Here is a 56,818-nt window from a genome sequence, read left to right as displayed (position 1 = left end):
TTGTTGATCCACAGTCTTCTGCAGTTCCTGCCCGACCAGCCGGCGGGCCGCCGCCGCGAATTGGCGCTGTCTTACCTGTCACGCCCTGCGCATGGGCTGACGGAGGCGGGACGCGACCGAATGGTCGAGGAAGTCATGGCGGTGATGGACCATCCTGATTTCGCCGCGATATTCGGCCCAGGCAGCCGGGCGGAAGCGCCTATCGTCGGTGTTTTGGAACGGGCGTCCGGCATCGATGTCGTTTCCGGCCAAATCGACCGCCTTTTGGTGACGGAAAACGAGGTTCTGGTCGTCGATTACAAGACCCTTAGGCCCGCGCCTGCCGATTCGAGGCAGATTCCCTTGGCGTATCGCCGTCAGTTGGCAGGGTATAAGGGATTGTTACAAAAGGTTTTTCCAGGAAAAACCGTGAAATGCGCCTTACTCTGGACGGATATTCCCAGTTTGATGCCCGTTGATGACGATTTGATAACGCTTTGATTACCGGGACTTTTCCGAGCCTTCTTGACCCCGATATGGCGCGTTCCTAAGTTCTTTCTAACAGAAACAGCAACCCAGTTGGTGTTGAACGGCGTACCGTTTACACTACGACCCCGGTCTTACCAGAAGGACGCGTCCTAAACAGGCGCATGTCGGGGGACAAGCCCGTTCGAGATTCCTTCCCAGAAACGGCGGGCACTATCAGGAGAGAGCTATGTCGACAGTAAAAGTCAGCGATTCTGAATTTCAGTCTGCGGTCTTGGACGCGGACGGCCCCGTCCTCGTCGATTATTGGGCCGAATGGTGCGGCCCCTGCAAAGTGATCGGCCCGGCGCTGGAGGAAATTGCCAGCGAAATGTCCGGTTCAATCAAGATCGCGAAAATGAACATCGACGAAAATCCCCAAACGCCGTCGAAATACGGCGTGCGCGGCATCCCGACGCTGATGCTGTTCAAGGATGGTGAAGTCGTCGCGACCAAGGTTGGCGCCATGCCCAAGACTCAACTGGCGGACTGGGTGAATTCCGTCGTCTAACGCGCTTTGCGGTGCGCAGGCTGCCGGTGAGCGAAAGGGTGCGGATCAGGAATTATCCGCCAGGACCTCACCAGCTAGGTAAAGCGACCCGCAAATCAATAGAATTCCCGGCGGCCGCCCTTTCAGGGCGGCCGTTGCCTTTTCCAGGCTCTCCGCCGGTTCCGCGATCAGGCCAACTGAGAGGGCGGTTTCGCACAGCTCTTCCGCGCTGAGGCTGTTTGCCTCGCCGGGAATCGAAATCGTCGCGACGTTTTTTGCCAAATTCGCAAACGGCGCCAGAAACCCTTCCGGTGTCTTCGTGTTCAGCATGCCCGCGATCATGTATAGCGACTTGCCGAGCCACGCCTTGGCGGCATGGGCGGCCAGTGTCTGGCCCGCCGCGGCATTGTGCCCGCCGTCCAGCCAGACCTCCCATTCCGGGCCCAGAAGTGCGGGGATCGGCCCTGCGGTCAGCCTTTGAAGGCGCGCCGGCCAAACAGCGCCGGCCAGTCCCGCGGCGATATCCGCATCCGTCACCGTGAACCCGGCTTGGCGCAGCACGTCGATGGTGGCGCAGGCGGTGCCGGCATTTACTGCCTGATGCGGGCCTGTAAGGCCCAGTGGCGTGTCCTTGGGAAGCGGAGCGGCCTCTATGATCCTTGTGCCTGCGCGTTCGGCGGCGGCGCCGATGACCGCTGCGGCGATCGGGTCCTGGGGGGCGACCACGCTTGGAACGCCGTTTTTCTGAATCGCCGCCTTCTCACCGGCGATGGCGTGCAGATCGCCGCCCAGATATTGGGTATGGTCCATGGAAACGGGCGTAATGACGGTGCAGGCCGGTTTGTCGACCACGTTGGTGGCGTCCAAACGCCCGCCTAGGCCGACCTCCAGTAACAGAATATCCGCCGGTGTCTCGGCGAAAGCCTTCAGCGCGGCGCAGGTCGTGATCTCGAAGAAGGTGATTGGCTCACCCCCATTGTCCTGCTCGGCGCTCTCCAGGATGGCCGATAGATGGTCTTCCGCGATGATCTCGCCGGCCAGGCGAATACGCTCCGCGAACCGCACCAGGTGGGGCGAGGTATAGACATGGACGCGGTAGCCGGCCTGTTCCAGAATCGATCTTAGGAAGGCGATGGTCGAACCCTTGCCGTTGGTGCCGGCCACATGCACGACCGGCGGCAAGCTGTCCTGCGGGCGTCCCATCCGGTCCAGCAGGCGGTCGACCCGGTCCAGCGTCAGGTCGATGATCTTCGGGTGCAGGCCCATCAGCCGGTCCAGAATGGCGTCGCTGCGCCTGGATACGGTGGACGAATTGGGCGCGGGAGTCCCGGGCGGCCCAGAATCCGGTTTATCGGATGTGGTCGATGGTTTCACGGTGCGGCTTCACCAGCATGGGGCCGTATCGGGTCGGCCGATTGGACTGTCAGGTTTTGTCGGGACCGGACTCGGCGCTATCGGGAATATCAAGGTCTCCCTCCGCCGCATCTTTGTCCGAAGACGCTTCCGCCATGTCCACGGGTTTACCGTCCATCAACAGGGAGATCAGGCGGATGATCGTCGGGCGGATCTGCGTCCGCGGCGCGACGATGTCGACCATTCCGTGTTCAAGAAGGTATTCGGCGGTCTGGAAGCCGTCGGGCAAGGTTTCCTTCACCGTCTGTTCGATGACGCGCCGGCCGGCGAATCCGATGACCGCGCCCGGCTCGGCGATATGAATGTCGCCCAGCATCGCGAAACTGGCGGAAACGCCGCCGGTCGTCGGGTCGGTGAGCAGCACGAAGAAAGGCAGTCCCGCTTCCTTGACCTCCTGAACGGCGATCACGGTGCGCGGCATCTGCATCAGGGACAGTATGCCTTCCTGCATGCGCGCCCCACCGGTGGCGGGAATGATGATCAGCGGCGCCTGCTGGAAAACCGCCAGATGCGCGGCGGTCACAATGCCCTCGCCGACGGCGACGCCCATGGAACCGCCCATGAACGAGAAGTCGAAGGCTGCGACCACGACCGCGCGGCCCTCCATCTTGCCATGGGCGACGATGATGGCGTCTTTGTTGGCGGTCTTGGTATCCTGCTTCGACTGGGCTTCTTTCAGGCGGTCGCTATAGCGCTTGCGATCCCGGAATTTCAACGGGTCCAGAGGTGTTTTCGGTAATTCGGCCCGGTCGTATTCACCGTCATCGAACAGCATTTCCAATCGCTGTTCGGCCGGCAGGCGCATATGGTGGTTGCAGTGCTGGCAAACGTGATGATTGGCCACCAGGTCACGGTGGAAGATCATCTGCCCGCAATTGTCGCACTTGTGCCAAAGATTATCCGGAACTTCGGGTTTGGCGCCGACCAGGGCCTTGATTTTCGGTCGGACATAGCGCTCAAGCCAAGACATTCCGTTAGTCCCCTCCTTCGGGGTTGCCTCTATGGGCCCCTGTCATCCAGCGGCCCGACGCCCGCGCGTTTCGGCTGCGCGGGAAGTTGGTTTAGCTTCGTACACCCTGGGCGAGTGACGCCACAAATTCAAGGACCCGGGCGGGAATGGCTGATTTTTCCACTCCTTCGTCCAGCGCGGATTTGACCCGCTCGACGATGGCCGACCCGACGACTGCGGCATCCGCGACCTTGGAGATCGCTTTGGCCGATTCCGGCGTTTTTACACCAAACCCCACGGCGACCGGCAGGTCCGTATGGCGTTTGATGCGTTCGACCGCTTCGCGAACGGCGTCTGCCTCGACCGTCTTGGTTCCGGTGATCCCCAGGATGGATACATAATAGACAAAGCCGGACGTGTTGTTCAGCACGGTCGGCAGACGATGGTCGTCCGTCGTCGGCGTCGCCAGACGGATGAAATTGACGCCCGCCCGCAAGGCCGGGATGCACAGCTCTTCATCTTCCTCGGGCGGCAGGTCGACGATGATCAGTCCGTCGATACCGGCTGCCTTGGCGTCCTCCAGGAACGCGTCCACGCCATAACAGTAGATCGGGTTGTAATAGCCCATCAGGATCAGCGGGACATCGGCGTCCTGTTCCCGCACGGCGCGGGCCATGGCCAGGGTCTTCTTCAGCGTCTGGCCGCCTTCCAACGCGCGCAGGCCGGCCGCCTGAATCGCCGGGCCATCGGCCATCGGGTCGGTGAAGGGCATGCCCAGTTCGATCAGGTCGGCACCGGCGCCCGGAAGCCCTTTAAGGATTTCCAGAGAGGTGTCGTAATCGGGATCGCCCGCCGACACATAGGTGACGAGACCGCCGCGGCCTTCTGCCTTGAGCTTGGCGAACCGGGCGGCGATGCGGCCGGAATCGGGATAGGGGGCCGCGCCCACGCTTTCGGCCATGCTCACAGTGACACTCCCATCAATTCGGCGATGGTGTTGACGTCCTTGTCACCCCGGCCGCTCATGTTCATGCAGATGATATGATCCTTCGGCAGGGTCGGCGCCAGTTTCATTACATGCGCGATCGCATGGGCCGATTCCAATGCCGGCAGGATGCCTTCCATCTTGCTGCAATACTGGAAAGCGTCGACCGCTTCCTTATCCGTCGCCGGCACATAATCCACCCGGCCCATATCGTGCAACCAGCTATGCTCCGGCCCGATGCCCGGATAGTCCAGACCGGCGGAAATCGAATAGGGTTCGACCACTTGGCCGTCCTCGTCCTGCAGCAGATGCATGCGGTTGCCGTGCAGCACGCCCGGGCGTCCGCCGGTGATGCTGGCGGCGTGTTCGCCGGTCTCAACCCCATGGCCCGCTGCCTCGACACCGATGATCTTCACCTCCGGATCGTCCAGGAAAGGATGGAACAGGCCCATCGCGTTCGACCCGCCGCCGACGCAGGCGACCAGCGTGTCGGGCAGGCGACCTTCGGCTTCCATCATCTGTTCGCGGACTTCGTTGCCGATGACGCATTGGAAATCGCGGACCATTTCCGGATAGGGGGCCGGGCCGGCGACGGTGCCGATGATGTAGAATGTGTCTTCGACATTCGCGACCCAGTCACGCATCGCTTCATTCAGCGCGTCTTTCAATGTCTTGGACCCGCTTTCGACGGCCTCGACCTCGGCGCCAAGCAGCTTCATGCGGAACACGTTCGGCGATTGCCGCGCCACGTCGACGGAGCCCATATAGACCTTGCAGGGCATGTTGAAGAGGGCGCAGGCCGTGGCCGTCGCGACGCCGTGCTGGCCCGCGCCGGTTTCGGCGATGATCCGCGTCTTGCCCATGCGCCGGGCAAGCAGGATCTGCCCCATCACATTGTTGATCTTGTGGCTGCCCGTGTGGTTCAGCTCTTCACGCTTGAAGTAGATCTTCGCCCCGCCGAGCTCCTCGGTCATGCGCCGGGCAAAATACAGCGGGCTCGGCCGGCCGACATAATGCGTCGCGTAATAGTCGATATCCGCCTGATAGGAAGGATCGGCCTTGGCGTCTTTGTAGGCCTGCTGCACGTCCAGGATCAGCGGCATCAGCGTTTCGGCGACGAAACGCCCGCCGAACATGCCGAAACGTCCCGTTTCGTCGGGACCGGCCCGGAATGTATTGATTTTCGCCTGCGCCTCGCTCATGGCGTTCGACCCTCCGTTTTCTCATTATCCGTCGTATGGCTTGCCGGGATCGGCCGCGCCCCGCCGTTTTGGATGGGGTGAGCCGGACAGCGCCGATGATCTGTCCTGAGGATGATCCAAAGATCCACCCCCAGGAAGATACGGTGACCAAAAACGCTTGGATCTCCGCCGACGGATGGGAGGTAGGGGATACCTTAGCAACGGGTGCAAGTCCATACGCCTTGCGCCGGTTTGCAGCCGTTCCGTTTCAAGGTCCCGGACGGGGCTGTTTGAAGGGGCGTGCTACCGACTGCGCCGGTATTCGCGCGGCGTTCGGTTTTCCAGCCGCCGGAAGGTCCGGCAATAATGGGACTGGGAATTGAAGCCGCACCGCGTGGCGATCACCGAAATCGGCAAATCCGACTGACGTAGCAGGGCTTTCGACCGTTCGACCCGCTTTTCGATGACATAGGCGACAGGTGTCACGCCCAAGGCATCCTTGAAGATACGGGCGAAATGAAACGGGCTTTTCGAGGCGACATGCGCGATTTCGCTGAGCGATACGTCGCGATGCAGGTTCGAGTCGATGAAGTCGAGCGCTTTTTGGATCGGGCTCGTCTCGCCCGACATCGGGCCGGCATTCTGCCCGCTGTGAACCCGCGAAACGGCCAGCAGCATGTCGTGCAGCGCGGAGGTTGCCAAAGTCACGGCCACCATTGACGCCCCTTTCGGGCGGCTGCGGATGAAATCCCGCAACCGGTTTCCGAGCGCTTCGGTCATCGGGGTCTGCAGGTTGGTGATCGACATCGACGGAACGTCCTGCCAACCGAGCTGTCGAAGCATTTCCCGCCGGACGCTGCTGGGCAGGGCGACGGTGACAATTTGCATGTCGCCTTCGTCGAGCCGCACATAGACTTTGGAGCCCGCCGGGTGGAAATGCGCGTGGCCGGGCATCAAGGTCCGCTTGCGGATCTCCTCGCCGTTGACCGAGACGAGTACATCCCCCGGTTGATCCAGGCTAAAGCTGATCAAGTCCATTTCCGGCGACCGGAAATAGAGCTCGAACGGCCCCCTGGCCCGAAGCGTGATTGTTCCACCGTCGAATTCATAGCGCTCGCCCTGCCACGGCGTTCTATCGTCGAGCGGCAAAGTTAGCGTGTCTACAAGCTGTCCGGTTTCTGGTTGCACCGCCGGCGCAGCGGTACCCTTGGATGCGCACCCATCCATCATGACAAAATCCACATATCCCATGAGAGGGTCGGCTAAGCCGACACCCCATCCCCCACGCAAAAAGCTAGTCTATTTCTGAACGGACTGCAAATTACCCACATTCTAAGGCAGCGGAATTTAACTATATTGCGATATTCTTATCCGATTACCTTAAGATGTTAAGAATGCTGGTTGGATATGGCTAAATCGCCCTGCGAATCGGGGTGCGCCCGGCCCGGTCGATCCACACTGAATTACCCAACCTGGGTTACCTGGTCCGGAATCCTCGGTGGGGCATCGCCGGTGGACTTTTCCGGGCGATGTTTGAGATGGATTGTCACGGGCGTTTGTAGCGCAGGGCCGATCCCGCGGGGACTCAAGAGAGTTGTGATAGGAACCGACGGATCTTTTCCGGACTTTTCTTCCCCGGACCATCTTCGACACCTGACGATGTATCGACCAACTGCGCCCCGGTGAGCTTAATGGCGCCCTTCACGTTATCGGCGGTCAAGCCGCCGGCAAGGAACCACGGTTTGGTCCAGCTCTGCCCGCGCAGCAACGCCCAATCGAAGGCGATGGCGTTTCCGCCGGGCCGGTTCGACTCCTTCGGCGGCTTGGCGTCGAACATCAGATAGTCCACCACCTGTTCATACCGCCGGGCGGGTTCGAAATCTTCCGCCTCCGCGATCTTGAACACCTTCATAACCGGCAGGCCCGTCTTGGCCTTGATCTCGGCGACGCGGTCGACCGGCTCGTCACCATGAAGTTGCAGGATATCCAACGGAACCTCTGCCAAGATGCGGTCCAGCATCGTATCGTCCGGATCGACGAAGACGCCCACGCTCTTGACCTGTTCCGGCACCGAGCGCACCAGCGGCGCCGCCTGTTCCGGGCGCACGGCGCGGGGACTTTTCGGAAAGAACATGAAGCCGACATAACCGGCGCCCGCCCGCACAGCCGCATCCAGCGTCGGGGCGTCGGTCAATCCGCAGATTTTCGCTTTCACAGTCATGGGCTTTTCTTTCGGGGCTCTTCTTTGTCTCTGGCGCGGCGTCAGGCCTTGAACTCTGCTTGGAACGGTGCCTGAAATTCCGCTTGGAATTCTTTGGGGCCGTCTTCAAGGTCCCAGAACAGGCCGGTCATCATCCGCAGCCCTTCCTCCACCACCGGGGTCAGCACATGTTCGTTCGGCGCATGCTGGTTGCAGCCGCGATATGAATGCGGAATCCAGATCGTGGTCAACCCCAAGGTATCGGCAAAGCAGTCGTTCGGCAGCGATCCGCCCAGATTCGGCAGAATGGCGGGGTCCTTGCCCGTGGTCAGCGCCAGCGAGTCCCGCGCCCATCCAACCCAGGGATTGTCAGGGTTCACGCGCGTGGCGGCCATGGCAACGTCATCCTTGTCGGCCCGCACCTCGATATCCTTGAAACCCAGGGCGTCGAAATGACGCCGTAGCGCCGGCAGGATGTCGTTCTGATCGGTCCCGACCACGAAACGCAACTGGCAGACGGCGCGCGCCGCACCCGCGATGGCGTTCGCCGGTGTCGCCGGATTGCCCAGGTCGAGCGCCAGCACCGCGAAACTGTTCCAGCCGAAAACGCGTTCCGCCGGGCTGAGATTCGGTTCGCCCCAATCGCGGTCGATTGCCGGTTCGCCGGGGAGGCGGTCGGCTGGGTCATCCAGCGGTTCGCAGGCGGCGAGCAATTCGCGCACCCGGTCGGTCAGGCTGTTCAAGGGCCGCCATTCGGGCACCTCGATACGGCCGCGCGGATCGGTGATCGTGGCAAGGGCATGGGCAAGCCGTGTGCCGGGGTCCTTCAGCAACCCGCCCCAATTCCCCGAATGATGCGCCCCGTCGCGATAATCGGCGACAAGTTCGAAATTGATCGCCCCGCGCGCGCCGGTGAAGATCGTCGGGCGGTCCGGCTTAAGGCGTGGCCCATCGGACGCGATCAGCACATCCGCCGCCAACAGGCCGCCATTCGCTTCACAGAATTCCCGCAGGCCCGGCGACCCGGTCTCTTCGCCGGTTTCCAACAGAAGTTTGACGTTGAATCCCAGATGACCCTTAGCAGCCAGGACAAACCGCAAGGCCTTTATAGCGATCCAATGCTGTACCTTGTTGTCCGCCGCGCCACGGCCGTAGAGCCGGTCGTCACGGCGGTTCAATTCAAACGGTGTCAGGCCTTCGGCCCAATTGGCGTCCATCCCGCCGACCGTATCCGCATGGCCGTATATCAGGACCGTCCTCAGGCCCGGATTCTCGATCCGCTCCGCGAACAGGAACGGGCCGGCCGCCGCGACATCGCCGGCCAGCGGATTGGGATGGACCGACCGCCGGAACCCGGCCGCGTCCAATTGCGGTCCGACGACTTGGTCGAAATACCGCTCGAATTGACGCCGCGCAGGGTCGCTTTCCGGGCTGCAGGTCGGGCAGGCGATCGCCTCGGCAAACTCCTTTTCGAACAGGCCCTGCGCGAAATAGTCCTGCGCCGCGATGATCGCGTCGTCTCTATGCTTAAGTCTGGATTGGGTTTCCGACATTGAACGCTTTCCTCCGGTTCAACGGAGGTAGTCAGCACGACGTTGGGATGCAAGCGCTTTGGCCCGAAACACTTGAACCTTTCGGAAGAGTGGTTAGGTCTTGGGGGCGCCGCCGTTCACGGCGACCTTATTATGGAGAGACCCGATATGACTGACCCCAAGGCCCCGATCCTGCCCCCGCCCGCGTCGCCGATGCCCCCCGTGGCCGACCGGCAAGTGGACGAGCGGGAAGTCCATGGGACGGTCCTGACCGACCTTTACGCCTGGTTGCGCGACCCCGGCTATCCCAATGTGACGGATACGGCGATCCTCGACTATCTGAAGGACGAGAACGCCTATTTCGACGCGGTGATGAAGCCGCAGCAGCCGCTGATCGATACTTTGTTCGAGGAATTGAAGGGTCGGATCAAGGATGACGATTCCTCCGTGCCGGTAAAAGACGGCGACTATGTGTATTGGCGCCGTTTCGAACCGGGTGCGCAGTACCGGACTTGGCTGCGCCGTCCGGTGAACGGATCGGCGGATGAGGAACAGATCATCTTGGATGAGCCGAAATTGGCTGAAGGGCTGGACTATTTCCGCCTGCGCTCGGCGGTGGTATCGCCCGATGCGGGCCTGCTGGCTTGGGCCAGCGACACGGATGGGTCCGAACGGTTCACCATCCGCGTCAATGTGCTGGCAAGGGGCGACCAAATGCCCGACGAAATTCCCAATACCAGCGGCGGCGTCGTCTGGACGGCGGCCGGCGACCGTTTCTTCTATGTGGAGCTGAGCGAACAGCTGCGGCCCTTCCGCGTGAAACTTCACAAGCTGGGCGAGGATCCCGCCGAGGACGCGGTGATCTATGAGGAACAGGACAACGCCTATTTCGTCGGGATCGGCGAATCCCAAAGCCGGAAATTCGTCGAAATCGGCGCCGGCGACCATGTCACCAGCGAAATCCGGCTGATCCCGACCGACGATCCTTTCGCGGAACCCTTGTTGATCGCGCCGCGCGATCCGGGCGTGGAATACGATGTCGCCCATGCCGGCGATTATCTTTTCATCCGCACCAACGACACCCACAAGAATTCCCGCCTTGCCCGTGCGCCGGTTTCCGCGCCGGGGAGGGACAATTGGGTCGAACTGGAACCGGGCGGGGATCACCGCTATCTGCGCGGGGTGGAAGCCTTCAAGGACTTCCTGGTGCTCAGCGAGCGGATCGAAGGCATCGACCGCTTGCGTCTGCTTTTTCACAAGGATGGCGAGATCACGGGCGACCACGTCATCGCCTTCGACGAAGACGTCTACACGGCGGGCCTGGGTGAGAACCCGGAATTCGACGTATCGACCATTCAGGTCGGCTATACCTCCATGGTGACGCCGTCGACGGTCTATGATTTCGACGTTGGGGCGAAGACCCTGACGGAACGGAAGGTCCAGGAAATCCCGTCGGGCTACGACAAGTCCGCCTTCGTGACCGAACGGGTCACGGTCACCGCGCGGGACGGTGCCAAGGTTCCCGTCTCCATCGTGCATGGAAAGGATTTCAAGCGCGACGGATCGCAGCCGCTGCATCTCTATGGCTATGGCGCCTATGGCCTGGGCATGCCGCCCGCCTTCTCCACCAGCCGCCTCAGCCTGCTGCAACGCGGCTTTGCCTTCGCTATTGCCCATATCCGCGGCGGGGACGAGTTGGGCTATGGCTGGTACGAGGCCGGCAAGCTGATGGACCGCAAGAACACCTTCAACGATTTCATCGACTGCGCCCGGGCGCTGGAGGATTTGGGGTACGCCGCGCCGGGCGGCATTTCCATTTCCGGCGGCAGCGCGGGCGGCACCTTGATGGGGGTCGCGGTGAACGAAGCGCCGGAGCTGTGGCGCGCGGCGGTCGCCCATGTGCCTTTCGTTGATGTCATGAACACCATGCTGGACGACACGCTGCCGCTGACGCCCATCGAATGGCCGGAATGGGGCAACCCGATCACCGACAAGGCGGCCTTCGAATACATTCTGGATTACAGCCCGTATGAAAATGTGACGCCGCAGCCTTACCCGCCGATCCTGATCACCGCGGGGCTCAGTGATCCGCGCGTGACCTATTGGGAACCGGCGAAATGGGCCGCCAAGCTGCGCGCCACCAAGACCGACGGCAATGTGTTGATGCTGAAAACCAATATGGGCGCCGGACATGGCGGCAAGTCCGGCCGCTACGAATCCCTGCACGAAACGGCGGAAGAATATGCTTTTCTTCTGATGGCGTTTGGGTTGGTTTGACCGACGGGGGGAGACGACGTGGCTGACGAAAACTCAACAGCATCCGGCGGATGCCTGTGTGGGAAAATACGGTTCGAGGTGCAGGGCGACCCGGTCGGGGCGGGCTATTGCCATTGCCGTTCCTGCCGGAAGCAGACCGGCGCGCCGTTAGCCGCCTTTGCGGTGTTCCGAACAGACCAGGTCACGTGGATATCAGGGGAACGCGCCCGCTATGAATCGTCCCCCGGTGTTTTTCGCAGCTTCTGCCCGGTCTGTGGCAGCACGCTGGCCCTGGAGGCGGTCTATGGCGGGGTGGATCTGACCGAATTTCACATCAGCGCCTTGGACGAACCTGACGCCTTTCCGCCGAACGAACACACCCATTACAAAGAAAAAATTCCGTGGCTTCACGTTGCTGACGATCTAAAAAAGTATCCCGGTTCCATGATGTAACCGGCGGGCCGCCTGAGGTCTCCCGGCCTGTAGTTTTCTTATCTTTGTTGTGGGGTAGCCAACGTGAATAACCTGAAAGAAGCCGTCGAAGCGGCCGCCGAACGGATCGGACCGAATATTCTGGAAACCCCGGTAGTGGAAGCGCCCAGCCTGTCGTCGGAACTGGGCTGCGAGGTGCTGTTGAAGCTGGAGAACATCCAGAAGACCGGGTCGTTCAAAATTCGCGGCGCGCTGAACAAGGTTCTGCAACTGACCGAGGCTGAAAAGGCGGCGGGGATCGTCACGGCCTCTTCCGGCAATCATGGCGCGGCGGTGTCGAAGGCCGCGCAGATCGCCGGCGGCAAGGTCGATATCTATGTGCCCGAAGGGGCGTCGCCCGCCAAGATCGCGAATATGGAACGTCTGGGCGGCACGGTGCATGTCTTCGGCAGCGATTCCGGCAAATCGGAATTGGAGGCGCAGCGCGTCGCCAAGGAAACCGGCGGCACTTATGTCTCCCCCTATAACGACCCGCAGGTGATCGCGGGCCAGGGCACGATCGGGCTGGAACTCAGCCGCCAGGTGCCGGATATGGACGCGGTCATCATCGCGGTCGGCGGCGGCGGCTTGGCCAGCGGCATCGCCGGTTACCTGAAAGCCGTCAATCCGAAGATCGAAACCATCGGCGCGGCGCCCGCCGCCTCGGCGGCGATGATCGCCTCCATCGAGGCAGGCGAGATCGTGGAAATCCCGCATGACCACACGCTCAGCGACGGCACGGCCGGCGGCATCGACGATGATGCCATCACCTTCCCGCTCTGCCGGGACAATTTGGATACGCTGGTGCGGGTCGACGAAACCGCCATCGAGGAAGCCTTCCGCGACCTGTTCCGCAACGAACACATGCTGGTCGAAGGGGCCGCCGCCGTGACGCTGGCCGCCTTGCGCCGGGAAGCGCCGCGCCTGAAGGGCAAGAAAGTGGTGCTGGTTCTGTGCGGCGCGAATATCAGCCCGGATGTGGTAAAGTCCCTGCTGTAACGAAAACGGGGGGACGGGCATGAACATCGAAGCCGCGGCGGCATTGTTGGAGACGGATCCGGACTACCGGGTCCTGCGGCGCTTGGATGTGGGCCTGATTCCCGTGACCCCGCCGGAGAATCAGGGCGGCGGCACGGTGCGCCGCGCGGTCTTCCTGGATACGGAAACCACCGGGACGGACGTGCTGCGGGACGAGGTCATCGAACTGGCGATGGTCGCCTTCGATTACGACCCGACAAGCGGGGCGGTGCACAAGGTCTATGAGGCGGAAGCCTTCAACCGCTTCCGCGACCCGGGCCGCCCCATTCCGCCGGATGCCACGCGCGTCAACAACATCACCGATGAGATGGTCGCCGGAAAGACGATTTCGGACGCGGATGTGGAGAGCTTCCTGGACGGCGTCGGTCTTGTTATCGCCCATAGCGCGTCCTTTGACCGGCCGATGGTGGAAAAGACCTGGGGCATCTTTCAGGGCTTGAACTGGGCCTGTTCGATCGAGGATATGGACTGGAAGAATCGCGGCTTCGGATCCAACAGCCTGGAATATCTGCTGATGAAGCAGGGGTTCTTCTTCGAGGGGCACCGGGCGAAGATCGACTGCCTTGCCGGGATCGCCCTTCTGGCCTCTACCCTTCCCACCGGTGAACCCGCCTTGGCCGCGCTGCTCGCCTCCGCGCGCAAGGAACGCACGCTGGTCCATGCGGTCAATTCGCCTTTCGAGACCAAGGACATCCTGCGGGCGCGCGGCTATCGCTGGGACCCGGGCGATCGGGTTTGGTGGACGCTGACCGAGGACCTGGAAGGGGAACAGGCCTGGCTGTCGGACCACGTCTATGGCGGCAGCCTGCCGTCGATGCCGCTAACGCCGGTCCGCGCCAATAACCGGTTCTCGCAACGGGTTGGCTAGGCGGGGTTGGGCTAGGCCGGGTTTGGCTGGGTCCTATTCCGCAGATAGTGCAGAAACAGCAATGCGGCGACGGCCAACCCGTAAAGCACGGCGAGGAAATGGAACAGGGCGACCTCGCCGGTCCGGTCCAGAACGAATAGCAGGATCGGCGTGCCGGTCAGGTTTCCGATATTCCCCGTTTGTGCGATCAGGCCGAAGCTGAGCGCCCGTTCTTTGACGCCCGAATTCAGTTCGGGGACCGAGGCGTAACCCGAACCCTGTACAAGGCCCAGCGCCGCGAAAAGCGCGATGCAGATAAGGGGCAGCGGAAACGCACCCGCGAAGAGCACGGCACAGAGCGCCAAACCGAAACCGATCCATAAAAGCGTGCCGGCCCCGACGACTTTCATCAGGCCCGGCACGAAGGTGAGCGACACGGCTATCCCCAGAAGCGGCATCAGGCCCAGCACCGTGTCGCGCTGGTCCGGGGGCAGCCGTTCAGGCAAGACGGCCAACAGGGCGACGAAGGTCAGCGTGTAGAACAACCAGCCTACGCCGGGTGCGGCGATGCTCGGCGAGCGAAGCGCGGCGACCAATCCGGAGAGGACAGTGCCGGGTTGTCGGGCGTTGCTCTCCGCCTTTGGTGCGTCGCCGCTTTTCAGCAACAGGGCAAGCAGGGCGGTAACCAGCAGCGTCAGGACGCCGTGGACAACGAATAGCGGCGGCAAGCCGAAGGCCTTGACCTGGGGCAGGCCGATCCAGGCGACCAGGGCGAAGGCAACCCCGAAAAAGGTGCTCCACAATGCCATGGCGATGCCGCGGAACCGGTCGGCACTGACATTGGCGATCAAGGTCGGCGCGGCGATGACGATGGCCAGATGGGCGGCGCCTTCCAGAACCCGGCTGGCGGCGAACAGTCCGAAACCCGGCAGGCTGGCCTGCCAAAAGGAAAGCATGGCCCCCAGGATCAACCCGCCGAACAGCATGCGCCGCAGGCCGAGCGAACCCACCACCGCACCGGCGGTCAGGCCCGCGACCGCGCCGACGAAGCTGATCAGCGACAACAGCCAGCCGATGCTGCTGCCCGCTTCGGGATAGAGGGCGCGGAATTCGGTGAAGGGAACGGCGATCTTGGCGAACTGACCGGCGGCGCAAAGCCCGGCGGCCCAGAGCAGCAATACCAGGATGAGGCTTCGATATTTCCCGTTCATGGGCGCTTGATAGCGCCGCCCCGACGGCAGGGCTACGCATATTTTATGCGGCGCGGCGCGCCCCGCTCGCCAGCCGCACCGGCGTGCCGTCGGCCAGATACAACCGCTCCCACAGGATCGCGCCGGGCAGAATCGTCATCTCGGCATAGGATGCGCCGGATGTGCGGAACAGTTTGGGTTCCGGCACATGGATGTCCCACCAACCGGCGTCGATCAACTCGTGCTCCGCCTGCTGGATTTCTTCCGTCGCGAATTTCCACAGCGACTGGCCGAGCAGGTCGCCGGTCCCGCTGCGCCATTCGACGGCGCGGCTGCGGGAATAGGCCAAGCAGATATGGCTGGTTTCCTCGACCAGATGCACCGGATCGCTTGAGGATTCGACCAGCCGTTTCAGCGCGCCGTCATCCTTGCGGCAGGCCGACAGCTTTTCGAAAGCTGCCTGCTGTGTCTCCCTGTTCGGCAGAATGGCGGCGCTTTCCCACCGGGAGACCGTGGTCTGGTCCACATTCATCAGATCGGCCAACGCCATCTGCTTCATGCCCAGTGACCGGCGCAGCCGCTTCAGGCGGCGTCCGAAGGCGGGCAAGGGACGATGTGCCGGTTGCATGGTTTTGGCCTCCAGGCCTCAGCCGTTCAGTTCTTCCGCGATGGCCTTGGCGGCGGCCGCCGGGTCCGCCGCGCCGGTGATCGGGCGGCCGATGACGATCCAGTCCGCGCCAGCCTCGACGGCCTGTTTCGGTGTCATAACACGTTTCTGATCGCCCGTCTCGCTGCCCGCCGGGCGAATGCCGGGGACGATCAGGCGGAAGTCGGGGCCGCAGGCTTCGCGGATGCGGGTGATTTCATGCGGCGAACAGACGATGCCATCCAAGCCGCATTTCTGCGTCAGCTCGGCCAGGCGGATGACTTGGTCGCCGGCGGGCCCTTTTTGCCCCACCGCGTCCAGGTCGCCGTCGTCCATGCTGGTCAGGACCGTGACCGCGATCAGGATCGGCCGTGCGGTGCCCAGCGGTTCGGCGGCGAAATTGGCGGCATCCAGCGCCGCCTTCATCATCGCCGGCCCACCGCCCGCATGGACGTTCAGGATCATCGGCGTCAGCGGCATGACCGAGCGCACCGCGCCGGCCACCGTATTCGGGATGTCATGGAATTTCAGGTCCAGAAACAACGGCTGCTGCGGCACCGCCTGCCCATGCGGCGTCTCACTCAGCGACCCGCGCGTGACCCGGCGGACCCCGTCGGGCCCGTTCGCGTTGAAGAATTCAAGGCCGAGCTTCACCCCGCCGACCAGACCGGTCAGGTCGCGGGAAAGCGCCACCGCGCGTTCCGTATCAGGCGTATCCAGCGCGACCAACACGCGCTGATGGGGTTGGGTTGGGCGTGGCTGGGCCATGGCAGGATCTCCCGCTAGAGGTCAGTCGACTGTCGAGGCTGAAGCCGTCGATGGTTTCCGTTCATACGCGCTTGATAGCGCCGCGGCGGCAGACACGCCACGCATAAATCATGCGGGCGAAAGCTGTGTCCCTCGGGTCCCGCTCGCTTCGGACGGGAAAGGCACCGGCTTGCCGTCGACGCGGACCTCGCCGGCCCCGTTATCGAGCACGACGTGATTGTCGTAGAGGGCCAGCGTCGGGCGGGCGCCGAAGCGGCTTTCCATCCAATCGGCCCAGCCGTCATGGAACCAGGCTTCCGCGTCCTCTCGGGTCTCGAAGAAATAGATCCCGCCGCCGCCCTGGTCGCCGTTCAGATAGAACTTTTGGCGCAGGCCCTTCACGTTCCGGAAGATTTCATCGGCCGATTTCAGGGAGATGGCGACGACATCGTCACGCGGGCGTTTCGGTCCCTCAAGTGGGATTTGAACCACTGCGATGATCATGATGCCGTCTCCTCTCCGATGTATTTTTCGTACGGTTAGCCCAGCACGGACATGCTGCTTTCCGTATTGATTTCGCGTTTGCGCGAATAGAACCCAAGGCTGACATCCACGTCGACATTGTCCAGATGGAACTGGATCGGGTCCGCGTCATGATCGTGGCCGGCCTCGACCTTTTCAATCAGTTCGGCCATCAGCTTCCCGGCGACAGGCGCGTTCTTGTACTGGTTGCCGCTGGTGCCGATGGCGACATAGAAGCCCGGCAGGTCGGTCTTGTCATAGATCGGAATCCAGTCGTCGGACGCATCGTAAAGCGCGGTGACGCCGCGCACCGGCGAGGTGACCGGCAGTTCCGGATAGCGTTGGGCCTGACGATAGACTTGGACCTTCCACTGGTCGCTGAAACTGTCGTCCCAATCGTCCGGATCGACGAAAATACGCGGATCGCATTCCGGGTCCTCGGACCCGATCAGCACGAAGTTGCCCTTTTCCGGCCGGCTGTAGACGGAAATGTCGCTGTCGGAAATCACATGCGCGTTCTTGCCCATTTCATAGCCCGCCGGCGCCGGCACATGGGAGACTTCCTGTTTCAGCGCGCCGACCTTGATGTTGAACCCGTCGGTGACGCCGGCCATGTCGTTGATCTTGGCGCTATGCGGCCCGGCGACGTTGACGACGACCTTGGCGCGGATCTCGCTGCCGTCGGCCAGTTTCACGCCGACCGCGCGACCGTCTTCCTGAAGGATTTCCGAAACCGTGGCGTTGTACAGGAATTGCCCGCCCTTGCGCGCCGCCGCGGCGGCGATGTTTTGGGCCGACAATTGCGGATCGTTCACATAGCCGGCGGTCGGGAAATAGACGGCGCCATAGATTTCACCGCCGGCTTTCTTGCCGAAATCCGGATCGTCGAGCGCCCGCGCCGGGGTGAACCGGCTGGTATCGACGAAGGGCATGCGTTCCTTGATTTGCTCGGGCGTCCATTCTTCCAGCGGCACGCCCAGATCGCGGGCGCGGGCGATGATCGTCTCCGCCTTGTTGTTGGCGTCGACCTTGTAGACCATGCAGCCGCACTGGACGAATTCCGCCAGGGTCTCACCCGGCTGCGCTTCCAGGTATTCCGGGAAGCTTTCCCAGTATTTGAAGCCTTCATAGGCGATGGCGCAGCCGTCATAGGTGGAGTAGTGGACCCGGATGATGGCGCAGCTGGCGCTGGTCGATCCGTAACCGGCAACCGAGTTCTTGTCGATGTTGAGGGTCTTCCAACCCTTCTTGGCCAATTCGTAGCCTACCGCAGCACCGATTACGCCGGCGCCGATGATGATGGCATCGACGGGCCCAACAACCGTGTCACTCATTTCCGGATTACTCCCAACAAAGCCGTTCGTGAAAGGTCAGGCCGCTGCGCGGCCCTTATCCTTATCGGCTGTATCGTCTTCGATGCGGGCGGGCAAGGTCTGACGGGAATCCGCGCTAGAATGTCCCAGCTTGGCCTGATCGGTCCGTGATGGTTCGGCTGGTGATTGACCCGCCCGGGATTGTTCGGAACGGGCGACCGTCAGTTCCTGTTCCAATTGGCGGACCCTGCGTTCCGCCTCATCCGTCTTGCGCCGTGCGTCGCGGGCGCGCTTCCGCCCCGCGCCGAACCACGCGATGACCCCACCGACCAGAAAACCGACAAGGAAGGGAATGAAGACCAGAAGATAGGTGACGATCGGGATTTCAAAGGGCAGCGGCCAGATCTGAACGATGACCGTTTCCTGGTTCGACAGGGCGAAGACCACCGCCGGGGCGGCCAGGACCAAAAGGAAAAGCCAATAGAGGTAACGCATCTCGACCCTCGGATTAGGAGCAACCAAGCGCCGGTCCGTCCGGTCGCCGTGGCCCAATGGTAAACCGCGCGGGCAGTTGAAGCACCCCGCGGGTCGGACACGGCTACAGCGTTATTCGCCGTTCAGCCGTTCCCGCAATTGCTTGCCGGTCTTGAAGAACGGAACGGCCTTCGCCTCAACCGAAACCGACGCGCCGGTGCGCGGGTTACGGCCGACACGCGCCCCGCGGCGCTTGACCGAAAACGCACCGAAGCCGCGAAGCTCGACCCTGTCACCACTGGCCAACGCCGAGGAGATTTCCTCGAAGATGGTGGTGACGATCCGTTCCACGTCCCGATGGTACAAGTGCGGGTTCCGTTGCGCGATTGTCGCGATCAACTCGGACCGTGTCATCAGTACCCCCTGATCTACGCTGCCGACCTCAAAGTCTTCCCAAGGCAAGGCATGCGGACTGTTTCCGGTGCACTCTAACCGGATCAGCCCGGCCAATATCCTGCCGACCTTGACCGGAAACTTCCGGCTGTCGGCACGCCGAGGCGACCCAAAGAATTCATTAAGTTGGCAAAAGGTTGCCGCGTCCCAGGTTTCGCGTCAAGCGGCAGAAACCGATACAACGCATTTATCTGCAAAGAAAAACCCGCCGGGGCAAGCTTGCCGCCGGCGGGTGATCCCAATCGCCGCGGGACGCGGCGGCTGCGCGGTAACGCCGCCCCGTGTCCCGTGAAGACGTTTACTCTTTGTCGCCGTCCTGCTGGCGCTGCAGAGCCGCACCCAGGATGTCGCCGAGCGACGCCCCGGAGTCGGAGCTGCCGAAGTTCGCCATCGCTTCTTTTTCTTCAGCCTGTTCGAAGGCCTTGATGGAAAGCGTCAGCTTGCGGGAAGCCTTGTCGATCGCCGTGACCTTGGCATCGACCTTTTCGCCCTGGGCGAAGCGGTCGGGGCGCTGTTCGGAACGATCGCGGCTGAGGTCGGCTTTCCGGATGAAGCCCGGAATGGCGTCGTTGACCAGAACTTCGACACCGTTGTCGACGACCTTGCTGACGACACAGGTGACAACCGCACCCTTCTTGATCTCGCCCATCGCATCGGCGAAGGGATCGCTGCCCAGCTGCTTGATGCCCAGGCTGATGCGTTCCTTGTCGGTGTCGATATCGAGGACCTTGGCCTTGACCATGTCGCCCTTGTTGAAGTCACCCAGCGCTTCTTCCGGGGATTTTTCCCAGGAGATGTCGGACATGTGAACCATGCCGTCGATTTCGCCCGCCAGACCGACGAACAGACCGAATTCGGTGATGTTCTTGATCTCGCCTTCGATTTCGGTGTTGACCGGATGCTGTGCCGCGAAGTCTTCCCACGGATTGCTCAGGCACTGCTTGATGCCCAGGCTGATCCGGCGCTTGGCGGGATCGATATCCAGCACCATGACTTCCACTTCCTGGCTGGTCGAAATGATCTTGCCGGGGTGGACGTTCTTCTTGGTCCAGGACATTTCGGAAACGTGGACCAGGCCTTCGATGCCCGGCTCCAGCTCAACGAACGCGCCGTAATCGGTGATGTTCGTGACCGTGCCGACGAATTTCGCACCCAGCGGGTACTTGGCTTCGACGCCTTCCCAGGGATCGGCTTCAAGCTGCTTCATGCCCAGGCTGATGCGCTGGGTTTCGGCGTTGAAGCGGATGACCTGAACCTTGACGGTTTCGCCGAAGGTGAGGACTTCCGAAGGATGGTTGATGCGCTTCCACGAGATGTCGGTGACGTGCAGCAGACCGTCGACACCGCCCAGATCGACGAAGGCGCCGTAATCGGTGATGTTCTTCACAACACCTTCCAGCACCATGCCTTCCTTCAGGTTCTCGATCAGCTCGCTGCGCTGTTCCGCACGGGTTTCTTCCAGAACCGCACGGCGCGAGACCACGATGTTGCCGCGGCTGCGGTCCATCTTCAGGATCTGGAACGGCTGCGGGGTGTTCATCAGCGGGGTGACGTCGCGGACCGGACGGATGTCCACCTGGCTGCCCGGCAGGAACGCCACGGCGCCGCCCAGGTCGACAGTGAAACCGCCCTTGACCCGGCCGAAGATCGACCCGGTGACGCGTTCGGTCGCCGCATAGCTTTCTTCCAGCTTGGTCCAGGCTTCTTCGCGCTTTGCGCGTTCGCGGGACAGAACCGACTCGCCGTTGCGGTCTTCAAGACGTTCGACGAAAACTTCGACCGTGTCGCCGGGCTGCAGATTGGCGGGCTCGCCCGGGGCACCGAATTCCTTCAGCGCGACGCGACCTTCGGCCTTCAGACCGACGTCGATCAGCGCCATGTCGTTATCGACGGAAATAACCGTCCCTTTAACGACCGTGCCAACGATGCTGGACTGGGAGCCGAATGACTCTTCCAGCAGGTCGGCAAAACTTTCTTTAACCGTCTCGGAACTCATATGTGGAAAATCCTTTCACGTGTCGTGTTCCTGCCAACCGGTTGTCTCCGGTGGTCTTGCCCCGTAATTCGGCCGCGCCCACCGCGGGCAGCGTTAAAAAGCCGAATAACCTTGCGGCGCGAGGCTCGAACGCAAGGCGTACCAAAAGGGACCCCCCCAATGACGAACATTTGGGGGTCCTGCCGCTCTAAAATACTCAGCGGGTAAAACCAGCCTCTGCTAAGCGAGGCGCCCTTCCACGATCTTCAACGCCTCCGCAAAGGCCTCCTCGATCGTCATCGCGCTGGTATCCAGCACTTGGGCGTCATCGGCGGGGCGAAGGGGCGCGTCGGCGCGGCTTGTGTCGCGCTCGTCCCGTTCCTTCAACTCCTGCAGAACGCGCGCGTATATACTGTCTTCCCCACGGGAAAGCAATTCCTTGTGGCGTCTTTCTGCCCGGACCTCCACCGTGGCGGTCACGAACAGCTTGGCCGGCGCGTCGGGGCAGATCACCGTGCCGATGTCGCGGCCATCCAATACGGCCCCCGGTTCCCGGCCCGCGAAGGCCAGTTGAAAGTCCTTCAAGGCGGCGCGAACCGGCCCGATGGCGGCGACTTTCGAGGCCGCCGCGGCCGCGTCGTCACCGGACAGCGCCGGGTCGTCCAGCCGCGCCGGATCGATGGATTGCGCGGCCGCCAGGGCGGCGTCGGCGTCCGACGGGTCCTGGCCCGCATTCAAGACCGCAAGGCCGACCGCGCGGTACAGCTTGCCGGTGTCCAGATAGTCGTATCCGAAATGGGCCGCCAATTTCCGCGCCAGAGTTCCCTTGCCGCTGGCCGCCGGGCCATCCACTGCGATTACCGTCATCGTGTCGTCGTGTCCTGTTTCTGCGTGTTGCTCTAATCGGTCGAAATATCGGCGCCCAGCCCGTTCATCAGCTCGATGAAACCCGGGAAACTCGTCCCGATCGCGTTGCCGTCGTCGATCCGCACCGGGTTTTGCGCCGCATGGCCCAGCACCAGCGCGCTCATGGCGATACGGTGGTCCAGATGGGTCTCCACCGTGCCGCCCCCCGGCACACCCTGGCCGTTGGAGCCCCCCGTGCCGTGCACGATCATCCAGTCATCGCCATCCTCGACCGTGACTCCGTTTTCCCGCAGCAGGGCGGCGACGGCGGCCAGGCGGTCGGATTCCTTGACCCGCAATTCGTGGATGCCGCGCATCACGGTCTTGCCCTCCGCATAGGCGGCGGCGACGGCCAGGATCGGGTATTCGTCGATCATGCTGGGCGCGCGTTCCGGCGGCACCTCGATCCCCTTCAGGGCGGAGGTCTTCACCGTAAAATCGCCGACCGGCTCGCCGCCTTCGTCCCGGCGGTTTGCGATGACGATATCGGCGCCCATTTCCTGCAAGCTGGTGTAAAGTCCCGTCCGCGTTTCGTTCAGGCCGATCGACGGCAGGCTTATTTCCGAGCCTTCCGCGATCAGCGCGGCGACGACCGGGAACCCGGCGGAACTGGGATCAGCGGGCACGCGGATCGGCTGTTTCGGGGCGGTCAGCTCCGGCTGGCCGGTGACCGTGATGCGGCGGCCGCCCGTCTCAAGCTCTTCCACCGTCACCGTGGCGCCGAAATGGCGCAGCAGGCGTTCGGTATGGTCGCGCGTCGCTTGCGGTTCGATCACCGTGGTCGCTCCGCGCGCCGCCAGGCCCGCCAGCAATACGGCTGATTTCACCTGGGCGGAGGCCACCGGCAATTCGTATTCGATCGGCACCGGTTCATCCTTGCCGGTGATGGCAAGCGGCAGGCGCCCGCCGCTGCGGGTTGTGAACTGCGCGCCCATCAGGGCCAGCGGCACGGTCACGCGGTTCATCGGCCGCTTGCGCAGCGACCCGTCCCCGGTCAGGAAAGCGGTGATGCCGTGGCCCGCCAGCACGCCCAGCAGCAGCCGCGCCGCGGTGCCGGAATTGCCCATGTCCAGAACGTTGGCCGGTTCGGTCAGCCCGCCGATGCCGACGCCGCGGACTCGCCAGCTGCCGTCGGCTTCCATATCCACCGACGCGCCCAGCGCGCGAAAGGCTTCGGCGGTGCGCACCACATCCTCGCCCGTCAGCACGTCCAGAATGCGGGTTTCGCCCACGGCCAGGCCGCCGAACATCACCGCGCGGTGGGAAATCGACTTGTCCCCGGGCACCTTCACCGTGCCCCGCAAGGGGCCGCCGGGTTTGGCGATGACCGGTCTTGCGGTGACCGGGCTGGCGGGGTCGGTTTCAGCGGTGCCGTTAAGGGCGGATATTTGGGCGGTCATGACGACTCTCATGCGGGTCGGATAAGGGCTTGGCGCGCCCCTCTAGCATGCCGGTTCCCCGGCGTCACCCGTTCAGCGCGCGGCGGGCCGGTCTCCATGGGCTCTTCCGTCGGTCCCGGATATGCCCTATCTATTGCCGGCCCATTGCCTGCACCGGTGCCGACCCCATTGTCGGTTGGGCTGATTTAGCTTTTGACAGGCTGGCCGGAAATTGGCAAAAGCCGCGGCCAGCATTGCGTGATATCTTGAATAGACGCTGTCCCGGATGGGCGGCGAAGCGGGTCGGGCGCGGGGCGCGTGATCGCGACCGATCGAATTTCCCCGATCGAATTTCCCGATCGAAATTCTAGGAGATGAGTTTTGGCCAAACCGAAATTGGGTATCAAGCGGACCTGCCTTAGTTGTTCCGCGAAATTTTACGACCTGGAAAAGAATCCGATCCTCTGCCCGGCCTGCGGTGCGGAATTCGACCCTGAATCGGCGATGAAGCTGAAGCGCGGCCGTTCCGCCCCGGCGAATGACGACAAGCCGGCGAAGGAAGTGAAGAAAGAGGTCGAGAAGACCGACGACGATACGGATCTCGAAGTCGATCTGGATGACGATGACGAGGACGTGCTGGAAGACACCAGCGACCTGGACGACGATGATGACGTGCCGGGCGTTGCCAGCAAGGACGACGACGACGACACATGATGTTTGCCGGGCCCGGCCCATTCCGATGGGCCGGATCGGGCGACGGTGGGGCCTGAACCAAGTCAGGGTCGGGCCAAGGCGCGATTAACGCTTGCACCACCGGCGGGAAGGCTTATAACACCGCCCGCAACCGCTTCAGCGGCGTTGTGAAAACGGCGCGGAAGCGAGGCACCGGTCCCCACCCAAAGGGACCGCGACAATGGCGAAAGCAGGCGTTCAGCCCTGCATGATCGCCCGGATGGGGCCGTAGCTCAGTTGGGAGAGCGCTACAATGGCATTGTAGAGGTCAGGGGTTCGATTCCCCTCGGCTCCACCAAATCTTCATAAGATATTAAGTGCAGGCAGAAAATCACGCCGCGCCTTTTAGGCGAACACACCGCGTTGGCGGTTCGACACTCCAATAAAACAAACTCTTACAGCAACCCGGGAAGAACGACGCGGGATAGTCTGGCCATACCCTTCAATGCCGCGGACCGTTGCAAAAATCTATATAGTGGATTGTCACCTTAACCCGCTCCGTCACAGTAAAGTAGACCGTTTCAATTCGAAAAGGATCAGGTCGGCAACCTCACTGGCCGGGCGCTTTGCATCAATCACGCGGCACCTTTCGGGATACCGCTTCGCCACCACTAGCAGGCCCTCCCGAATCCGGGAAAAGTCCCGTGTGGCTTCTGAAGGATCCCGATCGGCAGCCTCGCCGCGTTGAGAGCGTCTTTCGAGTGCTGTCACTGGGTCGATGTCCAAAATGAACGTCAGATCTGGCATGGTTTGCCCTACAACCACAGATGAAATCTCCTTGTAGAGCCGCTCGGGCACGTCTGTTTTATGCACCTGAAACGCGTATGTTGAATCAAGGAAGCGGTCACAGACGACCCATTCAGAGGCGTCGAGGGCTGGCCGGATCACGCCGTCCAAATGGCTCACTCTTGCCGCTGAAATCAACAGAAGTTCCTCAAGTGGAGAAAGCTTCGCGGTCCGATCCGTCACCAAGATCGAACGGATTTCGGCACCGATAGAACCGCGGTCCGGCTCCTTCGTCTCAATCACCTTAATATCTATCTTGCGAAGAGCGGCGGCTAGAAGTCGGCTCTGCAATGTTTTTCCGCTGCCATCGATGCCTTCGATACTTATAAAGGGCATGTTATCCCCCTATGTATTGCTTTCTAACTCTAAGTGGCGGACCGAATGTATAGATCAAATATTGTCACTTTCGTTTCTGCTGGAATGCTCTCTCCCAAAAAGCGGGACCATGCATTGGCTCGCCGTCAACTGTACTTAAACTATGGCGCACTGTCTCTAGCCACCAAACTCGAACGGTCTGGTTATTGCGTAGCTCTGCTCCACGGGGAGCATCGCACTCCCGCAGAGGTGTTCGGGCAGTTGAGGGAGTCCGGTCAATTTCCATCGACCTACCCGCTTATGATCTCGATTCCGAGCTATTACGCCCTTTCTTGGGCTCAGGCGTTTTGCAGGCTCGCTAGAGCTTCCGACCCCAACTGTCGGATCGTGGTAGGAGGCCGTTGGGTGGTTGGCCCCGACCCTCAATGGCTTCGAGGCATTTTGCCGGAAGCCAATGTGCTCGCCCCTGGCCTCAGCGAAGGCGTTATCGAGCGGCTCCTGACGGAAAGCCCCGTACTCAGCCGCGTCGCCGAGCCAACGCCGGGTTTCACACTCAACCATCGCTTGGTGGATGGATTTCGCAGGTATCAACCGAGCATTGAGGCGTCGCGTGGCTGCGGCATGGGCTGTGTGTTCTGTGAAGAGCGTGACATAAAGGTTGAAAAACTTGGCAACGGTATCGCATTGGCGGCATCGATGGCTCGTGTCCGCGAGCAATACGACGGCGAGGAAATCCGCCCTTACCTCCAATCATCGATGTTTCTTCCGAATGCCCGATGGGCGGCTGGTTTCGCAAAAGAGATGCACAAACTTGGCCTTGATATCTCATGGCGTACGGAAACCCGAGTCGATGTGATGAAACCCCAAACCCTTGAGCGGCTCGCCTGGGCGGGGCTGCGAGTCATCGACCTCGGGCTCGAGGCTGCCTCTCCTCAGCAAATCCTGGCAATGAAGAAGGCGGATGATCCTCAACGCTATCTTTCTGCGGCTTCCGATCTCTTGGTGGCTTGCCGTGACAACGGAGTGAAGGCCAAGGTTAATGTGCTGCTCTATGCCGGTGAGACGCAAGAAACCCTTGAAGAGACCACCGCGTGGCTCGATGATCGGCGAGATGCAGTCGCGGGCGTTTCTGTGGGCCCAGTGCTCGCGTACGGGCCGCCCAAGACGGCCGACGCTCTGATAGAGGAGTGGCGAAGACTCGGGGCGCGTCCGGTCAATAAACGCGCTGCTGCATCGTCCGGCATCACAGCTATGCATCTGAGCCCGGAGTTCCCCGCAGAAGAAGCAGAGGCGGCGAGTCTCGCCATTAGCCGCCATTTTATGGACCAAGATGCATACTTTGCGCTGAAGAGCTTCTCTTACTACCCACGCGATTACAGTCGGAAGGACTTCGATTGTGATGTGGCGGCTTCCGATCCTGCCTTACTGCCATTCACAGTTAAAGATACCGTCAACTTTGAAGCCACGCAGGGCTGAGATTTGAATAATGCATTTTTTGATTGAGGAAGATAAATGAAGACAAAGATGATCAAGGACCCGATCCACGGTTCGATCGAGTTTGAGGGACAGTTTGAGCTTGAGCTCAAAAACATGCTTTCGAATCCGTACTTTCAGCGGTTGCGGCGCGTTAAGCAACTTGGCTTCTCTGACCACGTATTCCCATCTGCCACTCATTCACGGTTTGCTCATTCGTTGGGTGTTTATGCCGTGGCGAAACGTTTGCTGGCGATTGTCGAGCCCGACGTAAAAAGGGGTGAATGGTCGCAACAAGGTAAGGCATGCCTCGCCGCGGCTCTCCTACACGACATCGGCCACGGAATGTTCAGCCATGCCTTCGAAAAGGCGATGGGGCTTTATGCGATACGCAATCCGGGTCTGAAAGACAGCCCGCTCATGGCCGCAGTCGACCACGAGAAAGTCAGCCCTCAGATTATCATAGATTCGTCCATTGGCTGTGCGCTCGAAAAAATGGGCGGCGTTGGGTTCCCCAAAATGGTGGCGAACATGATTTCTAAGAAGGACAAGCAGTGCATATACACATCACTGGTGTCGGGCCAACTCGACGCTGATCGTCTGGACTACGCAAAGCGCGACCCCTACTTCGCTGGGGTTTCATCGGGCGGCATTGACCTGGACTGGCTCATGCGGAATTTCCAAGTCAGCGATGGCGATAACGGCCGCTTCCTCTACGTGGACAGCAAAGCCTACGTCTCTCTTGAGCAATTCACCGTCACGCTGTTCCAGTTGTATCCGACCCTCTATCTCCATAAGCGTACGCGCGGGATTGAGTACATGTTTGCGCTCTTGATGAGCCGAGTTTTCGAACGCATCGCGGGGGATGATGAAAAACAGGCGGGGCTGACGGCAAACCACGCACTAGTTCGCTTCTTCCGAGATCCGGCCAATCTCGAAAACGCGCTCTTGCTTGATGACAGTTTGTTTTGGGGATCCCTGCATCTCTTTCAAGAAGCCGATGACAGCGAGATCAAGACGATTGCCACTCGCATTGCTTCTCGAAATTTTTACTCCATGCATGACATCTGGAAGCATGCAGATGACGCAGCAGCCGACAACCCGAAGATGAAGACGCTCGACGCAAGTGCACGAGTGAAAGTTCTCAACGCAGTATGCAAAAAGGTCTCAGAGGATCTACAGAAGCAAACGAAAATTTGGTCAGAGTCTTGTTACTATGACAACTATCCCCGAAAGCTCTATACGCCTCTCAACAAAGAAGGCGGCGATCCCCAGCAAATCAACGTCGAAGTTGGTGGCAAGGTCGTAGATATCGTTTCAATCTCGCCGATAGTCGCCAGCGCAGCGCGGTTCAGTATCCACCGCGTTTATTACGACGAGGCTGAGGAAGGACTTAGAGGTCACCTGGAGGCGGCCATTTGTGCCGGAGTGAGAGACAGGCTGGACGAGCAGTTGAAGGACGGCGCTTAGAATTGTCTGCGGACCAACGAAGTTTGAATGTGTACGACAGATCAGGCATTACTCTAACGCACTCCCGCAAACCTAATTTCTATCCTACTTGGGCCAAGTCAGTTCAGCTATGGCCAAGAGGGATGCCGATGTCCGCTTTTTGAGTTGAGGTGCTGCGCACCTCGACCGCCTCGCTCACCACAGCGAAATTGTCGAATCCGGAAACGAGAGCTGGCGCTTCAAGACACTTGCCTAGCTGGAAACACCCTGGTCCGATCCGGCTGCGTGACTCGGGGGCTGCGCCGCCACAGGTCAGCTTATCGTGAAACCGATAAGGTCGATATTCAACGCCGATAGGGGAGCAATGCTTAGTGCCGATTGACACCATGGTTGAGGCCAATGCAAGAAATGGCAGTCGGGTTGAAGTGATTTTTCCCATTCAACCAAAATCTCAAACATTTGGTTCGATGTTTGTCCCCTCCGGTCCACCACCACTTTTCATAATAGTGTTGCGATGTTTGCGGGGCCGGAGACTATAGGTGTCGTCCTACGTCCATCCGGCCATGCAGGATACGGACGATGTCGAAGTGGTCGTCCGCAACGTGGTAGAAGACAATGTGCGCGCCGGCAGATTGCTTCATATACCCCTCTCGTATGTCCACTTTGCGACCTTCCTTCCGCCCAACGGCTAGGTCGGCGATAACGGAAATGACGTCCCGGACGTATTTGTCGGCCTGTTCGCGCGACCAATTCTCGCGTGTATAGAGCTAGATTTCTTCCAGATCGTCTTCCGCAAGAGGCCGGAATCTATATTGCCGCGCCATCTTAGCCGTGCTTGCCGTGCATCTTCTCCAGAAACGCCTCGCCGTCGAAGGGATTCGCCTCGCCCGATCGCTCGCCGACGATTAGCGCTTCCTGTAACGCCCTTACCTTTGCCTCGTGCTCTTCAAGCAAGCGCAATCCCGCACGGACGACATCGCTGGCCGACCCATAGCGCCCGGACTGAACCTGCGCATCAATGAACCCGGCAAAGTGATCGCCTAAAGAGATCGATGTGTTTCGTGGCATGGCGAAGACTCCCTTCAATTATCAACATATACCAAATATTGGTACAATGCCAGAAAGGCATGCCGTGTCTGGTGCGTATTTTTTCAAATTAAGTTAACTGTCACTGTAATTGAATTGTCACCGTAATTCGCATAGCGGTGTTGGCCTTCGGTACTGGCAGTTTATGTCTGGGACTTTTGCGAGGCCGCCTATCCTGTCATGAGACGGCAGAATGGACAGGGAGCAATGAAAAATCGATCATGCACCACCTCCCACGCACAACGCGAAGGTGATTCATGGATGAGGATCCTCAAGACCGGACTATAGAACTGCAAATTGCAGTTCTCGTAGTCGTAGTGACCGCATTTTGTGTTGCAGGAGTAGTATTCCTGCTCCTCTACGACCTGCCCGACGGCTTGATTTACCGAATAAGAAAATTTGAAACGATCATCGGCGCACTTTTGGCGACGATGGTGGCGGTATGGACAGCCGCATCTGTTTACATAATCAGTAAGCTCCCAATCCGAGCTGAAGAACGCCGAGAGCGCCGAAAGAGAATCAATCGTCAAGTCATAGGAAATGCTTTGATCTATGCAGAGATCACCACCCTCTTGCTGAAACTGCGGTTTCTCCTCAACGATATCGAGAAAGCGGAAAACGAAGCCTTGACGTTTGATCCAATCAAGATCCCTGAGCGTCTGCGTGATCTCGAACTTCTCGATACACAACCAGAGAACCAAGTCAGCACGGTTGCCCATCTCCTTGGTCGTATTGAATTGATCAACAGTATGTGGTCGCGGGACGCTCCCCACTCCGGGGAATACGATGACGACCTGAAAGAGAGCCTCACGAGAGCTGTCGATAGAGCGGAAAAACTGCGAGACATCCTCGTGACAGCCATTCCGGAAATACCGAGTATTCACGGATAAGATCGTACTCCGCTCAATGGGGGCCTTGCCCCCAAACCCCCGCGTCTCGCCGAAGGGAAACCGCGTAGGGATTACGGTGACAGATTAAGGTGACGGTTTACTAAACATCGTGTCCGTCCTTCGAGTCGGGAAAAACATCACTAGTTCATCAAACTAGGTAAACTGACACCGGAACACCCTTTGGCTTGATGACGGCACCGGCCAACCCCTCACTCCCGCGCAAGGCGGCGCTGCAAGGTGGTCGCGCGGTAGCTGCCCAGGTCGTCTTTCAGATGGGTGGACAGGCCGGGAACGGTTCGGCCTTTCTCGTCCTTCCAGCCATAGATCGCTTTACGGATTTTGTCGGTAAGGGCGGGCGCGACCACCGCGCCCGGCCCGGTTTCGTCGACGGCGCGCAGCAGGCCGGCCCTGACCTCGCCGAAACTGTTATACAGCTCTTCGGTAAAGAACAGACCGCCGTCGATATTGAAGGCGTTCAACTCAGCCAGAAAGGCCAGGGCCCAGTCGCGGTCCTTCGGTTTGCCGTCGATCACCCAGTTGGTCTCATAACGAATGCAGATGGACCAGAGCCTGGGATAGAGTTCGATCCGCTTTTGCAGGATGTCGCGAAACTGCGTCTACCGCAGTTCGTGTTCCACCTTCCAGCGCGTTGCGAAGAACGACACAATACCGGTCGGCAGGGAGAACGCGTGCGGAGCGACTCAGCTTCCGTGTCTGCTCTGTCTCTCACTATCGGCCGCCTGCGACGGCGCCTGCGGTTGTTCGGCAGCAGGATCGAAATGCTGGACCGAACCGTCATCGAGAACGCGTCGCGTGACATAGGCGTGCAGCATCGGCGGAATGGGGCGATTCAGAACGATGAAACCCACGCGCAGCATCTGGCTGCGAAGGACGGCTTCGGCCTCGTCCGGATCTCCAGACTTCAGAAGGTCCACGAATGTATAGTAACCGCGCAGGGTGGCGTGCAGCGGGACATAAGGACGCCCCAGTCGTCGGACGTAGATGTTGATCAGACCATAAAGGGAGTGCCACGAGCGGAAGATGAACTCGTTCGATGCCCGATGGAGAATATCATAGAACACCCAATTCTCGTCGAAGAAACCCTTCTCGTCATTTCGATCGACTGCCGCGCGCATCTTTTCCAGCGATTCCTCGAGCCGCTCAAAAACAGATGCGTCAGCCTTGGCCGTCACATAGCGCCCCGCCATGCCCCCGAGGACGGCGCGCATTATGATCATGTCCTGCAATTGCTCGGGCGTTGGGTCGACCACGAACGCGCCTCGCCCAGGATGGAATTCGACGAGCCCTTCGGATGCTAGGCTCTTCAGCGCCTCGCGCAATGGACCGCGACTGATCTGGAACTGTTCGGCCAAGGCCGTCTCGACAAGATGCGCGCCGGGCGCCAGCTGGCCGGACCAAATCGCCTCCTGAATAAGGCGCTTCGCCATGGCGGCGAGCGACGGCGAACGAACGATTTCCGGCAATTCCATCATCCCAACCCCATCATCCAGTGCTCCCGCGTGCGAGTGGGGAGGAATGGCGACAACGCACAAAATTGTCAACGAGTGACAGATATCGATAAATTGTTGACAGTCGACATTTTGAAGTTAGTCTGCCCCCAATGGCAACAAGAGAGTGTTCGCTCCAAGGCGCTGCACTCCGTGCGGGAGGAATGCATGAAGGGCGTAGTTTTCGCCGGTGACAGGCGCGTGGCGTTCCAGGACTTTGCGGATCCCACCCCCGGACCGGGTGAAGTCGTGCTTGAAATCAAGGCCTCTGGTATGTGCGGGAGCGATTTGAAGTTCTACCGCGCGGCCCCTGGTGAAGCGGCGAAGTCGCTCGGCTTCTCAAGCACGCGCGCCATCATTGCAGGCCATGAACCGTGCGGTCTCGTGGCAGCGGTGGGAAGTGGCGTCAGTGAGCGGGAAGCCCGTGTGGGCCAGCGGGTGATGGTGCATCATTATCGCGGTTGCGGCGTCTGCCCCCACTGCTCGACAGGCTGGATGCAACTCTGCGATGAGGGCGTTGCCGAGGTCTATGGTTTGACCGGTCACGGTGCTCATGCGCCCTATATGGTCGTGCCGGCCCGTACGTTGGTGACCCTCCCGGATGAACTCTCCTTCGAAACCGGCGCTGCAATCTCATGCGGCACGGGAACGGCGTGGGGGGCGCTCAAGCGCCTCGACCTCACCGGCGACCAGACGATTGCGATCTTCGGTCAAGGACCGGTAGGGCTGTCGGCGACGCAACTCGCATCCGCGATGGGCGCCCGCGTGATCGCCCTCGATATCAGCAACGAGCGACTGGCCCGCGCGAAGGAGTTTGGCGCGGATGTTCTGATAAATCCGACGGAGACGAACGCGGTCGACGCCATACGCGAAGCGACCCATGGTCTCGGCGCACACGCGACCCTCGATTCCTCGTCGTCGTCGGAAGCGCGCCGTCAAGCCGCTCAGAGTGTGCGGACCTGGGGCAAGGCGTGTTTTGTCGGCGAGGGCGGGCAGGTCACGCTGGACGTGAGCCCTGACATGCTGCGCCGGCAGGTCACCATCATCGGTTCGTGGACGTTCTCGACAGTAGGTCAGGCGGAGTGCGCGACCTTCGTCGCCGATCGCAAGATCAAGGTGGACGATCTTTTCACGCACCGCTGGAAGCTCGATCAAGCCGATGAAGCCTACAAATTGTTCGACCGGCAGACCACCGGCAAGGGCGTCTTCCTGATGTAGCGCCCCAGCGAAAAACTCAAATCACCTAAACCAGAACACGGCGCGAAAGGGCGGTTACCATGAACCAAGTCACCCCTGTCCAGGAAGCAATCGAACTCGATGTCGCAATCATCGGCGCCGGCCTCGGCGGCCTCTACGCCATCCATCGCATGCGGGGGTTGGGCTTCAAGACACGTGCCTTCGAAGCCGGCAGCGGGATCGGCGGCACCTGGTTTTGGAACAAGTATCCGGGCGCCCGTTGCGATATCGAGAGCCTCGAATACTCCTACTCGTTCGACGACGATCTGCAGCAGGAGTGGCGTTGGCCGGAGCGCTACGCGACTCAGCCGCAGATTCTGGCGTATATCCAGCATGTCGCCGAACGCTTCGACTTGATGCGCGACGTGCAGCTCAATACCCACATCACCGAAGCGACCTTCGACACCGACATCAATCGCTGGATACTGAAGGCATCCAACGGTCAGATAATCTCCGCGCGCTTCTGCATCATGGCGACCGGCAACCTTTCGACGCCGCGCGTACCGGATTTCAAGGGCATCGATACATTCGAGGGCAAGTGGTACCACAGCGGCATGTGGCCGGCGGAAGGCGTCGACTTCACCGGCAAGCGTGTCGGTGTAATCGGCACCGGGTCCTCGGGAATCCAGATGATTCCGCTGATAGCGCAGCAAGCCGAACACCTCCACGTCTTCCAGCGCACCGCCAACTATTGCCTGCCCGCGCGAAACGGGCCCATGGAACGCGACCACGAGAGCGCCTTCAAAGCGGACTATCGTAAACGCCGCGAGGAAGCGCGCCATTCCGGCTTCGGCGTATCGGGATATCCGGCGCCGACCCAATCCGCACTGGACGTCACGGAGGAAGAGCGTCGCAAGAATTACGAGATGCTTTGGGAGCGGGGCGGTACCATCGGCTTCCTCACCTGCTACAGCGACGTCCTTGTGAACGAGGAGGCAAACGAGACCGCGGCCGAGTTCGTTCGCGAGAAGATCCGCAGCACCGTGAAAGACCCCAAGGTGGCCGCTCTGCTGACACCGACGGATCACCCGATCGGCACGAAACGCCTCTGCCTCGATACCGGCTATTACGAGACCTACAATCGCCCGAATGTTTCGCTCGTCGATGTGCGCTCGGCACCGATCCAGGAGATCACCCCGAAGGGCCTGCGAACGGCCGATCAGGAGTTCGAGCTGGACGCCATCGTTTTCGCGACCGGCTTCGATGCGATGACGGGCGCACTGCGCGAGATCGACATTCGCGGCATCGATGGCACGCGCCTCGCCGACAAGTGGAACGGCGGCCCGACGACCTATCTCGGCCTCATGGTCGCCGGGTTCCCGAATATGTTCATTGTCACCGGCCCTGGCAGCCCAAGCGTCAAAAGCCAAATGATCCACTCGATTGAACAACACATCGATTGGGTGTCCGACCTGCTCAAGACTGCGGTTGAGCGACAGGTTCATCGTGTCGAGGCGGATATGGAGGCGGAAACGAACTGGGTTTCACACGTCAACGAGGTTGCCGACGCGACGCTCTATCCGAAAGCCAACTCCTGGTATATCGGCGCGAATATTCCCGGAAAACCGCGCGTGTTCATGCCGTATGTTGCCGGCGTCGGCACCTATCGCAAGGTCTGCGACGAGATTGCCGCCGACGATTACAGGGGGCTCAAGCTTTCATAGAGGCGCGGCATGGGCGTCGACCGGTTTGCCGGACGCAAGGTAAACAGCGATAGCGGTCCAGGCTTTCCTGCCGATGCGATGCGCGGCCATCTGGCGTCGTCGAGTTCCGTCCCGAATGCGGATAGTGCTGACTGGATTGCTATGCCAATGTTGCGGCATGAGAAAGTTGATCTTCGTCACACATCCCGAGGTCACCGTCGATCCGCAGATTGATGTCCGCCGCTGGCGTCTGAGTGACGCCGGATTGGCGAGAATGAGAGTTTTTGCCGAAAGCACGGTGGTCGCCAATGTCACTTCGATATGGTCGAGCGCCGAAGCCAAGGCGATTGAGGCGGCCGGCATCCTTGCCGCGCGTTTCGGTGCGGGCGTTCAAGTCGATGCGGAGCTTGGCGAGAACGACCGAACCGCGACGGGCTTCGTCCCGCCCCAAGAGTTCGAGAAGTTGGCGGACGCTTTTTTCGCTGAACCGGAAAAGAGCGTGCGCGGCTGGGAGCGCGCCATCGATGCGCAATGCCGGATCGAAAAGGCGGCGGGGCGGATTCTCGCTCAAGAATCGGATGGTGACGTGGCGGTGGTGGCGCATGGCGCCGTCGGCACATTGCTTCTATGCAGTTATCTGAAGCAGCCAATCAGCCGCGCGGCGGACCAACCCTATCAGGGTCATTACTGGTTGGCGTCATTGCCCGATTTGGAGGTGCTCCACCCTTGGCTGCCAATCGCGCCACGTGGCGGTTGAGCTTTATCTTTCCCCAAGACCCGTCAGAATCATGACGGCACCGCCAACACCTCACTCCCGCGCAAGGCGGCGCTGCAATGTGGTCGCGCGGTAGCTGCCCAGATCGTCTTTCAGATGGGTCGACAGGCCGGGGATGACCCTGCCTTTCTCGTCCGTCGTGCCATAGATCGCGATGCGGATCCTGGCGGTGAGTTGCGGGTCGACGGTATCGCCCGGTCCGGTTTCATCGACGGCCCGCCGCAGGCCGGCCCGGACATCGCCGAAACTGTTATACAGCTCTTCGGTGAAGAACAGGCCGCCGTCGATGTTGAAGGCGTTCAATTCCGCCAGGAAGGCCTGGGCCCAGTCGCGGTCCTTCGGTTTGCCGTCGATGACCCAATTCGTCTCATAGCGAATGCAGATGGACCAGAGCCTGGGGTAGATTTCTATCCGCTTTTGCAGGATGTCGCGGAACTGCGTCTGCCGCAGCTCGTGCTCCACCTTCCAGCGCGTGGCGAAGAAAGAAACCACACCGACCGTGAGGGAAACCAGCCCGGCAATCAGCGCGGCCAGGATCTTGTCATCCATCGCGAGGCCCCCTTTCTTCGATAGCGTCGACGGTTTCGATGGTTCCGGCGGGTGGTTGCGCCGACGCTGCGTATCCGTCGGGCGGTGTGTCGGCATCTGGCTCCGGCGTCAATTCCTCGATGTTCCCGACGGTTTGTGCGAAGCGCAGGGAATCGGCGAAGGCCACTTGTTCCTCGTCCGGAGCCCGGTGCCGTTTGAACATGCGGTAAAAGGCGAAGCTGCCGGTCAAAACGTGGATCACGGCGGTATAGAGGAACAGATAGGCCAAGCCGCTCTGCTCGATGACGATCGAGGCGAAAATCGGGCCGAGAACCGCGCCGGCGGCGAAGACCAGCAGCAATCCGCCCGCGGCTTCGACATAGTCTTCCGCACCGACGAAATCATTCATATGGGCGACCGACAGCGCATAAAGCGGCAGCGCGAAAAAGCCGAAGGCAAAGGCCAGCGGCATCAAGGCGGTCTGGAAGGCCGGGGCAAGGAAGGTCAGCGCCCCGCCCGCCAGGGCCGCGCCGATTGTAGAGGTTATGATGACCTTGCGGCGGTCGACCTTGTCCGACAGCCAACCCAACGGCCATTGCCCGATCGCGCCCGCGATCACGACCACGCTCATGAAAATGGCGATGTTCTCAACCCCGCCCAGATATTCCTGCGCGAAAACCGGGGCAAGCGACCAGAAGGCCCCGTTCGCCAAGCCGACCGCCAGGCAGGCGATGACCCCGACCGGCGATAGTTTGTACAGGCGGAACAGGCGTATCTTGACGGTGGCGACCGGCGGCGGCGCCGGCGCCGTTGTCAGCGCGACGGGCACGGCGGCCAGCGAGATCAGGACCGACGCCAGGGCGAACAGCGTGAAGGCCTGCGGACTGTCGGTGATGAGCAGCATCTGGCCCACCGTGATGACGGTGAGGTTGATGATCGTATAAATCGAGAAGATCAGCCCGCGGTTCTCGTTGGTCGCTTTCGCGTTGAGCCAGCTTTCGATCACAAGATACAGGACGGCGAAGCACATGCCGGTCAAACCGCGCATGATCCACCATGTTGTGGATTCGATGATCAGCGAATGGCCGAGTACGACGCTGGACGCAATTGCCACCATCGCCGTGAAAACCCGGATATGCCCGACGCGCCTGACCAGATAGGGTCCGAAATAGCACCCGATTGCGAAGCCGAGAAAATAGACCGAGCCCATCACCCCGATATCGAGTTGCGAGAAAGCCTCGATATTCGCGCGGACCGGCAACAGGGTCCCCTGCAGGCCGTTCCCCATCAGCAGCAGGGCGACGCTGAACAATAAAGCGGCAATGGGGGCTACGGTCGCGGTCATGGTTTCGATCGCCTCATAAGAGCAAAAAACGGCGACGTTTCCCGGTTTTACAGGCCCGTCCCATCCTAGGTTTGCGCGGGCAACCCTTTACCGCAATTGAAATTTCCCGCCCGCGACAAAGATTAAGTGCAACCGCATTGATTTTCATTGATCAGGGAATCCGCATTGTTCAGCAAGACCGAGCGCGCCGACACCGTAGATCGACCCCCCTCGCCGGACGCCGAAAAGGGCGCGCCGGTGGCCGTCTTGTCGGGGGCGCGACTGTCCTATCCCGGGATCGGAGACGGCGGCCCGGAGGCGAACGGGGCCGAGGTCGACGTCCTGCGCGGCATCGATATGGAAATCGGGGCTGGGGAGATCGTCGCTGCCACCGGACCGTCAGGCTCGGGCAAGTCGTCGCTAATCGCGGTGATCGGCGGATTGGAACGGCCAACCGGCGGGGAGGTGAAGGTTCTGGACATCGACCTCACCACGGCGGGCGAGGCGGCCCGGACCGACCTTCGCCGGCGCAATATCGGCATTGTCTTTCAGTCTTTTCACCTGGTGCCCGCGATGAGCGCTTTGCAGAACGCGTCCCTGCCCCTGATGCTGGCCGGAAACTTCGAGGCGGAATCGGAAGCGGCAAAGATGCTGGCGCGCGTCGGCCTCTCCCACCGGCTCAACCACCGACCGTCGGCCCTGTCCGGCGGCGAACAGCAGCGCGTCGCCATCGCCCGGGCCTTCGCCGCCGAACCGCGTCTTGTGCTGGCGGATGAGCCGACCGGAAATTTGGACCAGGCGACCGGTGACGAGGTGGTCGGTGTCATGTTCGACCTGGTCCGTGAAACCGGTGCGTCGATGCTGTTGGTCACCCATGATGAATCCCTGGCGGCGCGATGCGATCGGACCATTGCCATCGATAATGGCAAGGTTCGGGATACGGTCGGTTCGTGAGGGATCGTGACGGCCGCGATACGGCCGCGCCGCTATCGCGGGCCGATCAGTTCAGGGTGTTGCGGGCCCTGGTCCGCGCCGAATGGGCGGCCGGTATTTTCGGGTTGCGCCTGTTCATCGGCTGTGTCGCCATCGCGACCTTCATGATGGGCACGGTCTGGATGCTGGGTGACGGATTGTCGACCATGTTGAGCCGTGGCGGGACGACATTCCTGGGCGGCGACGTCTCCGTCACGACGACGAATGTGCCCCTACCGGCCGATCTTGCCGACCGGCTGAGCGCTCTCGGCGCGATGTCGGAAGTGGCCGAATTGCGATCCTCCGCCCAGGCTGGCGGCGAACGGGTGGCGGTGGAATTGAAGGGCGTGGACGGGGCCTATCCGCTTTACGGCGGCGTTACGCTGGGCAGTGGCCGCGACTTTCGAACCGTTCTGAACCGAACCGGGAATGTTGAAACGGAAGGACGCCCCGCCGCGATCGTCGAGCCGACCTTCCTGGCCCGGACGGGCGCGGGCATCGGCGACGTGCTGCGCCTGGGGGGCCAGGATTTCGTGATCGCCGATACCCTATCCCAGGAACCGGACCGCCTGTCGGTCGGCCGTTTCATGGTCGGGCCGCGCATTATTGTCCGCCTCGACGCGCTGCGGGCGGCGGGGTTGATCCAGCGCGGCTCGATCGTCGAATTCCGCTATCGCCTGCGCGACCGGGCGGATGCGCCGGACGATCTGGTGGATGCGGTGCGCGACCTGCGCCCGGAAGCAGGGTGGGAGTTGGAAACCCCCGCCGATGCCGGCGACCGGGTGCTGCGGACCGTCGACCGGACGACCACTTTCCTGGGGATGGTCGGGATCACCGCCCTTGCGATCGGCATTGCCGGGGCCTGGGCGGCCGCCAAGGCGTGGGTTCGCCGGCGCATCCGGACGATCGCGCTATACCGCCTTTCGGGTGCCACGCCGGGGATGGTCCTGGCGCTGCATGCGGTGATTGTCGTCTTTGCCAGTTTTCTCGGCCTCGCCGTGGGGTTGGGGGCAAGCGCCGCCGTTGCGCTGCCGCTGCTGGACGTTATCACGACACGCCTTCACGTTCCCCTCGCCACCGGCAATGTCGTCGAACAGATGGCGACCGTCGCCTTGATCCTTGTCGCCGGGTTGGCTGGAACGGGACTTCTGGCGATGTCGAGCGCGGCGGAAGTGTCCCCCGGTGCGGCGATGCGAAGTGGGGAAGCCCCGCCCTCCGCGAATCCGCTTCATGCGGCCGCCGGCGCCGGGCTTGTCCTGTTCGCCCTGGGGGCCGCGGCGCTCAGTCTGCCGATACCCGTTCTGGCCGGATTGATGACCCTGGGGTTGGCCGCGGCCATCGGTGTGCTGGCGCTGGCCGCGGCGGGTTTGGCCAAGTGCGTGTCTCGCCGCCGGCCGCGCGGCTTCCTTGGCACCGTCATCCGTCAAAGTCTGGAGAATGCCGGACATACGGCGACACGGACCATCGCGATCGGTGTCGGTATCATCGGGATCACGGCAATCGTCGCCGCGCAGAACTCGCTGCAGCAGGCGTTGACGCAGGAACTGCCCGAACGCGTGCCGGACCTTGTCCTGATCGATGTTCAGCCCGACCAGGTCGCGGCGCTTCGGGACCGGGTCGAAGGCGACCCCGGCCTGGAGGGTCTGCAGGCGGACCCCTTCATGCGAATGACATTGACCCAGGTGAACGGCGTCCCGGTAGAAGATGCTCTGGTCCGTGAAGACAAGTCTTGGGTAATCGAAGGGGACCGCAGTTTCTCTTGGGCGGCGGAACCAACCGGGGCGGCGCTTTTGGCAGGCGACTGGTGGGATGTGGACTATGATGGCCAGCCCCTCGTCTCCCCGGAGGAAGACCTGATGGAAGCCTTCGATCTGACTGTGGGGGATCGTCTGACCTACAGCGTCCTCGGCCGAACCTTCACGTCCGAAGTGGTCAATATCCGTAAGGAATATCACCGCACCTTCCGGCCGGAATATCTGTTGTTGGCCTCGCCGCAGCCTTTCCGGGACGCTCCGCACACTTGGATCATGAGCTTGCAGGGCAAGACCGACGCTGCGCTCGACGGTTTGATCAGGGACGTGTCGGCGGCGCATGGCAACGTGACGGCCATCGACATCCGCCCGCTGGTTGCACAGGTCCGCGGCGTCATCGACGGTGCGACGCTTGCGTCTTTTCTGATGGCGGGCCTGTTGGTCGTCGCAGGTGCCATGTCGCTTGCCGCGCTGGTCGCGGCCGATGTCGATGCGCGCCGCCAGGAAGCCCTCGTTTTCTCCGTGGTCGGTGCGTCGCGGCGGGAGATTGCCCTGGTCCGCCTGGCCGAGGCCGCCGCGGTTGGCGCGATCGCCGCCGCGCTTGGTGGGCTTGCCGGCATGGTCGGGGGTTATTTTGTCGTCACCGAAGCACTGCGAGTGGATTGGGCGCCGAGCGCCTTTGTCTTCGTCCTTCCCGTCGTCCTGGGGGTCGCTTCCTCTGTCGTCGCAGGCGCTGTCGGCGGCCTCGGCGCAGTTCCCGGCGGGCGTGGACAATTGGTCAGGCATCTGGCCGCGTAAAATACTGGCGGCCCTATCTGCGGTATCGCAAACCCACTATAGCTTGGCCATATTTTGGCCAGCACTGGTTTTATTCGCATTGCCCATACGATCTGTAAGGTTTTCGTAAGCTTACTGACACCAATCTCCGGGACTGTTTTTTCGCGCCTTTCCACGCGACGTCCCCGGGGAGTTTTCCGATATGTTTTCGTCTTTCGCCACGCCCAGCGCCCGCCGAGTTTTGCCACGCATTCTCGGCGGCCTCTCCGGTCTGTGCCTTGCCGCCGTCGTTGGCGGCGGGGCCCAAGCCTCCCCCATCGGTTTCCTGGATGAAGCGGCCTATCTATCGGCACTGAGCCTGTTGGGTGAGAGGACAATCCAGGAAGGGTTCGAGGCGGACACGGTTTGGGGTGGTGTTCGTTCCTCCACCCTCGATGGGTTCAACACCGCACCCAGCATCTTGAGCCAGGGCGTGCGCTGGACGTCGAATGCCGCGGCCAGCGCCGTGACCACATCCGGCGGCGCGGCGCTTTCCGGCGACTGGGGCCTGTTTTCTTTCCCGCATGGGGATTTTGCCGGGCCCGATCATACCGACGACACACCGGACGGATTCGCCGGGTCTTCCACCGCCAGCTTGTTCGGGGTCGGCGGTTGGGTTCGAACCAACACACCTTTTGCGGCCCTTTCCGTTTTCATCGACGGAACCAAGGTGGATTTCGGGAACCTGCCGGGCGGTGGCGATTCCGATGTGCTGGGCACCACCGCGCGCTTCTTCGGCGTTATCGAGACGGCCGGGTTCGGCAGTTTCCTTTTCCAGGAAACAGAGGGAACCTTCGACGACCAGAAGTTCATCTTCGCAGATGACTTCACCATCGCCGGATCCGGTCTTGGTGGCGGGAACGGGACTGGAACGGTAGCCACCGTCCCGCTTCCCGCCTCCATGACGCTCTATCTTTTCGCGTTGATGGGGTTTGCCGCGACTATGATGCGGCAGACCGGATGGATACGGCCCCTTCGTTCAAGGACCTAGGGCGCCCACCCGGTCGAACCAAGGCTGGAGCCGGGAAGTCCGTATGCCAGGCTTGAGGGGTCGACCCTCTTTCCCCTATTTGTCCCCACCCGTCCTTTCACCTTTTCCACAAACACGGTCGATTGCAGGACCGGAAAGGACGGAGCATCCTCACCCATCCGGTTCCATGCCGGCAAAAGATCAAACAATCTTCAGGATTCAGGTGAGGCCATGACTTTCGATTATTCCGCCATTCTCAGTTCCCGCGCCGCCGCAGCGGCCTCGCCTTGGAAAGGCTATCCGCCCTATCACTTCGTCGGCGGCAATATCGACGAACCCACGGTCCCGTCCGAAGCGCTGGCCGAAGCGGTGAAGAAGGTCCTTCTTGCCGAAGGGCATGACATGGCGAAATACGGCATGGAAAGTGGGCCGCAAGGCTATCTGCCGCTGCGCCAGTTTATCTGCGACAACCTGAAACGCTGCGCGGCGATGAAGGTCTCACCCGATGAGGTGTTGGTCACGACGGGGTCCCTGCAGGCGATGGATCTGGTTAACGCGGCGCTGTTGGAACCGGGCGACGTTGTCGTTTTGGAAGGGGCGAACTATGGCGGCGCGCTCTCCCGCTTGCGGAAGCTGGGCGTCGATTTCGTTGGGGTCGACCTGGACGAGGGCGGCATGCGGATGGACAGCCTGCGCGACACGATGGAGGCGCTCAAGGCGGACGGCCGCAAGCCGAAGATGATCTATACCATCCCCACGGTCCAGAACCCGACCGGCACGGTGATGAGCACGGAACGCCGGTTGGAGATGTTGGAGATCGCGCGCGACTACGACGTGCCGATATTCGAGGACGATTGCTATGCGGATCTGATCTGGGAAGGCGAACGCCCGCCCGCCATCTACTCGCTGGATACGGATGGGCGCGTGATCTATTGCGCCACCTTCTCAAAGACCATCGCGCCGGCCCTGCGGGTCGGTTACATCGTGGCGCCCTGGACGGTCTTGAAGCATATCATGCCGTTGAAAACGGATGGCGGCAGCGGCGCGTTGGAACAGATGGTGCTGGCCGAATACCTGCCGTCGAATTTCGAACGGCATGTGAATGGATTGCTTCCGATGCTGAAGGAAAAGGCCGAGGCCATGACCCAGTCGCTGGACGAGCATTTCGGCGCCTCGGCGGATTACATCAAGCCGATCGGTGGGATCTATATCTGGGTCACCTTGCCCGACATGGTCGATACACGGAAATTGTCGGCGGCCGCCGCGGCGGCAGGCGTCGCGCTGAACCCCGGCCCGGAATGGAGTGTCGACGGGGAAGCGAACAAACACCGCATGCGCCTGTGCTTCGGCCATCCGAGCGTCGAGAATATCAAGGAAGGCATCGCCAAACTGGCCGATGTCTGCCACCGCGAATTCGGCGTGCCGCTGCGCAGCGGGAACGTCCACCGGGGGTGACGTGAGGCGGTCGGCGTTCCGGCTTTATAGTCCTGCTGCTGTTCCTTGTTGTCGTTGCCAGTCCATGCAACGATCGGTGCATGTCTCGTATTTTTGAGCACATCACCACCGGCATCTATACGGTCATTCTCCTTGTACTACTGGGCGGGGCTGCCTTGCTGGTCATGGGCGGCATCCTGATGATCCCTTTGGCGTTCCCTTTAATGACTGTGGGGGGAGTGTTCGTGGTGGTCATATGGTTTGGCAGTGCATGGCTGAGCAAGAAACGAAAAAAAAGTAAGCTCCGGCATACATTGAAGCGGGAATGCGGGGAGCGGGGGTGACGCGATAACGCCAGTTTGGCGTGGTCAGCCGGAAAAGTGTCAGGGTTCGTTCCGCAACCGAGTGTCCGAGGGCAATCTCTCCTTGAGAAAGTCGTGCAGGGCGAGGATGCCCGGTTCCCGGTCCTTGCTGACAAAGCCCTGCTCGAAAATGCCTGCGGCGAGACTTTTCTGAACGTGCTCCGCCGCGGCGATGTCTTCGGCGGTCACGGTCCGGGTCAGGGCGATTTCCGCGTCGATGCCGTCTTCCCGTTCCACATCCTTGAATCGGTAGAACTGATACTGCACCGCGCAGCTTGTTTCCGTCAGCGGGGAAATTTGTTCGACGCTGAACCCGTCGGTGAAGAAGTTTATCGCCGTGACCGGATACAAGAAGGCCCAGTATCCGCCATAGGTGCCCTTGGCGGGCTTGGCGCTGTGTTCCGCCCAGGCGGGCCCGCAATCGACGCGATAGGTTTCCCCCTGAATGTCGTTTGAAAGCCCATGATGAAGGCTTTGGATGTGATAAGCCTCCAGCCAGTTTTCCGCATAGAGTTTCCAATTACATTCCGCCGGGAAGATCTCTGTCGCCACCAGGCTTGCCGTCGCCAACCGGGTTGTCAGTGCAGCCGGCACCGGCGGCGGCGCGCCATCCGCTTCAAGGTTCAGACAGGCCATGATCAAACCGTCATGACAGTCGATCCGCAGCCGGTGGGCGGAAGGGGCGGCGCAATGGATGTCCCGCCGCTCTCGGCCGAAACCGACCGGTTCGATCAATCGCCCGTCACCCTGGAAAGTCCAGCCGTGATAGCGGCATTGCAGCAGCCGTGTGTTGCTTTGCCCCGGCCAGGCCAAGGGCCCGCCGCGATGGGGGCAGACGTTCAGGAAGGCCGAAAGGTCGCCGTCGTCTTCCCGTCGCAGAAGCACGGGGCATCCCAGAATGTCGAAGGCGAAATTGTCGCCGGGTTCCGGCACGGCGCCCTCATGGGCGAGGACAACCCATTGCCGGCGCAGGAATCGCAGCTCCCGCAAATGGCCGTCCCGTCCGGGCAGATATTGGGAGGGGGGCTGGGTCCGCGCAACGGTCATCGAAACATCCTTCGCTATCCGGGAACGATTTCCGTCTTAAGGGGAAAGTGGCGCCAGGGTCGACCCTTTACGATATGTTGTCTATAAAAAAGTAAGTTTTGGTAGTGATTGATCTAGGCGGATTCACCCCCCGCTATGCGTCGACCCGCAGCCAGGTCATCATGCCGCCGGCGCTGTGCTCCACCATATGACAATGGAAAAGCCAATCGCCCGGATTGTCGGCGACGAAAGCGATCTCCGCACTTTCTCCCTGCCCGACCAGCAACGTGTCACGCAGCGGACCGATATCGGCACCGACCATCTGCCTGAAATGATGGCCATGCAGATGCATCGCGTGCGGCCAGGCGGTATCGTTCTTCATCGCAATGCGGACCGTTTCCCCACGCGTCAACGTGATCCAGGGGGTGTCGGGCATGTCGGCGCGACCGTTGAGGGCCCAAACCTTGCCGGCCCCGGCCAGGTCCCGCATGGCCATGAAGCCTCCACCCATCATCGCGCCCTGCATCCGGCCCATTGCACCGCCTTCCATTTGCAAACCTTCTCGCCGCGCGCTGGACAGATCGCCCAGGGCGGGCACCGGATTGGCAGGCAGCGGTTGTGGATCGGCAAGGGATTGGTCGCGGGCCACCCCTGTGACAGGGAAGCCGGTGATGGCGAACCGTTCTTCGCCGTCGCGGGTCTGTTCGTGTGAGGTGAGGAAGGCTTCCTCGCCCTCCCCCGCCGTGATGTCGACGATCAGGTCGGCGCGTTGCGCCGGGCCAAGCGATAGCCGTTCCACCGGTTGGGGCGCGTCCAGGGGCTGGCCGTCCAAGGCGACGGTCCAGGCTTTCATCCCCTCCAGCGAGAGGTAGAATATCCGCGCGTTCGCGGCATTGATCAGGCGCAGGCGGAACCGCTCAAACCGTTTCGCGGGCAGCCGCGATTCTCCCTTGCCGTTGACCGTGATCCAATTGCCGATCCGTCCGGCATGGGACCAGTCATGCATCGCGCCGAAACTGTCTTCATGGATCTGTGCATCCTCGGTCAGCCGCCAATCGTCGAGGATCAAGACCTCATCCCGGTCGACATCGGGCGGGTCGGCTTCCTCCACGATCAACGGGCCGTACAGGCCGCGCGCCAACTGTTCCCAGGTTCGATTATGCGGATGATACCAATAGGTCCCGGCATCGGGCAGCGTGAAATCGTAGTCGAATGTACCGCCGACGGGCACGGCCTCCTGCGTCACACCGGGCACGCCGTCCATCGCATTGTCGATCCGCACGCCATGCCAATGCACCGTCGACGGTTGCGGCAGGTCATTGACGAAGCGGCGAGTCAACCGTTCGCCCTGGCCGACGCGGATGACCGGGCCGGGAACCCGGTCGCCATAGGACCAGACCCGTGTTTCCGGATAATCGCCGGGCGCCAGGCGCGCCAAGCCTTCGCCGGCCCGCAGAATGGGGCTCGCCGCCTGCGCCGCCGAAAACCCGGCCGCGTTCCCGAAACCCGCTGCAAGCGCGATGGCCGCGCCGCCCTGTAAAACTCTTCGCCGTGTAAAGGCCACGTTCATCTTCCCGGTTGTTATATAAGCAAGATAGGGTTTCCGGTAACGGGAAGGTCAAGGCCCCCTAAAGAAGGCCCCGAAAGAAGGCCCCATAAAGAAGGCCCCATAAAGAAGGCCCGGAAAATCCGACCTGTCGCCGAGATGTAACAAACCCGCGTTTGCGCGCGATGCCGTTGTTGCGCTAAATGTCGGTCGGTGCCGCCGCGCACCCAAGGAAAACAGCATTGAGAATAGCGTCTCCAGGGAGGGGACGGGCGTTTATCGCCTCATCCCGATCCAGGCCAGGAACAACGGTTCTTCTGGAGACACTTTATGGATATGCCTGTCGGGTTACTTGCCGGGAAAACAGGTCTTGTGGTTGGGGTCGCCAATGACAAGTCGATCGCGGCGGGATGCGCCAAGGCTTTCAGCGCCGCGGGCGCCAACCTTGCCCTCACCTATCTGAACGAAAAAGCCAAACCGCATGTGGAACCGGTGGCCAACGCCGTCGGCGCTGATCTGCTGATGCCCTTGGATGTTGAGCAGGACGGGCAGATGGAAACCCTGTTCGCCGCTATCGAGGAACGCTGGGGCCGGTTGGACTTCCTGCTTCATTCCATCGCCTTCAGCCCGAAGGATGACCTCCATGGCCGCGTGGTCGACAGTTCACGGGAAGGCTTCGGCCGCGCCATGGATGTTTCCGTCCACAGCTTCGTGCGGATGGCGCGCCTTGCCGAACCCTTGATGAAACAGGGTGGCTGCATGCTGACGGTCAGCTATTACGGCGCCGAAAAGGTCGTCGATCACTACAACATCATGGGCCCGGTGAAATCGGCCCTGGAATCGACAATGCGGTATATGTCTTCGGAACTCGGCCCCGCCGGGATTCGTGTGAACGCCTTGTCCCCCGGTCCCATCGAAACACGGGCCGCGTCGGGTATCGCCGATTTCGACACGCTTATCGAACAGGCAAAGACCCGCGCGCCGGAACGCAAATTGGCCACGATCGAGGATGTCGGGGCGCTGGCGACCTGTCTGGTTTCCGACTATGCCCGGTCGGTCACCGGGAATGTCGCCTATGTGGATGGCGGCTATCACGTCATGTCTTGAGAACCGGCTTCAGTCGCCTTTCTGAACCTCCTTCAGCAAGGCGCCCGCCGGAACCGCACAGGCACACATGCCGGCCAGGGCAATCAGGGTCCAGGCCGGTCCCGCCGCGTCCGCAAGGCTGCCCAAGCCGCCGCCCAGCAACAGGACCAGACCGATCAGGCTGTTGCTTAAGGCGGTATAGCGGGCCCGGTTTTCATCGCCCGCCATGTCGGTCAGATGCAGCTTCCGGCCGGCCCTGACGCCTTCATGGGTGATCTGGGCAAAGAAAATGGCGCCGGCCGAGGCGGCCATACCGTAGAAACCCGATCCGAATATCCCCGCATTCATCAAATCGGCCAGGCCGGTTGCCGCGAAGGTGAGCGATCCCAACGCACCGGCGGTGATCAGTGTCTTCCGGCTGCTGCTGTCCGACAGCCGTCCCCAGAAATAGGCGGAGACGATTGAGGCGGCGCCGGATGCCAAGACCAACGGACCGAGATGGCCGAGCCGGTTCTCCTCCGTGGCCGCGCTGAGCATGACGATGAAGGGCGGCGCGAGTGCCGTAGCGGTCAAGAGGGAGCGCGCCAGGACAAATCGCCGAAGCTGGGCATCGTCGAAGAAGGGGGCAACGAAGGCGGAAAAAACGCGGCTCTCTGCCTTTTCCGGGGTATCGGCCCGTTCCCGCAATGCGCTGAAGATAAGCGCACCGGTGAACCATGCGGCACCGGCGACGGCAACCGCCCCGGCGATGTTGGCCACCGTGAGCGGAATGATCCCGAAGGCCAGTATAATGCCGAAACCGAGAATGCCGAGGGAGGCCACGCTACCCGCGATGCCCGTTATCGACCCGCGCCGGGTCTTTGGAATCGTGCGGGCAAGCGCGTCCTTTTGGCTGATCGAGCAGGAGGCTCGGCCCAGCGACAGAACGGCGAGGCAGCCGACAATTGCCCAGCCCGCCTTGTTTCCGTCGAGGAAAAAGGCGGTGGCGGCAATCCCAAACGCGGCCGCGCCTTGTACAAGCGAACCAGCCACCCAGAACCATTTTCGCCGCGCGCTCGCCTCGACCCAGCGGGCCAGAACCAGTTGCGGCAACAGGGCGCCCGCCTCCCGGACCGGGACCAGCAAGCCGATCAACGCGCCGGGCGCGCCGACCGACTGAAGAAGCCAGGCCAGAACGAGCTTCGGGTTGATCAACCCGTCGGCAATCTTGGTCAGGGACAGGGACGTCACATGGATGGCGCCGTTCAACGGTTCGGCCCTGTCCTTGGGCGCACCGTTTCTGCCGGCCCCTGTAACGGCGTCGTACAGTTTTTCTATCAAGTCGCGGAACCCGGTTGGTCTTATTCTTGTTGCCGAATATCCCAACAGTGCGGCAATTGTGCAAAAGAATTACCTAATGGGCCGCGAATGTCGGCCAGGCAAATATGCGGTGCTGGTTATCATTTCGAACTGTTCAGTATAAAATAAGACTGTGCAGCGCTGAATTGGGGAATATCGACTTCGGTTCCGAGAACAGCCGAACCGAGTCTCTGGTGTTCACATATGGAACAAGTCTTCAACAACCGTTCATAATGTTCCCCGTAAATCCAAGGGTTTGTTGGGTGATCGGCATTTCCACCGCCCGAAACCTGGATTAGTTTGCATTTGAAGTTTTTTGCTTCTGGGGGTGCGTCGGTCGAACGGCCAGCTGTTTTGGCAGGGAGTAATATTAGGCATGGAATGTCGTAAGGAAAACAAGGATGGGGTGATCGTTCTCGTCGTGGACGGAGCGATCGACCATGAAACAGCCGCCGCGTTCGAACAGGCGGTGATGCCATCCTTGGACGAGGCCGAAGCCGCCGGGACAGGACTGGTCTTCGACATGTCGGGTGTTGATTACATGAGTAGTGTCGGTCTTCGTGTTCTGATGCTTGCCGCGAAGGCCGCGAAGCAGAAGTCGATCAGCGTCGTGGTTGCCGGATTGCAGGCGACATTGGCGGAGATTTTCCAGATCAGCCGCTTCGATAAGATCTTCACGATTTACGATACCGCCGATGCGGCCGTAGCGGGCGTCCGGGGGTAGTCCCACAGCCCGCCGTCAAGCGTCGGGAAACAAGACCAGGAAGGGGCGGCTGCATGCAGGTGAAGTTTTGGGGAACGCGCGGGTCGCTTCCCGTGGCGATGAAGGCGGACAAGGTCCGGGGTAAGATCGTCCAGGCGCTGCAGGCCGCCCGTGGAAAAAACCTGGATGACGACCAGGCGATCGCCGATTTTGTCGATAACGAGCTCGATTTCTCTGTCGCCGGAACCTATGGCGGCGCGTCGTCCTGCGTCGAAATCGACTTTGGGAATGATGAATTCGTGCTTTGCGACATGGGGTCGGGCTTACGTGAATTCGGCTTCGATTCACTGCGGCGCATCAATGAAGGGGGAAAGAAGGGGGCCTATTCCTTCTTCATGTCCCATCCCCATTGGGACCACATTATGGGGTTCCCGTTTTTCGCCCCGGCTTTCATGCCCACGAACAATCTTAAAATCGTCGGCGGGCACGATATCGAATTCGCGCTGCGGCGGCAGCAGGACAATCCGTCCTTCCCCGTTCCCTTGGACTGGATGGGCGCGCCGCGGGAATTTCAGGTCATGAAGGATGGAGAGGTGCTGGATACCGGCGCCTTCACGGTCAAAATCCGCAAGCAGCCGCATCACGGCGATTCCTATGGTTACCGGTTTGAAAAGGGTGGCAAGACCGTGGTCTACACCACCGATGCGGAACACAAGCTGGACGACCTTGACGATTTCGACGCGCATATCGAATTCATGCGGGGCGCGGACCTCGTCATCTTCGATACGATGTATTCCATGGCTGACGCCATTTCGGTGAAAGAAGACTGGGGCCATTCCAGCAACATCGTCGCGGTCGACATGTGCCATCAGGCCGGCGTCAAGCATCTGGCCATGTTCCATCACGAACCGGTCTTCGACGATGCGATGATCCTTCAGAACCATACGGAAACAATCCGATACGAGGAACTCGTCCGCCCGGGCGATGATGTGTTACGTATATCCTGTGCCTATGATGGTTTGGTCATCGACGTTTAACCGGGATTATCCAAACACGTGACAAATGACGATAAGTCTGGCTCCGGCGGTGCTTCCGGCAAGAACCGGGGGGAGGATCTTGTCGGCGATGGTGACGAGACCGTCGGTTGGTCCAACGCCGGACCCATCCGTACGATCATAACCGGCAAGGGGCGCCCGCTCTCGGTCTTCCTGTTGCTCGTCGCCTTGGTTGTCCTCCTCGGGACTGGGGACCTTTTGACGCCTTGGCGGAATATGGGTTTCGACATCCAGCAGCGGCTGCACCCCCGGCAAGCGGAAAACCTGCCGGTCATGATTGTGGAAATCGACGAAAAGGCGCTGCAGGCCTATGGGCAATGGCCCTGGCCGCGGACCATGGTCGCGAACCTGATCCAGGCGATAACCTTTCGTGGCGCGCTGGTCGTAGGCCTCGATTTGCTGTTTCCTGAACCGGACCGGCTGTCGCTTAATCAGATCGCGGAAGATCGTGACGATCTATCCGACGAAGTCCGGAACATTCTGCGCACAGTGCGCAGCAATGACGAGATTTTGGCCGGCGTTGTCGGTCGCGTCCCTGTCGTTCTGGGCCGCGCCGCGCTTACGGGTGATGAGGCCGAAGTGTGGAAAAAGGCATCCAAACCGATGCCGCCGACGGATCTTCAGGACCCTTCGCTGCTGAACGTTCTGCCGAAGGCGGATGCGGTCGTGACAAACCTTCCGGTGCTGGAAGGAAATGCCATCGGTCTGGGCGTATTGAATGGGGAACCGGACTCCGACGGCATCGTCCGACGGGTGCCGCTGGCGATGAATATCGATGGCGAACCCCATGCCGGTATGATTCTCGAAGTCCTGCGTGTCGGCCTCGGCTCACCCGATCTGATGTTCCTGGGTCAGGAAGGGCGTGTGTCCGGCGTGCGGATCGGGCCAACGGATTTTCCGACCGATCCTGACGCCCGGGTGACCCCCTATTTCACGGAATCGCTTGATGCGCGTTTTGTCTCCGCCGCCGATGTGTTGAGCGGCCGGGTCGATTCCATTTTGTTCAAGAACCGGCTCGTCTTGGTCGGTGTGACCGGGATCGGCGTGGTCGATAAGCGCGCGACGCCGGTATCCCCCCTGGTTCATGGCGTTGAGATCCAGGCCCAGGTTTTGGAGAATTTGTTATATGGCACGCGATTGATCCGGCCGGCTTGGGCAATTTGGGCGGAAGCGGCCTTGATGCTGGTTCTTGGCGGGTTGGTGATCTGGTTGATGCCGATCGTCAAACCATGGATACCGGTCGCTTTGTTCGTTGTCGTCGGCGGTGCCGCCGCTGTGGCGTCGCATCTGGCTTTTCGTTTCGGACAACTACAGTTGGACCCGATCCTGCCCAGCGTTCTTTCGACCGTGATTCTGCTGTCGATGCTTGGTGTCATGATTGCCGAAATCGACCGCCGCCGGCGCACCCTGCGCGCCACGCTTCAGACCGAACGGATCGGCGCGGCGCGTATTGCCGGTGAATTGCAGGCGGCGCGGGATATCCAGATGGGAATCCTGCCGGATGTCTCCGCCCTGCCGGGCGTGCCGGCCGGCATCGATATCGCCGCTTTCCTGGAATCCGCGAAAGAAGTGGGCGGTGATCTGTACGATGCTTTCATGGTCGACGAAAAACGGCTTTTCTTTCTGGTCGGCGACGTGACGGGGAAAGGGGTGCCCGCCTCTCTCTTCATGGCGCTGAGCAAGGCGATGAGCAAAAGCGCAGCCCTGCGCGGACCGGGCGTGGCCATGAACGCGATCATCGAAATGGCGAATGACGAAATCTCGCGGGAAAATCCGGCCGACCTGTTCGTTACCATGTTCGCCGGGGTGATCGATGGTGAGACAGGGCATGTCGAGTTCTGCAATGCCGGCCATGAAGACCCGCATATCGTCTCAGCCGACGGCACGGTTCGGGTTTTGGAATGCGATGGCGGCCCGCCGCTTTGTGTCTTCGAAGGGTTTCCCTATCCGAAGGAAACCTTAACCCTGGCGCCCGGTGAAACGTTGGTCATTACGACAGACGGCGTGACCGAAGCGCGCAACACGACCGGCGGGTTCTATGGGCACGACCGATTGGAAGTCGGGCTGGGGCGAATGGTGGGGGAGGCCGACTTGAACGCCGGCCTTGGCACCCTGGTCCGCGATGTTCGGACTTTCGAGGATGGCGCCGACCCCACCGATGATCTGACCTTGATGGCGATCCGTTTCAAAGGCGCCTGAACGCCCTGTTTATTCCCTAACGAACCGTGACTTCCACCCGTCTGTTGCGTGGTTCTTCCACCTCATCCTCGGTCTCTATCAGCAAGGCCCGTTCGCCGCGGCCAACGGAAATGACATCCCCCGGGGGCACCCCCATGCCGATAAGCAGGTCGCGGACGCGCGCCGCGCGCTGTAGCGACAGAATATCGTTGTCGGCTGCTTTGCCCACCGCGTCCGTATGTCCGGTGACCTGCACTTCCGCGCCGGGCCGTTCCGCGACATCGGCCAGTAGCTTCTTCATTTCTGGGGCAGACCGCTGCATGAGATTGGTCGTGCCTTCCTCGAAATACAGGACGTAGATCGCGGGTTCCGCCGGCAGGGTCCGGATAAGATCGCCGTAGTTCGTTTCCACCTCTTCCGCGCTGGCCGTCCGGGTAGAGACAGCATCGCCGCGAACACTGCCGACCTGGTAGGGTTCATTGATCAGGGCGATGGATTCGCCGTCTTCGGACAGGACCGCAACGGTGCCGGAGCTGCCGCCATCCGCGCCCGGCAGCAACGTGACCGTATCCCGCGCGCAGGCCGCGAGCATCAGGAAGACAGAAAGCGCAACGCCTCTCAAAACCGTGTTGGCACCAATGCTCATTGGTTCGCCTCGACCACGAATTCCGTGCCACGGACGCCCAGAATGGATGACGGCGTGCGGACCTTCATCGCGTCAGGGGTTTTCTTTGCGATTTGCCCGGAAATGATGGCGACCGACCCTTTCTGCAATCGTGTATCGAACTGACCTTCCAGCGTTGTGGCGTTGAAACGGAAGTGGGACAGTTCGATACGGCTGTTCGGTCCGGCGCTGAAGCGGCTGTTGTCGACGAATGTCACACCCAGTTTCCCGTCATTCCCAGTCACCAGGGTGTCCGATTCGTGCAGCGCAAGGCCGGGCTCCGCCGCAATCGTTTCACCGTTCCGTTCGATGGACGCGGCCCCGCTGGCGCTTTTTACCCGACCGATATCTGCAAAGGCGGTGCCGATTGTAGCGATGGACAGTGCAGGGAGGAGGATAAGGAAAAACAGAGCTCTTAGGCACGACATAGAATGTCACCTTCCGAAGTTTGAGTTTTATTTTGCCCCAAATTCGGTTGGCACGATGACAGCCGAACTTTTTCCCGGAAACATACTACCGTAATCCGAATGAAGGATCGACTCCTGAAATGTCTCTAGGCAAACTCAGCCTCATGGGTACGGATGATAAAGTGGTGATTCCAGAAAATTTGCGGTTGCCTTTCAATAGGGCGTCGCTTTCGGAAATCCGTGTCGCGCTGAACAGACTTCAGGCGCGGCTGGGATTCTCGGACGGATGCGGGCTTGCCCTGCGGCTGGTACTGGAGGAGCTGGTTACCAACAGTATCATGCACGGCTGGGGGAAAGGGGCTCATGACGATCCGGAAACCGGGATTCACGTTGATTTCCATATCGATGACGGTGTCCTGCATTTCCGCTATGTCGATCATGGTTCACCGTTCGATCCGCGCAGCGACCTGCCGAGCGACAGCCGGGATGAGCACTTGGACGATCGACCGGACGGGCAACTGGGTTGGCCCTTGATCCTGCACTACTGCGACCTCCTCCACTATGCCCGGGAAGAAGGGCAGAATCGCATGCATCTGCGGCTGCGCGAGAAAGTTCTGAACAGGGATTGATCCTGGCCCGGTGGCACGACGGTGGCGTCCTATTCAGCCGGTTCGCGGGCGTCCAGAGCACGCTGCAGGATGCCGGGAAACGCGGCCAACAGGGCATCTGTATCTTCGGGACCACCGACGCTGATCCGGATGAAATTTTCAAACCCCGGATAAGCAATCGCCTGGGTCCAGATATCCGCCTCGGCGCGCAGGGCCGAAACAACGGTCGGGCTGGCGCAGGGCAGTTCTGCGGCGATGAAATTCGTCGCCGAGTCGAGGACACGGCACCAAAGCGCGGTCAGCGCCCCGGCCATCCGTTCCCGTTCCCGTTTGTTGTTTTCCAGGATCATCGCCGTATGGCCCGGATCCGTCAGTGCGGCGGCCGCACCGGCCTGGCTCAGTCGGTTGACGTTGAAGCCGATCCTGACCTGGTCGAAGGCCGTTCGGACCTCTTCCGATCCGCACAAGGCATAACCGAGACGCAAACCGGCGAGAGCATAGGCTTTGGAAAAAGTCCGTAATACGATCCAGGGTCCGGACCGGTCCCGCAGGGCGGGCAGGTGATCGCCGCCGCCTTCGAACCGGCCGAATTCGTAATAGGCTTCGTCCAGCACCAGCAGGGCATGGTCCGGAATTTCCCGGGCCAGCCGGGTGAACTCCGCCGTTTGCATCAAGGTGCCGGTCGGGTTCATCGGCGTGGTCACGAAGACGAGCTTCGTGCGGGGCGTGATCGCGGCCAATGTGGCGTCGATATCGATTCCGCCGTCGTGGCGCACCGGCACTTGGATCAGCGTCGCGCCTTGCGCGGCGGCGGATTTCGGATAGTTGGCAAAGCAGGGCCCGGGGGCGACGGCTTCATCGCCGGGGCCCAAAACGAGTTGACCTGTCATCATCAGCAATTCATCGCTGCCATTGGCGCAAATGATCCTGTCTTGCGGCCAATCCCATTCCGTCGCGATGGCATGCGTCAGATCCGACCAGACCGCGTCGGGATAGTGGTTCAACCTGCCGGCGGCTTCCGCGATGGCCTGCGTCACCGCGGGTGACGGCGGGAAGGGGCATTCGTTGAAATGCAGTCTATGAACCGACCTGTCCCCGAAATCGACCGGCAGGGGCGGGATTTTGGGACGGGATGTCAGGAAAGGTTTCAGCGGCGAGGCCATGACGTCGACATCCTTTACACTTACCAGGGAAAAGCCCAATGCGCGGGCGGACGGCCTGCAATCGGCGAAGCCATGTGCCCGACCTGATCGCCAAGCAAGCAACCGAACCAGAGCTGTCGTAAATCCTGTCCGCCGAAGCATAGGCTGGACACGCTTCGCAGCACGCGGCTTTTGATGCCGTCCATATGCGGTCGGTCCATTTCGCCGGCTTGATAGGCTTCCTCGACCCAGGCCAGATGGTCCGGGTCGAAATCCTCCAACAGAATTTCGTAGGCGCCGGAAGGCGCCAGGCGGATCACCCGGTTCGATACGATGGAGGTGATCCACATATGCCCTTCCGCGTCGAAGGCCAGACCATCGGGAAAGATCCCAGGCCCGTATTCGACGACGACTTCCTTGGGGCCGAGACTGCCGTCATCCGCTACCGGGAACCGGCTGGTCCGGCGCACGAAGGTCTCGTTGACGTACAGCCAGCGCCCGTCGTCGGACAACGCGACCTCGTTCGTGAAACCGATGCCGTCGGCGACGATCCGCGCGCCCTTCGCATCGGCCAGGATGATGAAGCCGTCATCCACGTCGGGCCGGTAGCCCAGCGACCGGGGCTCCCGCCTTGTGCTGATCGTGATCCAAACCCGCCCCAGGTCGTCGAGCAGGACGAAGTTGCTGGCGGGCAGTGTCTGCCGATCCGCTTCCAGCAGATAGGGGCGCAAATTGCCGTCACGGGACAGCCGCCAGATGCCGCCGTCGTCGCTGATATTGGCGATCAGGAAATCGCCGTTTTCAAGCAGCGCGAATCCGTTCGGCTTGAAGTCGATTCCAAGGGTTTCAGCGGGGCCGTCCGCCAGGATTCGTTCCTGCCCGCCATCCGGCCGCAACCAAGTGACGCCCCCGTTCCAATCGGACGTGTAAAGACTGCCCGACGCTGTCGCCAGGACGCATTCCGGGCGGTACAGGTCCCGTCCCGTGAAGGCGATATCGTCCAGTCGAAATTGATCGGCCAGGCCCCCCGGCGCGGTCCCCGCCGTTGGCCCGTTCGTGGCTTCCGTCATGATCCCTCCCCGCTTGGAAACGGGTTTGTTCCCGCTGAACGCTGGTCAGTGCAAGTATGCGCGGGGTATACGGGGATGGGAAGCCATCCCTGGCGGGGGAGCGGTGTTTATCCATAAAGCAAAGAATTTTGGGAGCGAGACGCATGACGACGAACCAGCGCTTTAACGTCGCTGTTTTACCCGGCGACGGGATCGGACTGGAGGTCATGGAACCCGCGGTCGAGGTTCTGAAAGCCGTTCAGGCGAAGCTGGGTGGGTTCGAGTTGAGCTTCTCGGACCACGAATGCGGCGCGGGCCTGTACAAAAAAACAGGCGACGCTCTGCCGCAGGACCTTGTGGAGAAGATCGGCGCGGCCGACGCGATGTTGGTGGGCGCGATGGGCTTGCCCGATGTCCGTTATCCCGATGGGCGCGAGATCACGCCGCAAGTCGACCTGCGTGAGATTTTCGGTCTGTATGGCGGGGTGCGCCCGG

The 56,818-nt window shown here is 61.2% G+C and carries 55 protein-coding genes, 1 tRNA gene and 1 pseudogene (2 of these 57 cut by a window edge); 26 read left to right on the top strand and 31 right to left on the bottom strand.

Annotation, left to right across the window (positions count from 1 at the left end; translation table 11 throughout):
- Together addA and trxA are read left to right on the top strand one after the other, a co-directional pair.
- Positions 1-480: the 3' portion of a double-strand break repair helicase AddA gene (addA, locus tag EOI86_RS12300; RefSeq protein ID WP_127765497.1), read on the top strand. The gene continues 3,132 nt to the left of window position 1, outside the view; 480 of the gene's 3,612 nt are visible here — the last part of the coding sequence; its start codon lies beyond the left edge, outside the window; its stop codon occupies positions 478-480.
- A 214-nt stretch (positions 481-694) separates the two neighbouring features.
- The gene (gene trxA, locus EOI86_RS12295) at positions 695-1,015 is read left to right on the top strand and encodes a thioredoxin TrxA (protein ID WP_127765496.1); all 321 of its coding nucleotides are present in this window, start codon (positions 695-697) and stop codon (positions 1,013-1,015) included.
- A 45-nt stretch (positions 1,016-1,060) separates the two neighbouring features.
- Here trxA and EOI86_RS12290 read toward each other — a convergent pair whose 3' ends face one another.
- The 7 genes from EOI86_RS12290 to EOI86_RS12260 all read right to left on the bottom strand — a co-directional run bounded on the left by EOI86_RS12290 (position 1,061) and on the right by EOI86_RS12260 (position 9,275).
- A complete protein-coding gene (locus tag EOI86_RS12290; protein ID WP_240035650.1) occupies positions 1,061-2,368 on the bottom strand; it encodes a bifunctional folylpolyglutamate synthase/dihydrofolate synthase in 1,308 nt (435 codons plus the stop codon).
- Positions 2,369-2,417: 49 nt separating this feature from the next.
- Positions 2,418-3,377, bottom strand: coding sequence for an acetyl-CoA carboxylase, carboxyltransferase subunit beta (gene accD, locus EOI86_RS12285; protein WP_127765495.1), 960 nt, complete (start codon positions 3,375-3,377; stop codon positions 2,418-2,420).
- Between the two features lie 91 nt (positions 3,378-3,468).
- Positions 3,469-4,317, bottom strand: a complete 849-nt coding sequence (gene trpA / locus EOI86_RS12280; protein WP_127766370.1) for a tryptophan synthase subunit alpha — start codon at positions 4,315-4,317, stop codon at positions 3,469-3,471.
- 2 nt (positions 4,318-4,319) lie between these two features.
- Complete coding sequence (gene trpB, locus EOI86_RS12275) at positions 4,320-5,543, bottom strand: tryptophan synthase subunit beta (protein WP_127765494.1); 1,224 nt, start codon at positions 5,541-5,543, stop codon at positions 4,320-4,322.
- Between the two features lie 282 nt (positions 5,544-5,825).
- Positions 5,826-6,752 (bottom strand): helix-turn-helix domain-containing protein, encoded by a 927-nt coding sequence (locus tag EOI86_RS12270; RefSeq protein ID WP_161973810.1) that lies wholly within the window; start codon positions 6,750-6,752, stop codon positions 5,826-5,828.
- 355 nt (positions 6,753-7,107) lie between these two features.
- Positions 7,108-7,743, bottom strand: a complete 636-nt coding sequence (locus EOI86_RS12265; protein ID WP_127765492.1) for a phosphoribosylanthranilate isomerase — start codon at positions 7,741-7,743, stop codon at positions 7,108-7,110.
- A 41-nt stretch (positions 7,744-7,784) separates the two neighbouring features.
- Complete coding sequence (locus EOI86_RS12260; protein WP_127765491.1) at positions 7,785-9,275, bottom strand: M20 family metallopeptidase; 1,491 nt, start codon at positions 9,273-9,275, stop codon at positions 7,785-7,787.
- 147 nt (positions 9,276-9,422) lie between these two features.
- Between EOI86_RS12260 and EOI86_RS12255 the strand changes: the two genes are divergently transcribed.
- The 4 genes from EOI86_RS12255 to EOI86_RS12240 all read left to right on the top strand — a co-directional run bounded on the left by EOI86_RS12255 (position 9,423) and on the right by EOI86_RS12240 (position 13,887).
- The gene (locus EOI86_RS12255) at positions 9,423-11,531 is read left to right on the top strand and encodes a S9 family peptidase (protein ID WP_127765490.1); all 2,109 of its coding nucleotides are present in this window, start codon (positions 9,423-9,425) and stop codon (positions 11,529-11,531) included.
- Between the two features lie 18 nt (positions 11,532-11,549).
- Complete coding sequence (locus EOI86_RS12250; protein WP_127765489.1) at positions 11,550-11,963, top strand: GFA family protein; 414 nt, start codon at positions 11,550-11,552, stop codon at positions 11,961-11,963.
- Positions 11,964-12,026: 63 nt separating this feature from the next.
- On the top strand, positions 12,027-12,980 hold the full coding sequence (locus tag EOI86_RS12245) for a threonine/serine dehydratase (protein ID WP_127765488.1): 954 nt from the start codon (positions 12,027-12,029) through the stop codon (positions 12,978-12,980).
- Between the two features lie 19 nt (positions 12,981-12,999).
- Positions 13,000-13,887: a 3'-5' exonuclease gene (locus EOI86_RS12240; RefSeq protein WP_127765487.1), complete on the top strand. Its 888-nt coding sequence runs from the start codon at positions 13,000-13,002 to the stop codon at positions 13,885-13,887.
- Between the two features lie 11 nt (positions 13,888-13,898).
- Here EOI86_RS12240 and EOI86_RS12235 read toward each other — a convergent pair whose 3' ends face one another.
- From EOI86_RS12235 to aroA, 10 genes are all read right to left on the bottom strand, one after another.
- On the bottom strand, positions 13,899-15,077 hold the full coding sequence (locus tag EOI86_RS12235; RefSeq protein WP_127765486.1) for an MFS transporter: 1,179 nt from the start codon (positions 15,075-15,077) through the stop codon (positions 13,899-13,901).
- A gap of 43 nt (positions 15,078-15,120) precedes the next feature.
- On the bottom strand, positions 15,121-15,684 hold the full coding sequence (locus tag EOI86_RS12230; RefSeq protein ID WP_127765485.1) for a helix-turn-helix domain-containing protein: 564 nt from the start codon (positions 15,682-15,684) through the stop codon (positions 15,121-15,123).
- An 18-nt stretch (positions 15,685-15,702) separates the two neighbouring features.
- Complete coding sequence (gene pyrF, locus EOI86_RS12225; RefSeq protein ID WP_127765484.1) at positions 15,703-16,470, bottom strand: orotidine-5'-phosphate decarboxylase; 768 nt, start codon at positions 16,468-16,470, stop codon at positions 15,703-15,705.
- A gap of 108 nt (positions 16,471-16,578) precedes the next feature.
- Positions 16,579-16,953, bottom strand: a complete 375-nt coding sequence (locus EOI86_RS12220) for a hypothetical protein (protein ID WP_127765483.1) — start codon at positions 16,951-16,953, stop codon at positions 16,579-16,581.
- A 35-nt stretch (positions 16,954-16,988) separates the two neighbouring features.
- A complete protein-coding gene (locus EOI86_RS12215; protein ID WP_127765482.1) occupies positions 16,989-18,305 on the bottom strand; it encodes an NAD(P)/FAD-dependent oxidoreductase in 1,317 nt (438 codons plus the stop codon).
- A 36-nt stretch (positions 18,306-18,341) separates the two neighbouring features.
- Positions 18,342-18,779, bottom strand: coding sequence for a lipopolysaccharide assembly protein LapA domain-containing protein (locus EOI86_RS12210; protein ID WP_127765481.1), 438 nt, complete (start codon positions 18,777-18,779; stop codon positions 18,342-18,344).
- 111 nt (positions 18,780-18,890) lie between these two features.
- Positions 18,891-19,172, bottom strand: a complete 282-nt coding sequence (gene ihfB / locus EOI86_RS12205) for an integration host factor subunit beta (RefSeq protein WP_127765480.1) — start codon at positions 19,170-19,172, stop codon at positions 18,891-18,893.
- Between the two features lie 337 nt (positions 19,173-19,509).
- Entirely contained in the window at positions 19,510-21,207 is a 1,698-nt protein-coding gene (gene rpsA / locus EOI86_RS12200) for a 30S ribosomal protein S1 (RefSeq protein WP_127765479.1), read from the bottom strand.
- Positions 21,208-21,426: 219 nt separating this feature from the next.
- Positions 21,427-22,053, bottom strand: coding sequence for a (d)CMP kinase (gene cmk / locus EOI86_RS12195; protein ID WP_127765478.1), 627 nt, complete (start codon positions 22,051-22,053; stop codon positions 21,427-21,429).
- A 32-nt stretch (positions 22,054-22,085) separates the two neighbouring features.
- Complete coding sequence (gene aroA / locus EOI86_RS12190; RefSeq protein ID WP_127765477.1) at positions 22,086-23,492, bottom strand: 3-phosphoshikimate 1-carboxyvinyltransferase; 1,407 nt, start codon at positions 23,490-23,492, stop codon at positions 22,086-22,088.
- Between the two features lie 360 nt (positions 23,493-23,852).
- Here aroA and EOI86_RS12185 point away from each other — a divergent pair, with 360 nt between their 5' ends.
- A complete protein-coding gene (locus tag EOI86_RS12185) occupies positions 23,853-24,185 on the top strand; it encodes a TIGR02300 family protein (RefSeq protein ID WP_127765476.1) in 333 nt (110 codons plus the stop codon).
- 240 nt (positions 24,186-24,425) lie between these two features.
- Positions 24,426-24,501: transfer RNA gene (locus EOI86_RS12180), tRNA-Ala, on the top strand.
- Between the two features lie 203 nt (positions 24,502-24,704).
- Here EOI86_RS12180 and tmk read toward each other — a convergent pair.
- On the bottom strand, positions 24,705-25,325 hold the full coding sequence (tmk, locus tag EOI86_RS12175; RefSeq protein ID WP_127765475.1) for a dTMP kinase: 621 nt from the start codon (positions 25,323-25,325) through the stop codon (positions 24,705-24,707).
- Between the two features lie 384 nt (positions 25,326-25,709).
- Here tmk and EOI86_RS12170 point away from each other — a divergent pair, with 384 nt between their 5' ends.
- From EOI86_RS12170 to EOI86_RS24690, 3 genes and pseudogenes are all read left to right on the top strand, one after another.
- A complete protein-coding gene (locus EOI86_RS12170) occupies positions 25,710-26,780 on the top strand; it encodes a radical SAM protein (protein ID WP_205032185.1) in 1,071 nt (356 codons plus the stop codon).
- 36 nt (positions 26,781-26,816) lie between these two features.
- The gene (locus tag EOI86_RS12165) at positions 26,817-28,247 is read left to right on the top strand and encodes an HD domain-containing protein (RefSeq protein WP_127765473.1); all 1,431 of its coding nucleotides are present in this window, start codon (positions 26,817-26,819) and stop codon (positions 28,245-28,247) included.
- A 154-nt stretch (positions 28,248-28,401) separates the two neighbouring features.
- Positions 28,402-28,482: pseudogene (locus EOI86_RS24690) on the top strand (ATPase); the annotation flags it as partial.
- A gap of 277 nt (positions 28,483-28,759) precedes the next feature.
- On the opposite strand, the gene EOI86_RS24950 reads toward EOI86_RS24690, so the two are convergent.
- Both EOI86_RS24950 and EOI86_RS12150 read right to left on the bottom strand, forming a co-directional pair.
- A complete protein-coding gene (locus tag EOI86_RS24950) occupies positions 28,760-28,936 on the bottom strand; it encodes a type II toxin-antitoxin system RelE/ParE family toxin (protein WP_420810098.1) in 177 nt (58 codons plus the stop codon).
- Positions 28,937-29,051: 115 nt separating this feature from the next.
- Positions 29,052-29,294, bottom strand: coding sequence for a type II toxin-antitoxin system ParD family antitoxin (locus tag EOI86_RS12150; protein WP_127765472.1), 243 nt, complete (start codon positions 29,292-29,294; stop codon positions 29,052-29,054).
- A 275-nt stretch (positions 29,295-29,569) separates the two neighbouring features.
- On the opposite strand from EOI86_RS12150, the gene EOI86_RS12145 reads away from it, so the two are divergent.
- Positions 29,570-30,202, top strand: a complete 633-nt coding sequence (locus EOI86_RS12145; RefSeq protein WP_127765471.1) for a hypothetical protein — start codon at positions 29,570-29,572, stop codon at positions 30,200-30,202.
- A gap of 209 nt (positions 30,203-30,411) precedes the next feature.
- Here the strand turns inward: EOI86_RS12145 and EOI86_RS12140 are convergent, their stop codons facing one another.
- Positions 30,412-30,735 (bottom strand): hypothetical protein, encoded by a 324-nt coding sequence (locus EOI86_RS12140; RefSeq protein ID WP_127765470.1) that lies wholly within the window; start codon positions 30,733-30,735, stop codon positions 30,412-30,414.
- Positions 30,736-30,903: 168 nt separating this feature from the next.
- A complete protein-coding gene (locus tag EOI86_RS12135) occupies positions 30,904-31,695 on the bottom strand; it encodes a GntR family transcriptional regulator (protein WP_127765469.1) in 792 nt (263 codons plus the stop codon).
- A 183-nt stretch (positions 31,696-31,878) separates the two neighbouring features.
- On the opposite strand from EOI86_RS12135, the gene EOI86_RS12130 reads away from it, so the two are divergent.
- From EOI86_RS12130 to EOI86_RS12120, 3 genes are all read left to right on the top strand, one after another.
- Positions 31,879-32,928, top strand: a complete 1,050-nt coding sequence (locus tag EOI86_RS12130) for a zinc-dependent alcohol dehydrogenase family protein (RefSeq protein ID WP_127765468.1) — start codon at positions 31,879-31,881, stop codon at positions 32,926-32,928.
- Between the two features lie 59 nt (positions 32,929-32,987).
- The gene (locus tag EOI86_RS12125) at positions 32,988-34,610 is read left to right on the top strand and encodes a flavin-containing monooxygenase (protein ID WP_127765467.1); all 1,623 of its coding nucleotides are present in this window, start codon (positions 32,988-32,990) and stop codon (positions 34,608-34,610) included.
- A 157-nt stretch (positions 34,611-34,767) separates the two neighbouring features.
- A complete protein-coding gene (locus EOI86_RS12120; protein ID WP_127765466.1) occupies positions 34,768-35,346 on the top strand; it encodes a histidine phosphatase family protein in 579 nt (192 codons plus the stop codon).
- Between the two features lie 51 nt (positions 35,347-35,397).
- Here the strand turns inward: EOI86_RS12120 and EOI86_RS12115 are convergent, their stop codons facing one another.
- Complete coding sequence (locus tag EOI86_RS12115) at positions 35,398-35,913, bottom strand: hypothetical protein (RefSeq protein ID WP_127765465.1); 516 nt, start codon at positions 35,911-35,913, stop codon at positions 35,398-35,400.
- The gene (locus EOI86_RS12110) at positions 35,906-37,237 is read right to left on the bottom strand and encodes an MFS transporter (RefSeq protein ID WP_127765464.1); all 1,332 of its coding nucleotides are present in this window, start codon (positions 37,235-37,237) and stop codon (positions 35,906-35,908) included. Before EOI86_RS12110 ends, EOI86_RS12115 begins: the two co-directional genes overlap by 8 nt.
- 165 nt (positions 37,238-37,402) lie before the next feature.
- On the opposite strand from EOI86_RS12110, the gene EOI86_RS12105 reads away from it, so the two are divergent.
- The 5 genes from EOI86_RS12105 to EOI86_RS12085 all read left to right on the top strand — a co-directional run bounded on the left by EOI86_RS12105 (position 37,403) and on the right by EOI86_RS12085 (position 43,503).
- Positions 37,403-38,170 (top strand): ABC transporter ATP-binding protein, encoded by a 768-nt coding sequence (locus tag EOI86_RS12105; protein ID WP_240035648.1) that lies wholly within the window; start codon positions 37,403-37,405, stop codon positions 38,168-38,170.
- Entirely contained in the window at positions 38,167-40,737 is a 2,571-nt protein-coding gene (locus EOI86_RS12100; protein ID WP_127765463.1) for an ABC transporter permease, read from the top strand. The genes EOI86_RS12105 and EOI86_RS12100 overlap by 4 nt, the downstream gene beginning before the upstream one ends.
- A 181-nt stretch (positions 40,738-40,918) precedes the next feature.
- Positions 40,919-41,746, top strand: coding sequence for a hypothetical protein (locus tag EOI86_RS12095; RefSeq protein ID WP_127765462.1), 828 nt, complete (start codon positions 40,919-40,921; stop codon positions 41,744-41,746).
- Between the two features lie 210 nt (positions 41,747-41,956).
- Positions 41,957-43,180 carry an aminotransferase-like domain-containing protein gene (locus EOI86_RS12090; RefSeq protein WP_127765461.1) on the top strand — a complete coding sequence of 408 codons (1,224 nt, stop codon included), beginning with the start codon at positions 41,957-41,959 and terminating at the stop codon, positions 43,178-43,180.
- 80 nt (positions 43,181-43,260) lie between these two features.
- Entirely contained in the window at positions 43,261-43,503 is a 243-nt protein-coding gene (locus EOI86_RS12085) for a hypothetical protein (protein ID WP_127765460.1), read from the top strand.
- Positions 43,504-43,542: 39 nt separating this feature from the next.
- Here the strand turns inward: EOI86_RS12085 and EOI86_RS12080 are convergent, their stop codons facing one another.
- Positions 43,543-44,568 carry an aromatic ring-hydroxylating oxygenase subunit alpha gene (locus EOI86_RS12080; RefSeq protein WP_127765459.1) on the bottom strand — a complete coding sequence of 342 codons (1,026 nt, stop codon included), beginning with the start codon at positions 44,566-44,568 and terminating at the stop codon, positions 43,543-43,545.
- 133 nt (positions 44,569-44,701) lie between these two features.
- On the bottom strand, positions 44,702-46,111 hold the full coding sequence (locus EOI86_RS12075) for a multicopper oxidase family protein (protein ID WP_205032184.1): 1,410 nt from the start codon (positions 46,109-46,111) through the stop codon (positions 44,702-44,704).
- Positions 46,112-46,423: 312 nt separating this feature from the next.
- Between EOI86_RS12075 and fabI the strand changes: the two genes are divergently transcribed.
- Entirely contained in the window at positions 46,424-47,200 is a 777-nt protein-coding gene (gene fabI, locus EOI86_RS12070) for an enoyl-ACP reductase FabI (RefSeq protein WP_127765457.1), read from the top strand.
- A gap of 9 nt (positions 47,201-47,209) precedes the next feature.
- Here the strand turns inward: fabI and EOI86_RS12065 are convergent, their stop codons facing one another.
- A complete protein-coding gene (locus EOI86_RS12065) occupies positions 47,210-48,499 on the bottom strand; it encodes an MFS transporter (RefSeq protein ID WP_193555786.1) in 1,290 nt (429 codons plus the stop codon).
- A 394-nt stretch (positions 48,500-48,893) separates the two neighbouring features.
- On the opposite strand from EOI86_RS12065, the gene EOI86_RS12060 reads away from it, so the two are divergent.
- From EOI86_RS12060 to EOI86_RS12050, 3 genes are read left to right on the top strand one after another with little or no spacing between them, the layout of a single operon-like run.
- Positions 48,894-49,241, top strand: coding sequence for an STAS domain-containing protein (locus EOI86_RS12060; protein ID WP_127765456.1), 348 nt, complete (start codon positions 48,894-48,896; stop codon positions 49,239-49,241).
- 53 nt (positions 49,242-49,294) lie between these two features.
- The gene (locus tag EOI86_RS12055; RefSeq protein WP_127765455.1) at positions 49,295-50,257 is read left to right on the top strand and encodes an MBL fold metallo-hydrolase; all 963 of its coding nucleotides are present in this window, start codon (positions 49,295-49,297) and stop codon (positions 50,255-50,257) included.
- A gap of 18 nt (positions 50,258-50,275) precedes the next feature.
- Complete coding sequence (locus EOI86_RS12050; RefSeq protein ID WP_127765454.1) at positions 50,276-52,474, top strand: CHASE2 domain-containing protein; 2,199 nt, start codon at positions 50,276-50,278, stop codon at positions 52,472-52,474.
- Positions 52,475-52,490: 16 nt separating this feature from the next.
- On the opposite strand, the gene EOI86_RS12045 is transcribed toward EOI86_RS12050, so the two are convergent.
- Both EOI86_RS12045 and EOI86_RS12040 read right to left on the bottom strand, forming a co-directional pair.
- Complete coding sequence (locus tag EOI86_RS12045; protein WP_127765453.1) at positions 52,491-53,099, bottom strand: OmpA family protein; 609 nt, start codon at positions 53,097-53,099, stop codon at positions 52,491-52,493.
- On the bottom strand, positions 53,096-53,545 hold the full coding sequence (locus EOI86_RS12040; protein WP_127765452.1) for a FecR family protein: 450 nt from the start codon (positions 53,543-53,545) through the stop codon (positions 53,096-53,098). Before EOI86_RS12040 ends, EOI86_RS12045 begins: the two co-directional genes overlap by 4 nt.
- A 143-nt stretch (positions 53,546-53,688) precedes the next feature.
- Here EOI86_RS12040 and EOI86_RS12035 point away from each other — a divergent pair, with 143 nt between their 5' ends.
- Positions 53,689-54,153 carry an ATP-binding protein gene (locus EOI86_RS12035; protein ID WP_161973809.1) on the top strand — a complete coding sequence of 155 codons (465 nt, stop codon included), beginning with the start codon at positions 53,689-53,691 and terminating at the stop codon, positions 54,151-54,153.
- A gap of 29 nt (positions 54,154-54,182) precedes the next feature.
- Here EOI86_RS12035 and EOI86_RS12030 read toward each other — a convergent pair whose 3' ends face one another.
- Together EOI86_RS12030 and EOI86_RS12025 are read right to left on the bottom strand one after the other, a co-directional pair.
- Positions 54,183-55,295, bottom strand: coding sequence for a pyridoxal phosphate-dependent aminotransferase (locus tag EOI86_RS12030; protein ID WP_161973808.1), 1,113 nt, complete (start codon positions 55,293-55,295; stop codon positions 54,183-54,185).
- Positions 55,296-55,315: 20 nt separating this feature from the next.
- A complete protein-coding gene (locus tag EOI86_RS12025; RefSeq protein WP_127765449.1) occupies positions 55,316-56,344 on the bottom strand; it encodes an SMP-30/gluconolactonase/LRE family protein in 1,029 nt (342 codons plus the stop codon).
- A 143-nt stretch (positions 56,345-56,487) separates the two neighbouring features.
- Here EOI86_RS12025 and EOI86_RS12020 point away from each other — a divergent pair, with 143 nt between their 5' ends.
- Positions 56,488-56,818, top strand: partial view of an isocitrate/isopropylmalate dehydrogenase family protein gene (locus EOI86_RS12020; protein WP_127765448.1) — the beginning only. Its footprint extends 761 nt past the window's final position; the window shows 331 of its 1,092 coding nt (coding positions 1-331); it begins with the start codon at positions 56,488-56,490; its stop codon lies off the right edge, out of view.

The organism is Hwanghaeella grinnelliae, from assembly GCF_004005845.1.
In the GTDB taxonomy this organism is placed as follows: Bacteria; Pseudomonadota; Alphaproteobacteria; order UBA8366; family Aestuariispiraceae; genus Hwanghaeella; species Hwanghaeella grinnelliae.
The sequence above is the reverse complement of the archived record's forward strand: the minus strand, read 5'-3'. Positions and strand labels throughout refer to the sequence as shown.

What these genes read in the sequence shown, in the direction of transcription:
- EOI86_RS12045 (WP_127765453.1), bottom strand. Translation starts at nt 53,099, where the DNA reads ATGAGCATTGGTGCCAACACGGTTTTGAGAGGCGTTGCGCTTTCTGTC.
- trpB (WP_127765494.1), bottom strand. Translation starts at nt 5,543, where the DNA reads ATGAGCGAGGCGCAGGCGAAAATCAATACATTCCGGGCCGGTCCCGAC.
- EOI86_RS12145 (WP_127765471.1), top strand. Translation starts at nt 29,570, where the DNA reads ATGGATGAGGATCCTCAAGACCGGACTATAGAACTGCAAATTGCAGTT.
- tmk (WP_127765475.1), bottom strand. Translation starts at nt 25,325, where the DNA reads ATGCCCTTTATAAGTATCGAAGGCATCGATGGCAGCGGAAAAACATTG.
- EOI86_RS12270 (WP_161973810.1), bottom strand. Translation starts at nt 6,752, where the DNA reads ATGATGGATGGGTGCGCATCCAAGGGTACCGCTGCGCCGGCGGTGCAA.
- EOI86_RS12265 (WP_127765492.1), bottom strand. Translation starts at nt 7,743, where the DNA reads ATGACTGTGAAAGCGAAAATCTGCGGATTGACCGACGCCCCGACGCTG.
- EOI86_RS12115 (WP_127765465.1), bottom strand. Translation starts at nt 35,913, where the DNA reads ATGGATGACAAGATCCTGGCCGCGCTGATTGCCGGGCTGGTTTCCCTC.
- EOI86_RS12130 (WP_127765468.1), top strand. Translation starts at nt 31,879, where the DNA reads ATGAAGGGCGTAGTTTTCGCCGGTGACAGGCGCGTGGCGTTCCAGGAC.
- EOI86_RS12235 (WP_127765486.1), bottom strand. Translation starts at nt 15,077, where the DNA reads ATGAACGGGAAATATCGAAGCCTCATCCTGGTATTGCTGCTCTGGGCC.
- EOI86_RS12230 (WP_127765485.1), bottom strand. Translation starts at nt 15,684, where the DNA reads ATGCAACCGGCACATCGTCCCTTGCCCGCCTTCGGACGCCGCCTGAAG.
- EOI86_RS12095 (WP_127765462.1), top strand. Translation starts at nt 40,919, where the DNA reads ATGTTTTCGTCTTTCGCCACGCCCAGCGCCCGCCGAGTTTTGCCACGC.
- rpsA (WP_127765479.1), bottom strand. Translation starts at nt 21,207, where the DNA reads ATGAGTTCCGAGACGGTTAAAGAAAGTTTTGCCGACCTGCTGGAAGAG.
- trxA (WP_127765496.1), top strand. Translation starts at nt 695, where the DNA reads ATGTCGACAGTAAAAGTCAGCGATTCTGAATTTCAGTCTGCGGTCTTG.
- EOI86_RS12220 (WP_127765483.1), bottom strand. Translation starts at nt 16,953, where the DNA reads ATGATCATCGCAGTGGTTCAAATCCCACTTGAGGGACCGAAACGCCCG.
- EOI86_RS12165 (WP_127765473.1), top strand. Translation starts at nt 26,817, where the DNA reads ATGAAGACAAAGATGATCAAGGACCCGATCCACGGTTCGATCGAGTTT.
- EOI86_RS12260 (WP_127765491.1), bottom strand. Translation starts at nt 9,275, where the DNA reads ATGTCGGAAACCCAATCCAGACTTAAGCATAGAGACGACGCGATCATC.
- EOI86_RS12150 (WP_127765472.1), bottom strand. Translation starts at nt 29,294, where the DNA reads ATGCCACGAAACACATCGATCTCTTTAGGCGATCACTTTGCCGGGTTC.
- accD (WP_127765495.1), bottom strand. Translation starts at nt 3,377, where the DNA reads ATGTCTTGGCTTGAGCGCTATGTCCGACCGAAAATCAAGGCCCTGGTC.
- EOI86_RS12030 (WP_161973808.1), bottom strand. Translation starts at nt 55,295, where the DNA reads ATGGCCTCGCCGCTGAAACCTTTCCTGACATCCCGTCCCAAAATCCCG.
- EOI86_RS12215 (WP_127765482.1), bottom strand. Translation starts at nt 18,305, where the DNA reads ATGAGTGACACGGTTGTTGGGCCCGTCGATGCCATCATCATCGGCGCC.
- EOI86_RS12240 (WP_127765487.1), top strand. Translation starts at nt 13,000, where the DNA reads ATGAACATCGAAGCCGCGGCGGCATTGTTGGAGACGGATCCGGACTAC.
- cmk (WP_127765478.1), bottom strand. Translation starts at nt 22,053, where the DNA reads ATGACGGTAATCGCAGTGGATGGCCCGGCGGCCAGCGGCAAGGGAACT.
- EOI86_RS12210 (WP_127765481.1), bottom strand. Translation starts at nt 18,779, where the DNA reads ATGCGTTACCTCTATTGGCTTTTCCTTTTGGTCCTGGCCGCCCCGGCG.
- aroA (WP_127765477.1), bottom strand. Translation starts at nt 23,492, where the DNA reads ATGACCGCCCAAATATCCGCCCTTAACGGCACCGCTGAAACCGACCCC.
- fabI (WP_127765457.1), top strand. Translation starts at nt 46,424, where the DNA reads ATGGATATGCCTGTCGGGTTACTTGCCGGGAAAACAGGTCTTGTGGTT.
- EOI86_RS12110 (WP_127765464.1), bottom strand. Translation starts at nt 37,237, where the DNA reads ATGACCGCGACCGTAGCCCCCATTGCCGCTTTATTGTTCAGCGTCGCC.
- EOI86_RS12255 (WP_127765490.1), top strand. Translation starts at nt 9,423, where the DNA reads ATGACTGACCCCAAGGCCCCGATCCTGCCCCCGCCCGCGTCGCCGATG.
- EOI86_RS12125 (WP_127765467.1), top strand. Translation starts at nt 32,988, where the DNA reads ATGAACCAAGTCACCCCTGTCCAGGAAGCAATCGAACTCGATGTCGCA.
- pyrF (WP_127765484.1), bottom strand. Translation starts at nt 16,470, where the DNA reads ATGGCCCAGCCACGCCCAACCCAACCCCATCAGCGCGTGTTGGTCGCG.
- EOI86_RS12035 (WP_161973809.1), top strand. Translation starts at nt 53,689, where the DNA reads ATGGGTACGGATGATAAAGTGGTGATTCCAGAAAATTTGCGGTTGCCT.
- trpA (WP_127766370.1), bottom strand. Translation starts at nt 4,317, where the DNA reads ATGGCCGAAAGCGTGGGCGCGGCCCCCTATCCCGATTCCGGCCGCATC.
- EOI86_RS12025 (WP_127765449.1), bottom strand. Translation starts at nt 56,344, where the DNA reads ATGACGGAAGCCACGAACGGGCCAACGGCGGGGACCGCGCCGGGGGGC.
- EOI86_RS12120 (WP_127765466.1), top strand. Translation starts at nt 34,768, where the DNA reads ATGAGAAAGTTGATCTTCGTCACACATCCCGAGGTCACCGTCGATCCG.
- EOI86_RS12040 (WP_127765452.1), bottom strand. Translation starts at nt 53,545, where the DNA reads ATGTCGTGCCTAAGAGCTCTGTTTTTCCTTATCCTCCTCCCTGCACTG.
- EOI86_RS12085 (WP_127765460.1), top strand. Translation starts at nt 43,261, where the DNA reads ATGTCTCGTATTTTTGAGCACATCACCACCGGCATCTATACGGTCATT.
- EOI86_RS12090 (WP_127765461.1), top strand. Translation starts at nt 41,957, where the DNA reads ATGACTTTCGATTATTCCGCCATTCTCAGTTCCCGCGCCGCCGCAGCG.
- EOI86_RS12080 (WP_127765459.1), bottom strand. Translation starts at nt 44,568, where the DNA reads ATGACCGTTGCGCGGACCCAGCCCCCCTCCCAATATCTGCCCGGACGG.
- EOI86_RS12055 (WP_127765455.1), top strand. Translation starts at nt 49,295, where the DNA reads ATGCAGGTGAAGTTTTGGGGAACGCGCGGGTCGCTTCCCGTGGCGATG.
- EOI86_RS12135 (WP_127765469.1), bottom strand. Translation starts at nt 31,695, where the DNA reads ATGATGGAATTGCCGGAAATCGTTCGTTCGCCGTCGCTCGCCGCCATG.
- ihfB (WP_127765480.1), bottom strand. Translation starts at nt 19,172, where the DNA reads ATGACACGGTCCGAGTTGATCGCGACAATCGCGCAACGGAACCCGCAC.
- EOI86_RS12060 (WP_127765456.1), top strand. Translation starts at nt 48,894, where the DNA reads ATGGAATGTCGTAAGGAAAACAAGGATGGGGTGATCGTTCTCGTCGTG.